At 41.6% G+C, this 57,671-nt stretch carries 46 protein-coding genes, 5 tRNA genes, 1 other RNA gene and 4 pseudogenes (1 of these 56 running past the window's edge); 31 read left to right on the forward strand and 25 right to left on the reverse strand.

The window, feature by feature from the left end; all coding sequences use genetic code 11:
* Nucleotides 1-104 precede the first annotated feature (104 nt).
* From AC07E5_RS14435 to AC07E5_RS14450, 4 genes and pseudogenes are all read left to right on the forward strand, one after another.
* Nucleotides 105-1,124: pseudogene (locus AC07E5_RS14435) on the forward strand (sensor domain-containing diguanylate cyclase); the annotation flags it as partial.
* A 42-nt stretch (nucleotides 1,125-1,166) separates the two neighbouring features.
* A complete protein-coding gene (locus AC07E5_RS14440; protein ID WP_498625712.1) occupies nucleotides 1,167-2,297 on the forward strand; it encodes a TIGR00341 family protein in 1,131 nt (376 codons plus the stop codon).
* Nucleotides 2,298-2,476: 179 nt separating this feature from the next.
* The gene (locus AC07E5_RS14445) at nucleotides 2,477-2,854 is read left to right on the forward strand and encodes a diacylglycerol kinase (RefSeq protein WP_498625713.1); all 378 of its coding nucleotides are present in this window, start codon (nucleotides 2,477-2,479) and stop codon (nucleotides 2,852-2,854) included.
* Nucleotides 2,855-2,912: 58 nt separating this feature from the next.
* Nucleotides 2,913-3,596 carry a phosphatase PAP2 family protein gene (locus tag AC07E5_RS14450; protein ID WP_498625714.1) on the forward strand — a complete coding sequence of 228 codons (684 nt, stop codon included), beginning with the start codon at nucleotides 2,913-2,915 and terminating at the stop codon, nucleotides 3,594-3,596.
* 9 nt (nucleotides 3,597-3,605) lie between these two features.
* Here AC07E5_RS14450 and AC07E5_RS14455 read toward each other — a convergent pair whose 3' ends face one another.
* The 6 genes from AC07E5_RS14455 to AC07E5_RS14480 all read right to left on the reverse strand — a co-directional run bounded on the left by AC07E5_RS14455 (nucleotide 3,606) and on the right by AC07E5_RS14480 (nucleotide 12,029).
* Complete coding sequence (locus AC07E5_RS14455) at nucleotides 3,606-4,916, reverse strand: ATP-binding protein (protein WP_253103867.1); 1,311 nt, start codon at nucleotides 4,914-4,916, stop codon at nucleotides 3,606-3,608.
* Nucleotides 4,916-5,593: a response regulator transcription factor gene (locus tag AC07E5_RS14460; RefSeq protein WP_104852307.1), complete on the reverse strand. Its 678-nt coding sequence runs from the start codon at nucleotides 5,591-5,593 to the stop codon at nucleotides 4,916-4,918. Before AC07E5_RS14460 ends, AC07E5_RS14455 begins: the two co-directional genes overlap by 1 nt.
* Nucleotide 5,594: 1 nt before the next feature.
* A complete protein-coding gene (locus AC07E5_RS14465) occupies nucleotides 5,595-7,307 on the reverse strand; it encodes a phosphoethanolamine transferase (protein ID WP_498625716.1) in 1,713 nt (570 codons plus the stop codon).
* A 240-nt stretch (nucleotides 7,308-7,547) separates the two neighbouring features.
* Nucleotides 7,548-8,249 carry a VIT1/CCC1 transporter family protein gene (locus tag AC07E5_RS14470; protein WP_096902719.1) on the reverse strand — a complete coding sequence of 234 codons (702 nt, stop codon included), beginning with the start codon at nucleotides 8,247-8,249 and terminating at the stop codon, nucleotides 7,548-7,550.
* Nucleotides 8,250-9,105: 856 nt separating this feature from the next.
* A complete protein-coding gene (gene cueR / locus AC07E5_RS14475; RefSeq protein ID WP_004970532.1) occupies nucleotides 9,106-9,498 on the reverse strand; it encodes a Cu(I)-responsive transcriptional regulator in 393 nt (130 codons plus the stop codon).
* A 59-nt stretch (nucleotides 9,499-9,557) separates the two neighbouring features.
* Nucleotides 9,558-12,029: a heavy metal translocating P-type ATPase gene (locus tag AC07E5_RS14480; protein ID WP_096902718.1), complete on the reverse strand. Its 2,472-nt coding sequence runs from the start codon at nucleotides 12,027-12,029 to the stop codon at nucleotides 9,558-9,560.
* Between the two features lie 149 nt (nucleotides 12,030-12,178).
* On the opposite strand from AC07E5_RS14480, the gene AC07E5_RS14485 reads away from it, so the two are divergent.
* From AC07E5_RS14485 to AC07E5_RS14510, 6 genes are all read left to right on the forward strand, one after another.
* Nucleotides 12,179-12,373, forward strand: a complete 195-nt coding sequence (locus AC07E5_RS14485; RefSeq protein WP_004970528.1) for a heavy-metal-associated domain-containing protein — start codon at nucleotides 12,179-12,181, stop codon at nucleotides 12,371-12,373.
* A gap of 503 nt (nucleotides 12,374-12,876) precedes the next feature.
* Complete coding sequence (locus AC07E5_RS14490; RefSeq protein WP_004970527.1) at nucleotides 12,877-13,878, forward strand: putative oxygenase MesX; 1,002 nt, start codon at nucleotides 12,877-12,879, stop codon at nucleotides 13,876-13,878.
* 26 nt (nucleotides 13,879-13,904) lie between these two features.
* Nucleotides 13,905-14,933, forward strand: coding sequence for a methionine synthase (locus AC07E5_RS14495; RefSeq protein WP_004970525.1), 1,029 nt, complete (start codon nucleotides 13,905-13,907; stop codon nucleotides 14,931-14,933).
* 122 nt (nucleotides 14,934-15,055) lie between these two features.
* Nucleotides 15,056-15,550, forward strand: coding sequence for a flavin reductase (locus tag AC07E5_RS14500; protein WP_498625717.1), 495 nt, complete (start codon nucleotides 15,056-15,058; stop codon nucleotides 15,548-15,550).
* A gap of 71 nt (nucleotides 15,551-15,621) precedes the next feature.
* Nucleotides 15,622-15,912 (forward strand): type II toxin-antitoxin system HigB family toxin, encoded by a 291-nt coding sequence (locus AC07E5_RS14505; protein ID WP_019836372.1) that lies wholly within the window; start codon nucleotides 15,622-15,624, stop codon nucleotides 15,910-15,912.
* A 1-nt stretch (nucleotide 15,913) separates the two neighbouring features.
* Nucleotides 15,914-16,315 carry a helix-turn-helix domain-containing protein gene (locus AC07E5_RS14510; protein ID WP_004970519.1) on the forward strand — a complete coding sequence of 134 codons (402 nt, stop codon included), beginning with the start codon at nucleotides 15,914-15,916 and terminating at the stop codon, nucleotides 16,313-16,315.
* A 47-nt stretch (nucleotides 16,316-16,362) separates the two neighbouring features.
* On the opposite strand, the gene ssrS is transcribed toward AC07E5_RS14510, so the two are convergent.
* The 3 genes from ssrS to AC07E5_RS14525 all read right to left on the reverse strand — a co-directional run bounded on the left by ssrS (nucleotide 16,363) and on the right by AC07E5_RS14525 (nucleotide 17,493).
* Nucleotides 16,363-16,545: non-coding RNA, 6S RNA (gene ssrS, locus AC07E5_RS14515), on the reverse strand.
* A gap of 110 nt (nucleotides 16,546-16,655) precedes the next feature.
* A complete protein-coding gene (locus tag AC07E5_RS14520; protein ID WP_004970518.1) occupies nucleotides 16,656-16,940 on the reverse strand; it encodes a cell division protein ZapA in 285 nt (94 codons plus the stop codon).
* A 1-nt stretch (nucleotide 16,941) separates the two neighbouring features.
* Nucleotides 16,942-17,493 carry a hypothetical protein gene (locus tag AC07E5_RS14525; RefSeq protein ID WP_019836370.1) on the reverse strand — a complete coding sequence of 184 codons (552 nt, stop codon included), beginning with the start codon at nucleotides 17,491-17,493 and terminating at the stop codon, nucleotides 16,942-16,944.
* 64 nt (nucleotides 17,494-17,557) lie between these two features.
* On the opposite strand from AC07E5_RS14525, the gene AC07E5_RS14530 reads away from it, so the two are divergent.
* Together AC07E5_RS14530 and pepP are read left to right on the forward strand one after the other, a co-directional pair.
* Complete coding sequence (locus AC07E5_RS14530) at nucleotides 17,558-18,196, forward strand: UPF0149 family protein (RefSeq protein ID WP_180006016.1); 639 nt, start codon at nucleotides 17,558-17,560, stop codon at nucleotides 18,194-18,196.
* 93 nt (nucleotides 18,197-18,289) lie between these two features.
* Nucleotides 18,290-19,624, forward strand: a complete 1,335-nt coding sequence (gene pepP, locus AC07E5_RS14535) for a Xaa-Pro aminopeptidase (protein WP_498625718.1) — start codon at nucleotides 18,290-18,292, stop codon at nucleotides 19,622-19,624.
* Nucleotides 19,625-19,703: 79 nt separating this feature from the next.
* Here the strand turns inward: pepP and AC07E5_RS14540 are convergent, their stop codons facing one another.
* The gene (locus AC07E5_RS14540; RefSeq protein WP_004970510.1) at nucleotides 19,704-19,997 is read right to left on the reverse strand and encodes a type II toxin-antitoxin system RelE family toxin; all 294 of its coding nucleotides are present in this window, start codon (nucleotides 19,995-19,997) and stop codon (nucleotides 19,704-19,706) included.
* Nucleotides 19,987-20,232: a type II toxin-antitoxin system RelB/DinJ family antitoxin gene (locus AC07E5_RS14545; RefSeq protein WP_004970507.1), complete on the reverse strand. Its 246-nt coding sequence runs from the start codon at nucleotides 20,230-20,232 to the stop codon at nucleotides 19,987-19,989. Before AC07E5_RS14545 ends, AC07E5_RS14540 begins: the two co-directional genes overlap by 11 nt.
* A gap of 372 nt (nucleotides 20,233-20,604) precedes the next feature.
* On the opposite strand from AC07E5_RS14545, the gene ubiH reads away from it, so the two are divergent.
* The 3 genes from ubiH to AC07E5_RS14560 all read left to right on the forward strand — a co-directional run bounded on the left by ubiH (nucleotide 20,605) and on the right by AC07E5_RS14560 (nucleotide 23,485).
* Nucleotides 20,605-21,813, forward strand: coding sequence for a 2-octaprenyl-6-methoxyphenyl hydroxylase (ubiH, locus tag AC07E5_RS14550; RefSeq protein WP_253103861.1), 1,209 nt, complete (start codon nucleotides 20,605-20,607; stop codon nucleotides 21,811-21,813).
* Nucleotides 21,810-23,060 carry an FAD-dependent monooxygenase gene (locus AC07E5_RS14555; protein ID WP_154320491.1) on the forward strand — a complete coding sequence of 417 codons (1,251 nt, stop codon included), beginning with the start codon at nucleotides 21,810-21,812 and terminating at the stop codon, nucleotides 23,058-23,060. Before ubiH ends, AC07E5_RS14555 begins: the two co-directional genes overlap by 4 nt.
* Nucleotides 23,061-23,236: 176 nt before the next feature.
* Nucleotides 23,237-23,485 (forward strand): hypothetical protein, encoded by a 249-nt coding sequence (locus AC07E5_RS14560; RefSeq protein WP_004972644.1) that lies wholly within the window; start codon nucleotides 23,237-23,239, stop codon nucleotides 23,483-23,485.
* A 191-nt stretch (nucleotides 23,486-23,676) separates the two neighbouring features.
* Here AC07E5_RS14560 and rsmI read toward each other — a convergent pair whose 3' ends face one another.
* Nucleotides 23,677-24,519 (reverse strand): 16S rRNA (cytidine(1402)-2'-O)-methyltransferase, encoded by an 843-nt coding sequence (gene rsmI, locus AC07E5_RS14565; RefSeq protein ID WP_178319212.1) that lies wholly within the window; start codon nucleotides 24,517-24,519, stop codon nucleotides 23,677-23,679.
* Nucleotides 24,520-24,721: 202 nt separating this feature from the next.
* On the opposite strand from rsmI, the gene AC07E5_RS14570 reads away from it, so the two are divergent.
* From AC07E5_RS14570 to AC07E5_RS14580, 3 genes are all read left to right on the forward strand, one after another.
* The gene (locus AC07E5_RS14570; RefSeq protein WP_096902164.1) at nucleotides 24,722-25,150 is read left to right on the forward strand and encodes a YraN family protein; all 429 of its coding nucleotides are present in this window, start codon (nucleotides 24,722-24,724) and stop codon (nucleotides 25,148-25,150) included.
* 110 nt (nucleotides 25,151-25,260) lie between these two features.
* Nucleotides 25,261-25,938 (forward strand): BON domain-containing protein, encoded by a 678-nt coding sequence (locus tag AC07E5_RS14575; protein ID WP_498625720.1) that lies wholly within the window; start codon nucleotides 25,261-25,263, stop codon nucleotides 25,936-25,938.
* Nucleotides 25,928-26,815, forward strand: a complete 888-nt coding sequence (locus AC07E5_RS14580; protein WP_104852296.1) for an alpha/beta hydrolase — start codon at nucleotides 25,928-25,930, stop codon at nucleotides 26,813-26,815. Before AC07E5_RS14575 ends, AC07E5_RS14580 begins: the two co-directional genes overlap by 11 nt.
* A gap of 94 nt (nucleotides 26,816-26,909) precedes the next feature.
* On the opposite strand, the gene nudC is transcribed toward AC07E5_RS14580, so the two are convergent.
* The 3 genes from nudC to dnaQ all read right to left on the reverse strand — a co-directional run bounded on the left by nudC (nucleotide 26,910) and on the right by dnaQ (nucleotide 30,917).
* Entirely contained in the window at nucleotides 26,910-27,683 is a 774-nt protein-coding gene (nudC, locus tag AC07E5_RS14585; protein WP_096902169.1) for an NAD(+) diphosphatase, read from the reverse strand.
* The gene (locus AC07E5_RS14590) at nucleotides 27,683-29,326 is read right to left on the reverse strand and encodes a chemotaxis protein (RefSeq protein WP_498625722.1); all 1,644 of its coding nucleotides are present in this window, start codon (nucleotides 29,324-29,326) and stop codon (nucleotides 27,683-27,685) included. The genes nudC and AC07E5_RS14590 overlap by 1 nt, the downstream gene beginning before the upstream one ends.
* A gap of 127 nt (nucleotides 29,327-29,453) precedes the next feature.
* Entirely contained in the window at nucleotides 29,454-30,917 is a 1,464-nt protein-coding gene (gene dnaQ / locus AC07E5_RS14595; protein ID WP_498625723.1) for a DNA polymerase III subunit epsilon, read from the reverse strand.
* A gap of 212 nt (nucleotides 30,918-31,129) precedes the next feature.
* On the opposite strand from dnaQ, the gene AC07E5_RS14600 reads away from it, so the two are divergent.
* The 6 genes from AC07E5_RS14600 (at nucleotide 31,130) to AC07E5_RS14625 (ending at nucleotide 41,419) form a co-directional block, all read left to right on the forward strand.
* On the forward strand, nucleotides 31,130-34,405 hold the full coding sequence (locus tag AC07E5_RS14600) for a LysM peptidoglycan-binding domain-containing protein (protein ID WP_419225204.1): 3,276 nt from the start codon (nucleotides 31,130-31,132) through the stop codon (nucleotides 34,403-34,405).
* 64 nt (nucleotides 34,406-34,469) lie between these two features.
* Entirely contained in the window at nucleotides 34,470-36,308 is a 1,839-nt protein-coding gene (locus AC07E5_RS14605) for an extracellular solute-binding protein (RefSeq protein ID WP_498625724.1), read from the forward strand.
* A gap of 64 nt (nucleotides 36,309-36,372) precedes the next feature.
* On the forward strand, nucleotides 36,373-37,443 hold the full coding sequence (locus AC07E5_RS14610) for a microcin C ABC transporter permease YejB (RefSeq protein WP_004972662.1): 1,071 nt from the start codon (nucleotides 36,373-36,375) through the stop codon (nucleotides 37,441-37,443).
* Nucleotides 37,443-38,453, forward strand: a complete 1,011-nt coding sequence (locus AC07E5_RS14615) for an ABC transporter permease (protein WP_178319206.1) — start codon at nucleotides 37,443-37,445, stop codon at nucleotides 38,451-38,453. Before AC07E5_RS14610 ends, AC07E5_RS14615 begins: the two co-directional genes overlap by 1 nt.
* Complete coding sequence (locus AC07E5_RS14620; RefSeq protein WP_096902179.1) at nucleotides 38,431-40,032, forward strand: ABC transporter ATP-binding protein; 1,602 nt, start codon at nucleotides 38,431-38,433, stop codon at nucleotides 40,030-40,032. Before AC07E5_RS14615 ends, AC07E5_RS14620 begins: the two co-directional genes overlap by 23 nt.
* A gap of 142 nt (nucleotides 40,033-40,174) precedes the next feature.
* Complete coding sequence (locus AC07E5_RS14625) at nucleotides 40,175-41,419, forward strand: NADH:flavin oxidoreductase/NADH oxidase family protein (RefSeq protein ID WP_498625725.1); 1,245 nt, start codon at nucleotides 40,175-40,177, stop codon at nucleotides 41,417-41,419.
* A gap of 156 nt (nucleotides 41,420-41,575) precedes the next feature.
* Here the strand turns inward: AC07E5_RS14625 and AC07E5_RS14630 are convergent.
* The 8 genes from AC07E5_RS14630 to pyrC form a co-directional block, all read right to left on the reverse strand.
* Nucleotides 41,576-41,651: transfer RNA gene (locus AC07E5_RS14630), tRNA-Glu, on the reverse strand.
* 56 nt (nucleotides 41,652-41,707) lie between these two features.
* Nucleotides 41,708-41,783, reverse strand: a tRNA-Glu gene (locus AC07E5_RS14635).
* A 25-nt stretch (nucleotides 41,784-41,808) separates the two neighbouring features.
* Nucleotides 41,809-41,884: transfer RNA gene (locus tag AC07E5_RS14640), tRNA-Glu, on the reverse strand.
* Between the two features lie 288 nt (nucleotides 41,885-42,172).
* Entirely contained in the window at nucleotides 42,173-43,591 is a 1,419-nt protein-coding gene (locus AC07E5_RS14645) for an amino acid permease (protein WP_026438458.1), read from the reverse strand.
* A gap of 110 nt (nucleotides 43,592-43,701) precedes the next feature.
* Nucleotides 43,702-43,777 (reverse strand) — tRNA-Glu (locus tag AC07E5_RS14650).
* Between the two features lie 149 nt (nucleotides 43,778-43,926).
* The gene (locus tag AC07E5_RS14655) at nucleotides 43,927-44,085 is read right to left on the reverse strand and encodes a hypothetical protein (protein WP_004972674.1); all 159 of its coding nucleotides are present in this window, start codon (nucleotides 44,083-44,085) and stop codon (nucleotides 43,927-43,929) included.
* A 215-nt stretch (nucleotides 44,086-44,300) separates the two neighbouring features.
* Nucleotides 44,301-44,963: a ribonuclease T gene (gene rnt / locus AC07E5_RS14660; protein ID WP_096902181.1), complete on the reverse strand. Its 663-nt coding sequence runs from the start codon at nucleotides 44,961-44,963 to the stop codon at nucleotides 44,301-44,303.
* Nucleotides 44,948-45,982, reverse strand: coding sequence for a dihydroorotase (gene pyrC, locus AC07E5_RS14665; RefSeq protein WP_004972678.1), 1,035 nt, complete (start codon nucleotides 45,980-45,982; stop codon nucleotides 44,948-44,950). Before pyrC ends, rnt begins: the two co-directional genes overlap by 16 nt.
* Nucleotides 45,983-46,179: 197 nt before the next feature.
* Here pyrC and AC07E5_RS14670 point away from each other — a divergent pair, with 197 nt between their 5' ends.
* Nucleotides 46,180-47,439, forward strand: coding sequence for a GGDEF domain-containing protein (locus tag AC07E5_RS14670; protein ID WP_096902183.1), 1,260 nt, complete (start codon nucleotides 46,180-46,182; stop codon nucleotides 47,437-47,439).
* Nucleotides 47,440-47,555: 116 nt separating this feature from the next.
* Here the strand turns inward: AC07E5_RS14670 and argG are convergent, their stop codons facing one another.
* The gene (gene argG, locus AC07E5_RS14675) at nucleotides 47,556-48,899 is read right to left on the reverse strand and encodes an argininosuccinate synthase (protein WP_004972682.1); all 1,344 of its coding nucleotides are present in this window, start codon (nucleotides 48,897-48,899) and stop codon (nucleotides 47,556-47,558) included.
* Nucleotides 48,900-49,510: 611 nt separating this feature from the next.
* On the opposite strand from argG, the gene AC07E5_RS14680 reads away from it, so the two are divergent.
* The 3 genes and pseudogenes from AC07E5_RS14680 to AC07E5_RS14690 all read left to right on the forward strand — a co-directional run.
* On the forward strand, nucleotides 49,511-51,544 hold the full coding sequence (locus AC07E5_RS14680; protein WP_004972684.1) for an NADPH-dependent 2,4-dienoyl-CoA reductase: 2,034 nt from the start codon (nucleotides 49,511-49,513) through the stop codon (nucleotides 51,542-51,544).
* A 129-nt stretch (nucleotides 51,545-51,673) separates the two neighbouring features.
* Nucleotides 51,674-51,763, forward strand: a tRNA-Ser gene (locus AC07E5_RS14685).
* Nucleotides 51,764-51,940: 177 nt separating this feature from the next.
* Nucleotides 51,941-52,132 (forward strand): annotated as a pseudogene (locus tag AC07E5_RS14690) (SIR2 family protein); the annotation flags it as partial.
* A gap of 358 nt (nucleotides 52,133-52,490) precedes the next feature.
* Here the strand turns inward: AC07E5_RS14690 and AC07E5_RS14695 are convergent.
* Nucleotides 52,491-53,144, reverse strand: a pseudogene (locus tag AC07E5_RS14695) (IS66-like element ISAba25 family transposase); the annotation flags it as partial.
* A 101-nt stretch (nucleotides 53,145-53,245) separates the two neighbouring features.
* Between AC07E5_RS14695 and AC07E5_RS14700 the strand changes: the two are divergent.
* The 3 genes and pseudogenes from AC07E5_RS14700 to AC07E5_RS14710 form a co-directional block, all read left to right on the forward strand.
* Nucleotides 53,246-56,065: pseudogene (locus AC07E5_RS14700) on the forward strand (ImcF-related family protein); the annotation flags it as partial.
* 37 nt (nucleotides 56,066-56,102) lie between these two features.
* The gene (gene tagF / locus AC07E5_RS14705; RefSeq protein ID WP_179994234.1) at nucleotides 56,103-57,062 is read left to right on the forward strand and encodes a type VI secretion system-associated protein TagF; all 960 of its coding nucleotides are present in this window, start codon (nucleotides 56,103-56,105) and stop codon (nucleotides 57,060-57,062) included.
* A 2-nt stretch (nucleotides 57,063-57,064) separates the two neighbouring features.
* A protein-coding gene (locus AC07E5_RS14710) for an OmpA family protein (protein ID WP_498625726.1) crosses the window boundary here: on the forward strand, nucleotides 57,065-57,671 show its 5' portion. Its footprint extends 161 nt past the window's final position; only the first 607 of its 768 coding nucleotides appear in the window; it begins with the start codon at nucleotides 57,065-57,067; its stop codon lies off the right edge, out of view.

Raw genomic sequence — 57,671 nt, forward strand, 5'->3', positions numbered from 1 at the left:
GATCCATGCACGTGTAGCAGTTCTTAACAGATTTACGGAATTAGGTCGACCACTTACCCAAGTTACGCCTTAAATTTGGCTCAATTAGGGGCGCTTTGCATTTCAAATCTTTGTGCAACAAAGCCATGCTGAATACACAATATGACTATAAAAAAAGTTATATGTATGTGATTGATCAACATAACCGTATTATTTTTCATCCAGATAAAAATCGTATTGGTGAAAAAATTATCAACAATACGGGGTTGGATTATATTAATCAGCATAAAAATGGCTCAATCCGTTTAAAAAATAGTTTAGGTATAGATAATTTGGCAGGTTTTGCACATATTCCAAGTGTCAATTGGATTGTGGTTTCTCAGCAGCCGACAGAGGATTTACTTGCACAAGCCAATATCTTGATTTTAAAAGTATCGGTTGGAATCTTTATTTTTTACTTATTTATTTTCTTATTGGTTTGGTATATCTCAAGCTTTATTTCTTCACCTTTGAACCGCTTGGCACGTATGGCAAGTATGCTGAATCAGGCTGAAATTCAAGATAAAATTAAAGAAGTCGACCCGTGGTATTTCGAGGTATTAAAGTTTAGAACCTCATTATTACTCAGTTCGGAAACCTTTAGTCATCGGATTGCGGAGTTAAAGCATCACGTCAATACTGATCCATTGACAGGTTTATATAACCGTCGTGGGATGCAATTATTTTTAAATGAGTTGGTCAAAACCCGAACTGAGTTTGCAGCATTGTCTATTGATATTGATTTCTTTAAGAAAGTTAATGATCACTATGGGCATGATCAAGGTGATATGGTACTGCAAACGCTCGCCCAAATAATGCAAACTAATTTTAGGGATCATGATATTTGTTGCCGTTCTGGGGGCGAAGAGTTTTTAGTGCTGATGACGACTGCCGACCCAAGTGTGGCATATAAAGCTGCGGAGCGTTTAAGAAAGACCATGCAACAAACCAATATTAATGGTATGGGTGAAATTACCATCTCAATTGGTATCGCATTTTGGTTTAAAGATGCAGAGGATATTTCTGAAGTGCTTAAACTTGCAGATAATAAATTGTATGAAGCCAAACATGCTGGGCGGAATTGCACAAAGTCTACGGCTACATGAGAATTTGGATAGATTCCTATTCAGCTAACACAGAGGCATGCGATGGAAAAAGATCAAGATCCAACGATTGTGGTTGAAGACAGTCCTGAACAAGAAAAATATGAACTTCTGAAAGAAAAGCTGAAATACAAACAAGCGGAGCGCGAAAACTCTAAAAAGATTGATCATAAACAAGTACGGCTGAATATTCAGGCCGATGCCTTGCCAAGCAAAACCTTTTTTATAATGAATGCTTTGGCAGCTATTATTGCAGGCTATGGTTTATTGTCTGATTCAGCTGCAGTGGTGATTGGTGCAATGCTGGTTGCGATGATGCTTGGTCCTATTTCAGGTATGGCTTTAGCATTTATTGATAATCGATGGTTGTTTTTTAAAACAGCATTTAAAACCTTAGTTTTAGGTGTTTCGATGATTGTCAGTATTGGCATCATTTTAGGTCTTATCAATATTAACTTACCTATCACCCATGAAATTCTGTCTAGAACTCAGCCTACCATTATGGATTTAATGATTGCACTTGCGGGTGGTGCAGCAGGGGCATTTGCAGCCGTTTCACCACGTCTGTCTGTGGCTGTTGTTGGCGTTGCAGTTGCGACTGCTTTGGTACCGCCGCTGGTTGCAAGTGGCATATTAATTGCGCATCTGGAATGGAAACATGCAGCAAATGCTCTGCTGTTGGCACTGACCAATATTGTTGCTATTCAAATTAGTTCTTCACTGGTGTTATGGGCAGCTGGTTTTAGACGCGGTTCAGATGAAGAAGTAAATAGCACAGTAATTGAATTTATTAAAAGAAATATCGTGAGTCTTTTAGTACTTTTTGCGCTGGGTATCTATTTAAGCTTTAACTTTATGATGATGTTAAATAAACAGATGTATGAACATCAGGTAGAAAGCTTGATTGAAAGTCAATTTAATCAACATAATAATTTGATTGATACGGTGCAGTTTGATCGGCGTAAAGAGATGACTTTAATTCGCGTAGTCTTGCGTGGAGATATAGCGCCAAAACCTCAACAGATTTCTGCATTGAATCAAAAATTAGCACAAGACCCACGTGGAAAACCAAGTGTGGTTCAAGTGCGCTTTATTCCTGTGCAAATTATTCAAGCCAAAGAAAGTCCTGATTTTGATATTAAGCAAGTTGAAGCCGAGCAATTGATACAACCTTAGATTCAACAATAAGAAATTGATGGTATTTACAGCTTACTTTAGATGGAGTCTTATTATTCAATAGGCATTCATAATGTTACATATTACACAGATTTAATTTAATAGTCTCAAAAGGTTATATTTAAGCCAATTTTAAGCTAAGTGACTTAACATCGGATTTATTTCAAATCAGATTCACTATGCTTCCACGCTCTCCTTACAAAGGCACTTCTGGTTTACAAAGGATTTTGAATGCCACAAGCTATTCTTTGGCAGGGTTTAAAGCCGCCTTTCAAAATGAAGCGGCATTTCGGCAAATCATTCTGATTAATTCACTGCTGATTCCACTCAGTTTTTTCATGCCTGTTAGTCGTGTCGAACAAGTGATCATGATCGTGGTGTGTTTACTTGCCATCATTGTCGAACTGATTAATTCAGCCATTGAAGCTGTGGTCGATCGTGTTTCAATTGAGCAACATCCCTTGTCTAAAAATGCCAAAGATATGGGCAGTGCAGCGCAATTTGTTGCTTTGGCAATTATCGCATTGACTTGGGGCGCATGCCTGATTCCTGCTTAATCCCTTAAAAACAAGCATAAAACAGACTTTAAAATAGATAGTGAGTTGAGTATTCTTCATGCGGCATCAGCATTCAAAATTTTTACTTCTTCAAGCAATTTTACTCCTTCTGAGTTTGCTGATATTGCTCAATTTATTTAGCGTTGCAGGCAGGCTAGATTTACACCTCATTCAACCCTTCGTGGATGCTCATGCAGAATTTCCACTTCGACAAAATTGGGCATTGGCTGAATTAAATCATCGTTATGTCAAATATATCCTGATTGCAGTATATCTGAGCTATTTGCTGGCTTGGTTGCTGTCTTTCAGATTTCAAAAATTACGTGCTCGTCGTTGGGAGTTTGGCTATTTCTTTTGGATGGTGGTGATTTCGACCAGTGTGATTGCAATACTTAAATCACAGTCGGCACATGCTTGCCCGTGGGATATGAGCATTGCCACAGCGCATGGTGTTCGGCGGGATTTAAGTGCAACGGCAGGGCATTGTTTTCCAGGGGGGCATGCCTCAAGTGGTTTTGCTTTATTGGTAGGATATTTTGTTTATCGGGCTGCTCAACCTAAACGTGCTTATTTTTTCTTAATTGCAGCATGTATTTTAGGCATGGGGATGGGCTGGGCGCAAATGATGCGCGGGGCACATTTTTTTAGTCATAATCTTTGGACAGGCTGGATTACTTGGTGTTTGAATGTGGTTGCCTATGCATTCTTGGCGCATAAATTGCATACTCAAAATCTAACTTAAAACCCGATCTTAACGCATCGGAAATTTAACCTGCACACATAAACCACCTAAACTGGCACTTTTAGAAAACTCTAAACTTGCACCTAAGCGTTGGGTGGCTTTATCTACAATAGATAAACCTAAACCACTACCAATTTCCGCATGGTTATGAATACGGTAAAAACGCTGTCGAATTTGATTGAATAGTGCGGGGTCAATGCCTGCACCACTGTCTTCAATTTGCAAAATTGCATGTTGTTCTTGCTGAAAAATAGTCACATTAATCACGCCTTGTTTGGGGGTATATTTAATCGCATTATCAATTAAATTATAAATAATGGAATGCAAAGCAGAACTTTGTCCATGAATATTCAACTCTTGGCGTTGTTCGACACCTAAATCAATATCTTTTTGCAATGCCAATTGAATGAGCTGTTCCACACAGGCAATGGTCATTTGATTTAAAGATAGAGCTTGATCGCTTTCAATTAGACTATCTGAGGCATCTTGCTTGGCTAAGCTTAATAACTGATTGACCAAATGCTGTAAACGCAAAACCCCTTGGCTTAAATTATTGAGAGCATCACTATGTGGAAATTGCTGCAATAAAATTTGTACTTGTAAATTAAGTGCGGTGAGCGGGGTACGTAACTCATGTGCAGCATCGGCAACGAACTGGCGCTGTTCCTGCTGTGCGGCAGAAATTCGCGTAAATAACTGATTCATTTCCTGAATCGTGGGTGCAAGCTCGACAGGATAATCCAACATGTGAATCGGGCTGAGATCCTGCGCTTTACGACGTGCCAATTCGCTTTTAAAGTTATTTAGTGGTTGAAAATTATGACGAATCAGCCAACCCAAAGCCAAAAGGGCAAAGGGTAAAAATATTGCATAGGGAATAAACATATTTGCCGCTAATTCTAAAGCTAAATATTGGCGCACAGAGTTTTGCTGGCTAATTTGAATCTGTAGGGTTTCTTGCGGCAAAATATAGGTATGCCACAGTCCAACTTCGGTTTGATGATTATAAAACCCTGGTTTTTCTACGGGTTGTAGCAACACATCTTGAGGGTGTAATTGTGTTGTAGCATCGTCATATGACCAAATATCGACAAATAAGTCTTCTTCGCTATATCTCTGATTTAAATCGATTTGGCTCTGTGTAGGTTCAGGATGGTTCGCTGCAATGCGTTCTGCCAAACTTTGCATTTGTGCATCTAAAATTTCATTCATTTCTTCTAGGGCAATTCGATACGCTGCAAATACCAAAACGCAGCCCAACATGACACTAAAGATAGAAACATAAACAATCAGACGTTTTTGCAAAGAGTAGGATTGCATTAAATTTGCCCTAAACGGTAGCCCAAACCACGAATGGTACGAATAAAGTCCTTGCCAAGTTTGGCGCGTAAATGGTGAATATAGACTTCAATGGTGTTGCTGCTGACTTCACTGTCAAAATCATATAATTTATCTTCTAAATTACTTTTAGAGAAAATTTTATTAGGGTGGCTGACCAAAGCCATTAAAATTGCCCATTCACGATTCGACAATTCGATATATTCACCTTTGAATTTTGCCAAATGTTGTTCGGTATCTAAGACTAAATCGCCATAACTTAAAATATGTGCGGTATCGTTTACAGGATTTTGTGCGCCGCTACGTCTGAGCAGGGCATAAATTCGCGCCAGTAATTCATCAAATTCATAGGGTTTAATTAAATAATCATCTGCACCCTGATTTAAACCATCCACCCGTTGTTGCAATTGATCACGCGCAGAAATAATCAGCACGGGCAATTGTAGATGTAACTGGCGAATGTTTTTTAATACCTGCATGCCGTCCATCATGGGTAAGCCTAAGTCCAGCAACACCAACTGGATATCTTGCTGCTCTAATTGCTTTAAGCCATCAATCCCGTTGTTCACCCAAGTAACATCAAATTGCTGTAACTTGAGCAAGGTTTGGGTCGATTCGGCAATCATAAAATCATCTTCAATGATTAATATTTTAGGCATGTTACGACTCGTGCTGCGGTTGAGTGGTAGATGGGGCAGAACATTGATTCAGCATATCATTTTTCGGATCAATCACTTGGCTTTTTACATCTAGTAAGCTCAATAAACTTGGGAAAAGATTGTCCTGACTCAATGCTGTTTGGCGTTGTGCTTTTAAGCAATTCACTTGCGCAGCATTTTGTTGTTGCCAAGTTTCTGAAAACCACATCAGCATCGGTACATGAGTTTGTTGAGTGGGTGCCATAGAATACGGTGCGCCGTGTAAATATAAACCATGTTCGCCTGTCGATTCTCCATGATCAGACAAATACCAAAAACTTGTTTGATAGTTTTTTTGTTGCTCTAAAGTTTGAATCAACTGACTTAAAACATGGTCGGTATAGACAATCGAGTTGTCATAGGTATTGCGTAAGGCATCGGCACTGCACCCCTGAATCGCATTGCTGTTACACGTCGGTTGGAAGGGTTGATAAGCTGCGGTTGAGCGTTTGAAATAAGCAGGTCCATGACTGCCCATTTGGTGCAATACAATTAAATGTGAGCGCGTGTCTTTCGGGTCCAGTTGAGCAAGATAAGCCTGTAAACTGTCTACTAAAATTTCGTCTAAACATTCACCGCTGGCATCACACCATTTTTGTTTTAGTTCTGCAGGAATTTGATATTGCTGCACCCGATCACAGGCACCTTTACAGCCTGAATTGTTATCAATCCAAGTGACTTGATAACCTGCACGCTGAGCAATATCCAGTAATCCTTCACGGTGACTTGCCAGTTGTTCATCATAATTTTGGCGTGGCATCCCCGAGAACATGCACGGCACAGAAACAGCCGTGGCTGTACCACAAGAGCTGACTTGAGTGAAATTAATCACAGGCAGCTTGGAGAGTTCAGGGTTGGTATTTTTTGCGTAGCCATTCAGCGAGAAGCTTTCAGCACGTGCAGTTTCACCAACCACCAACAGCATAATTTTGGGTGCTGTGCCTGTTTGCGCACGTTGAATTAAATGCGCATCTTCACCATAGCGCAGCAGCGGCAAATTCTGTTTAGGAGCTTTCTTTTTATAATACGATAGACTAGAGGTAATCGCATTTTGTGGAGAAAGCATGCCTTTTAAATCACGATGTTCACGGAAGATTGCAGCATAATCCACATAAAAACAGAACAATAAACCTAAAATCAGCACAATCGAAACCACACTGCCTAAGGTCTTTTGCAGTAATTGACGGGCAAAATGAGTCGGCTGAATTTTAACAGACCACACCAAGACCAATGGCAGTAGCACAAACAGCACACTCCAAACCACCAAGCGCACTGACCAAAGATCACGTACTTCACGTACATCGGTTTGCAGCATATTTTGAATTTGGTCTGCGGTAATCACCACACCTAAACTATTGACAAAATAAGCGCTGAATCCACCGACTACAATCAAAATACTGGCTAATATTTTGGCATTCCAACGCCAGTTCAGCCATTGCAGCAATAGGTTATACGCCGATATGATCACGATCACGGTTGCGCTCAATAAGCCTATGGCTTTAATGCCCTGATAAGGCGTGAATTGTTGAATTTTCTCATAAAATCCATAGTTCAATACCAAGCCTAACCATAAGGCAAGCAGCAGATTGAAATAGAATAATGAAATTGGTTTTTGCCAAAAGCGCAGTCGGGCAAAGAAAGACGGAGCAAGTGGTGATTGGGGCTGTTTAGACATCGTCAATGATTCAAAAGACTTTAAGATGCTTTAGTTTAAAATTTGAAACTTAAAACTGACTTAAAATTGTGGGCTGAATCTGTTGTAGTTTTATTTGATTAACTTTGAAGATAGAAGTTTTAGAGATATAAACTTTGCATGGATAAGCTGTTCATTCATGTTATTTCTGAAGCTTGCCCTATCTCTGAACATATTTTTATCCAAAGATAGGGCAGATTTTTATACTGAGTTTTCTAGATTTTAAGCCACAGCGACATGGAACATTGAACCAATCCACGCACTGAATACCATGGCGACAATACCCCAGATCATGACACGCAATGCACCTTTCCACATACTTGCGCCACCGACATAGCTGGCAAGCGCACCCATAACCCCTAGACTAATTACACCAACCAACATTACGCCTTTGTCTAACAGATGTTCAGGTAAGAGTAAAATAGACACCAACGGGAATAATGAACCTACAGTAAATGCCAATGCCGACGAAAAAGCTGCCATAAATGGCTGCGCTGAGGTGTGTTCTAAAATACCAATTTCGTCACGGGCATGGGCATCTAGAGCATTGTGAGCAGTCAGTTGTATGGCAACTTGTTCTGCCAATTCGGCATCTAAACCACGAATCATATAAATATTGGTGAGTTCTTTTAGTTCATGCTCTGGATTGAGTTTTAATTCGCGTGCTTCCATCGCAAGGTCATTTTGTTCAATGTCTTGTTGAGATTTCACCGAAATATATTCACCTGCTGCCATAGAAGCAGCGCCCGAAATTAAGCCTGCAATACAGGTAATTAACAATGTTTGAGAAGATGCACCACTGGCTGCCATCCCCACGACCAAACTGGTCACAGAAATGATCCCATCGTTCGCACCCAATACTGCAGCACGTAACCATCCAGACCGTTCAATATAGTGTTTTTCGAGGTGGTAAGAATGTGGCATAGATCAAACTCTCTTGTTATTCAATTTTCGTTTATTGATGTGTGATATAGCATAAATCATTCTAAAAAATTTATCGTTTAAAAATGAGAGGTATTTCACAAAATAGATGAAGTCGTAATGTGGTTTTTGAGTTTGAGCTTGGAGTTTTTTATAAAATTTCCTTAAATTTCAACTTTTAAATGCCTTAAAAAATGATCAATAGCTTGTAAGATGATAAAAGAGATTGATTCAATCAGGCTTGCAAGTAAATAGGAAATATCGTGATGTCTTTTCAGAATATTGTCGTACCTGTAGTGAGCGAAGTCAGTCTAAAAACCATTCATCGGTTGGGTGCAGGGTAAAGTATGCCTAAATTATCTCGTGACTTAGTATCGCCAGACGTATTTGACTTAAAGTCATTTATTTCTCCTCGCATTAGGGGTAGATGTCGCACTTGCAGAAGTCATACGTGGACACGGTACAATTTATGATGCAGAAGTCTGTGATGCTGCGGTTCGTTTAATTAATGAAAAAGGGTATGAATTACCGCGCTAAAATATGCGTAATGAATAGTGCTAAAACTTGATTGTTGTGCAGTTTATCGGAGAGATTCTTAAAAAGTGTTAAATTTATCTCGTAAATTGTTTAGAATATCTATCAATTCAAATTGTGTTTATATATAATCCGCTCCCATAAAGTAACAGATATTCCAAGTTTCCCCCCACACTTCCCCAAAGTGTGAGTTTTTTATGCTATGTATTAAAAAGATAGGGATGTAGATTTCCTAAGTTAAATTTAAGCTGACAGATACAACAATGGTTTCTAACAAGTGGATAACTGTCAGGTCTTGTTTGAATGGGGGAAGCTTAATTCCAAATCACTTCCCCAATTCAATATCTTTTAAAATCACACAATCTGCCTGTTCATCGCCAGAGCAATGATCTGCAGAGCTTTGCAACCAGTTCGCCATTTCCTGTAATTGCGTAATCTTCTGTTTTAAGGTTTCAATATGTTTAAGCGTGAGTTGCTTCACTTCTGCACTTTGTCGGTCAGCATTTTTCCATAAACCTAGCAATTCTTTCATTTGCTCAGAAGAAAACCCCAAATCCCGTGCATGCTTAATAAAAGACAAAGTTTTTAAATCTTGCTCAGAATAAATCCGATAACCCGAAGCAGAGCGTTTGGCGGTATCCAGTAAACCAATTTGCTCATAATAACGAATCATTTTGCTGGAAATACCCGATAGCTTAGAGGCTTGACCAATATTCATGTCACTTCTCTCATAAAAAGGGCGTAGAGCAATCTTCTAAACCCTTTTGTATGTTGCATTTAAATCTGTGCTGCTTGGAAATATTTTAAACGGAGCGCATTACCCAATACAAACACTGAAGATAATGCCATCGCGCCCGCAGCAAAAATAGGCGAGAGCAAAATACCTGCAAACGGGTATAGCACGCCTGCAGCAATTGGAATCAAGGCAATATTATAAATAAATGCCCAAAACAGATTTTGACGAATATTGCGGATGGTGGCTTTACTCAAAGCAATTGCATTGGGCACACCTTGTAAATTGCCCGACATCAACACCACTTCGGCTGCTTCAATCGCAACATCTGTGCCTGTGCCAATCGCAATTCCAACATCGGCTTGTGCCAAAGCAGGGGCATCATTAATACCATCACCCACAAAAGCCACACGTCCAAATTGCTGTTGTAATTCACGTACAACATCGACCTTGCCTTCAGGTAAAACCTCGGCCACCACATGATCAATCTGTAAACGTGCAGCAATTGCCTGAGCCGTATGTCGGTTATCTCCCGTAATCATCGCCACTTTTAAACCCAGTTGATGCAACGCTGCAATAGCAGCAAAAGTCGTGTCTTTAATTGGGTCTGCAACGGCAACAATGGCTGCCAGTTGTTGATCAATCGCCATATAAATTGGTGTTTTGCCTTCTTGTCCTAAACGTGCAGCTTCTGCATTAAAAGCGCTAACATCTAGCCCAATTTGTTGCATATAACGGTCTGCACCAATCTGAATACGTTGACCATTCACCAGTGCTTCAATACCTGAACCTGTGATGCTGTCAAATTCGGTAACAGGCAGTAAACTGACTTGCTTTTCTGTTGCAGCTTGCACAATCGCCAATGCAATAGGATGCTCAGACTTCGCTTCTACCGATGCCAAAAGTGCAAAGACCTGATCTGCATCAAAACCCGATTGCACATGAAAATCGGTTAATGTTGGTTTGCCTTCGGTGAGCGTTCCTGTTTTATCCACCGCGACCACTTTAACATCTTGCAAAAGCTGCAAAGCTTCGCCTTTACGAAACAGCACGCCCATTTCTGCGCCACGACCTGTTCCCACCATAATTGAAGTCGGTGTGGCTAAACCCATCGCACATGGGCAGGCAATAATTAGAACAGCGACTGCATTGACTAAACCAAAGGTTAGGGTAGGTTCTGGGCCAAAAATAAACCACACAATAAAAGTAAGTGCAGCCAATAACATCACGGCAGGTACAAACCACATGGTCACTTTATCCACCAAGGCTTGAATAGGTAATTTAGAGCCTTGCGCCTGCTCGACCATGCGAATAATTTGCGCCAACACCGAAGCTTCACCAATGGCAGTAGCACGAATATTTAGTGTGCCATTTTGGTTGATGGTACCGCCTACAACTTGATTGCCCACTTGTTTTGCCACAGGAACAGGTTCACCTGTAATCATCGATTCATCTATATAACTATGACCTTCGACTACTTCACCATCTACAGGAATACGTTCACCCGGGCGGATTTCGACAATGGTATTGGAACTGACTTCTGCCACAGGTACTTCAATGATTTGACCATCTCGATGAATACGCGCAGTTTTGGCTTGCATACCAATTAAATGCTGAATGGCTTGTGAAGTGCGACCTTTGGCTTTGGCTTCGAAATAGCGCCCTAGCAAAATTAAACTGACAATCACTGCCGCAGCTTCATAATAAACATGCACTGTGCCTTCTGGTAAAAGCTGTGGCATAAATGTCGCTACCAATGAAAAACTGTATGCAGCCAAAGTTCCCACAGCCACCAAAGAGTTCATATCAGGCGCAAAACGTAACAGCGCTGGAATCCCTTTTTGATAAAAACGACGTCCTGGTAACAGCAGCACCAATGTGGTTAAAGCAAATTGAATCAACCAACTTTGTTGTTGCCCAATATTGTGCATCACCCACATGTGAAAGGCGGGAATCATGTGTGAGCCCATTTCCAGAATAAATACAGGCAAGGCTAAAATCAGTGAAATTACTAAATCACGTTTCAGTTGTTGCTGTTCCAGATTCTTTTTATCGTGTTGTTCGTTAGAGTCGTGTTGCAGCAGTTTGGCGTCATAACCTGCTTTTTGAATCGCTCGAATCAGGTCTTGGCTAGAAACTGTGGCATTCGGTTGAATCCATGCGCGTTCAGTCGCCAAATTGACATTGGCTTGTTCTACACCAGACACTTTCTTTAAGGCTTTTTCGACACGTGCTACACACGAGGCACAGGTCATGCCATCAATAGACAGTTCTATTGGTTGAATGGCAGCTACATCAAAACCTGCACGTTGCACTGCCTTAATGAGCAGTGCACGGTCTAAAGGTTGCGATGCGTGAATCAGTGCTTTTTCTGTTGCAAGATTCACTTCAGCTTTTTCTACACCATCGACTTTTTTTAAGGCTTTTTCGACACGCCCGACACATGAGGCACAGGTCATGCCTTCTATAGACAAAGTTTCCTGATAGGGAGAGGCATTTGGGTGTTTTGCGTCCATGGTCGTCTCTATAATTTGGAGGATGTGTTTAGCATATAGATTGACACGATGGTAAGGTCAAGTAAATTTTAGCCCAAAATAGGCTTGACCTTGCCAGCATGGTAAGCTTTAAACTACAGTTCAACAAAGGCAGAAGTGTGGAGTTCGCAATGAAACTATTGATTGAAAATATGACTTGTGGCGGTTGTGCACGTGGTGTCACGGCAACCATTCAAGATGTTGATCCTGCTGCAAAAGTTGAAGTCGATTTAGCGACTAAAATTGTGACCGTGGAAAGCACTGCAACTGTAGATCAAATTACGGCTGCATTGGCAGAAGATGATTTTCCTGCACAAGTTCAATAAAACTGCATCATCTAAGAAGCTCCAATGTGTGAGCTTATCGTAAGGTCAATTGGTCAACTGACGAATTGACCTATTTTTTTGCCTGCCGATTTTTTCTCGTTGTTTTTTGATGTGACCAACTGAATACATTTTGATCACGAAGATGCTAAACCAAGCCAATCAGAAGCTGAGATTTTCTAACTTCAAGCTGAGTTTCATTCATTCAGGGCTGAAATCTGCTGAATGAACTATGTGCTGTCCTCTAAAATATACTCTTCAATATTTATCGGAATAAAAATATTTTTTGGTTTTAACTTGTTGTTATTGAAATATTTATTTTAATTTTTAAATTTAAGGGATAACAGAAAAACCATCATTTTTAGATGTTTTGCTGCATATTTTAAATTAAGGTGAATAAAATTCACTTTAGGTTGAGGTTAAATCATTTTTATTCACTTTGTCGTTCCAGTATAAATACCCTCATTCAGAAATTTTAACTTTTTAAATTTGGGTAGTAGATCATCATGACAAAGCCATTCACCTGTTCAATTAAACGTATTCGTTTTGACGAAAACTATGAACCTGCTAACAACACGCGTTTAACCACCAATTTTGCAAATTTGGCGCGTGGTGAAAGCCGTCAGGAAAATTTACGCAGAACTTTAGCGATGATCAATAATCGTTTTAACTCGCTGGCATCTTGCGATAACCCAAAAGGTGATCGTTATTCGCTTGAAATCGACATTATTTCTGCAGAAATTGATATTGAAGGAAATGGCAAAACTTTTCCATTCATTGAAATGCTAAAAAGTACGATCACAGATCATCAAACAAATGAACGTATTGAAGGCATGATTGGCAACAGTTTTTCATCGTATGTTCGTGATTATGATTTTAGTGTGGTCTTGCCAGCATTAGGCTGCAAAGTAAATGAAAAGCCTGAAAGTTTTGGTGATTTACATGGCAAGCTTTATCAGCATTTGGTCAGTTCAGCAGTGTTCCAAGCTGAGTTTCAAAAACAACCTGTGATTTGCCTGAGCGTATCAACCACAAAAACTTATTATCGTACGACCAATGTGCATCCTGTCTTAGGCACAGAATATAAAAATGATGAATATTCACGAACCGATGACTATTTTGAAAAAATGGGTTTAACCGTGCGTTACTTCAAACCTGAAAATAGCAATGCACCGCTTGCGTTCTATTTTTCTGGCGATTTACTGCGTGATTACACAGATTTTGAGCTGATCAGTGCCATCAGTACCATGGAAAGTTTCCAGAAAATTTATCGTCCTGAAATTTATAACACCAACTCACCTGCAGGCGAGGTCTATCAGCCAAGTTTGAATTATCAGGATTATTCATTAACCCAAGTTGTATATGACCGTGTTGAGCGAGGTCAGTTGGCAGTCAAGCAGGGCAAATGGACTGAAGAAAACTTTATCAAGCCTTATCAAGATATTCTTGAACAATGGGCTGCCAAGTTCGTGCCGCTACATGCTGCCAATCAAGAACGTGTTGCTTAACTTAAAATACAGATAGAAGATTCAAAATGGCTATTTTATTACCGACCTCAACGGCTGGCAGTTTACCTAAACCTTCGTGGCTCGCAGAACCTGAAAAGCTTTGGTCAGCTTGGAAATTAACAGGGCAAGAATTACTGGACGCAAAACAAGATGCGCTACGTCTATCACTGCATGAACAACAGCAAGCAGAGATTGATATTGTGAGTGATGGGGAGCAAACCCGTCAGCATTTTGTCACCACCTTTATTGAACACCTTGAAGGTGTCGATTTTGAAAAACGTGAAACAGTCAAAATTCGTGATCGTTATGATGCCAGTGTCCCTTCTGTGGTGGGTGCAGTTTCTAGGCAAAAACCAGTCTTTGTTGAAGATGCCAAATTCCTGCGTTCACTGACAGATCAACCCATCAAATGGGCGCTGCCTGGTCCTATGACCATGATTGATACTTTATACGATGCGCACTACAAGAGCCGTGAAAAACTGGCGTGGGAATTTGCCAAAATCCTGAATCAGGAAGCGCGTGAACTTGAAGCAGCAGGCGTGGATATCATCCAGTTTGATGAACCTGCGTTTAATGTGTTTTTTGATGAGGTGAATGACTGGGGCGTGGCAACATTAGAGCGCGCGTTAGAAGGTTTGAAATGTGAAACAGCCGTGCATATTTGCTATGGCTATGGCATTAAAGCCAATACCGATTGGAAAAAAACACTCGGCTCAGAATGGCGTCAATACGAAGCAGTTTTCCCAAAACTACAGCAGTCTAATTTGGATATTATCTCACTGGAATGTCACAACTCACGTGTTCCGATGGATTTGCTTGAACTTATCCGTGGTAAAAAGGTGATGGTGGGTGCGATTGATGTCGCAACGAATACGATTGAAACAGCCGATGAAGTTGCAGATACATTGCGCAAAGCATTGCAATTTGTCGATGCAGACAAGTTGTACCCATCGACTAACTGTGGAATGGCACCATTGAGTCGTCAGGTTGCACGAGGCAAGTTACAGGCTTTGGCTGCTGGTACGAAGATTATTCGCCAAGAATTATCTAGTTAAGCGTTCGATCAGGCGAAGTGAATTCAAGCCAAGTGAATTTAAGTTAAGTGAATCAGGGATGCTTTTTCAGGCAAAAAGCATCCTTTGAACTTTCTAAAAAAGTTGAGTGTTGGAATACGGTGATGGTTAAAGCAACAGACTTCAAAAATGCAATGTCTTTCTTATCAAGTGCAGTCAATGTAGTGACGACAATGGGATATGCAGGACGTCATGGTTTTACTGCATCTGCGGTATGTAGCGTGACAGATACACCGCCAACATTATTGGTGTGTATGAATAAATCATCGCGTTCACATCTCAGTTTTTTAGAGAATAAAGTGCTGTGTGTGAATGTGCTAAATGCAGAACAAGAACATCTTTCCAATGCATTTGCCTCATCAAAATTGAGTTCCGATGAGCGTTTTAAGCAGGCTGAATGGGCTGCTTTGGAAACGGGCGCTCCTATATTAAAAAATGCATTGGTCAGCTTTGATTGTGAAATTTCGCAAATTCAAGAAGTGGGGACGCATACTATTTTTATTTGCCCAATAGTTGCCATTCAAAAAAATCAACAAGATCAGGCGTTGGTTTATTTTAATCGTCACTATCATCAAGTTGGTGAAACTGAGTTTGTTTAATTCGCTATAAAATATTGCAATATGCGATAATCAGTTTATACTTGATTTATAGCAAAATGCGATAAAATATTATGCATGTGATCACCCACGCTAGAATTATAGAGGCAATGCACAAGTGGCCACAGGCTGAAACAGCACTCGATGGTTGGTATCGAATTATTAAGGCAAATGATCCGAAAGACTTTGCCGAAATGAAGCAGTTATTTCCAGCAGTTGATAAAGTTGGAAAGTTTCATGTATTCGATATTGGTGGGAATAAGATTCGACTTATTGCTGTTGTGATGTATCAGGCAAAGCGTGTGTATATTCGTCATGTGTTATCCCATAAAGAATATGACAAAGGTCATTGGAAGGAGGATTAGTATGAACGCAATGATTAAACAGGCTGTAGATCACTGGCACTACGTTGCTCCTTTGCTGAGTAAACCAGAAAATGAAAAAGATTTTCATGCACTTGTCGAGGCTTTAGATGAGCTTTTAGATATTGTTGGTGATGATGAAACGCATCCTTTAATGGGGCTGATTCATCAACTCGGTGACTTGGTTTCTGTTTATGAAAATGAACACCTGCCTATTCCTCATGGAGATGGTCGTGCTGCTTTAGCTTTTTTGATGGCGCAACATGGATTAGGTCAATCTGACTTGGCAGAGGTTGCAACTCAATCTGTGATTTCGGAGATTTTAAGCGGCAAACGCCAGTTGAATATTCGTCATATTAAAGCGCTGTCTGAGCGGTTTAAGGTTTCTGCTGATACATTTTTCTAAACGATTTTATATTTTTTAGACATTTTATTTTTAGATATTTAAAAATAAATAGCTCCGAAGATGCCGCTGCATGTCGTTACCCTGAACCCGAAAAAGTTCAAGGCGGACGCGACGCATACTTGCTGGGTTTCCCATACGAGATGGGCATACGCTCTAAATATGCAGAACACAATCCTAAGATTTAAGTATCGGCAGGGATATAGACTCGCTGGCGAACACCTCAGAGTTAGAATTAGTATAACCCATCTCAGTTGCTTGGCAACTCATGTTCACGAATTAACTGTAAAGATAGAGCTTGTTTGCATAGCCTTTATGCAAACTTAAGTCAAAAAAACGACACTTAAGTAAGGGCTTCAACTTCTTGCAAAATGGTGCTGAGTAAACGCTCACAATGCTCATAATGCTGCAAAGATTTATTCATAGAAAGAACCTCTTGCATCAACTCTAAAGCCACCACAATAATCAGTTTGCTCGGTTCCATATTGGGCGCTTTACGACGAAACTCATCATAGCGTTCATTCAATAATTGTGCTGCACGCTCTAAATCTTCTCTTTTTTCTTCAGTTGTGGCTAAACGGAAACTATGTCCTAAAACACGTAAATCAATTGGAATTTGAACTGACATATTAACCTTCCTCGCTCACTTCGGCAGGGTGGGCAAGTTGTTGAATTTCTTGCGCATGATGATCTTGAGCTGTACCTAAAATTGCAAGACGCTGAATAATAGCTTCAACTTTGGCTTTGGCATGCTCATTTTTTTGTAACAATCTTTCACGTTCTTGTTTGAGTGTCTGAATTTCATGCTGATTCATACGCTGATCATTCAGCATTTTTTCTTTCAGAATGCGTAATTCATTGCGCTCAGCCAAAATTTCCTGAAAGCGGTTTTTCAAATCAGTACAGCTTTTTTCCAAACGACTGTAACGGTCTGCCAGTGCTGTCGCATCTTGGTTTAACTGCTGAAATTGCGCCTGAGTGCTGCTTAATTGCTCAGTCAGATTCTCAATTTCATCTTGCTTGGCAGTAATAATGCTGTTTCTTTGCACAATTTGTGCATGATGCTGTTCCTCAGCAGTTTGCTTGGCTGTGCTGAGGGCGGTATTTTCACTTTCATAATGATCAATTCGTGTTTTTAAAACACCAATATGCGCTTGTAGACGCTGTAATTCTTCTAACATATCGTGGTCGCACAGTATTGCAAACAAAGGTAATATATACGAAGTATAGAGATTGGATAAACGAATGCAAGACGATATTTCAGGTTGGTCGGAATGGTTCCGCAATTTTTCTAACATTGAAGAAATTTCAAGCCCAAGTGAGTTACATGGCTTGCTGACAGGTATAGTTTGTGTGACAGATGCACCAAGTGAAACCGAATGGCAGCAGATTTTAGAAACTTTAAATGTGCCAGAATTAGAGCCTGCCGCACTGTCACTTTTAACCGATGAATCAGAAGATGTCGCACATGCCTTGTCTGAAGATGAGTTGGATTATTTGCCGTTGTTGCCAGATGATGAACATCTTTTACAAGAACGTGTACAAGCTTTGGCGGATTGGTGTGCAGGCGTCGTGCTTGGGTTTGGTTTAGCTTCTGGGCATATTCGTTCAGATGAAATTGAACTGATTGAGCATTTACAAGATGTCGCTGCGGTTGAATTTGAAGATTCAGACAATGACGAAGAAGGCGAAGAAAGCTATCAGGAATTGTATGAATTTGTACGTTTAATTCCTGTGAGTTTATCTGTAGGACGTAAAAAAGTACCAGTAGAAGAAAGCTCTTTATTGCAAAACTTACATGCTAAGTCGCGTCAACAAACTGCACAAACCACACAAAACGCAAGTGCTGTTGTTGAAATGTTTACGCCACACCGTCCGAGTTAATCGGGCGTTGTGTGCCTAAGTATGTCGGTGTAAGGTGCTTTAAGTCATTACAACAATCATATTTTCATCATTTTATATATGTAGACCGTATTTATGAAAAAACTGACTCAAGTCGAATTTAAAGAACGTCGTGATCAACTTGCAGAACTGATGGGGCCCAATAGTGTCGCAATTATTGCAACCAGTCCTGTGGCAATGCGTAATCGTGATGCAGATTATAAATATCGTGCCGACAGCAGTTTTTTCTATTTAACAGGTTTTGCCGAACCTGAAGCAGTTGCGGTGATTGAAACCTATGAATCAATTGATGAAGGTTATACCTACACGTTGTTCTGCCGTGAACGTAACCGTGAAATGGAAATCTGGAATGGTTATCGTGCAGGGCTAGAAGGCGCAATTGAGTTGTTTGAGGCAGATGAGTCTTTTGCAATTGCGCAATTAGATGCAGAAATCATCGCCAAAATTGTCAATAAAGACACGTTGTATTATCGTTTAGGGCAGCAGACTGAATTTGATGTACGTGTTGCGGCATGGAACCAACAAGCCGATGCACAACATCGTCAAGGCAATACTGCACCTGCTAAAATTGTTCAGTTAGATCGTTTGCTGGATGAAATGCGTTTGCATAAAACTGAGTCTGAATTGGAGTTGATGCAAATTGCCTCAAATATCAGTGCAGAAGCGCATATTCGTGCTATGCAAACAGTAAAAGTAGGCATGATGGAATATGAGCTAGAAGCTGAACTGAATTATATTTTTGGTAAAATTGGCTGCGTACCTGCCTATAACAGTATTGTTGGTGGTGGTGAAAATGCCTGCATTTTGCATTATGTCGAAAATGACAAAGTGCTTAAAGATGGCGATTTAGTCCTGATTGATGCAGCCTGTGAATATCAGTGCTATGCCTCAGATATTACCCGTACTTTTCCCGTGAATGGTCAATTCAGCCCAGAACAAAAAGCGCTGTATAACATTGTATTGGATGCGCAAATTGCAGCAATTGAAGCCGTGCAAATTGGTAACTCCTACAAAGAGCCGCATCATGTTGCGGTGCGTATTTTGGTGCAAGGATTGCTTGATCTAGGCATTATGCAGGGCGATTTAGAAGAAATTATTGCTTCAGAAAGTTATCGTCAGTTTTATATGCACGGTACAGGGCATTGGTTGGGCATGGATGTGCATGATGTCGGCAGCTATAAACATGGTGAAGACTGGCGTGTTTATGAAGAAGGTATGGTGGTGACCGTTGAACCGGGTCTATACATTGCACCCGATGATGAAACGGTAGATGCTAAATGGCGTGGTATAGGCATCCGTATTGAAGATGATATTGTGGCGACTGCGAACGGGCCATTGAATCTGACTTCAAAAGTGGTTAAAACTGTGGAAGAGATTGAAGCATTGATGGCAAAAGCTAAATCTGCTTAATTGGGTCTAATCAAAGCTGGTCAAGTGATCAGCTTTTTTATTAGAAAGCGCGTGTAAATTTTGAGTATGTAAATAATTTTTAGTCTTTGATCCGCTTTTTTGCTTCATCATAAACAATGTTATCAGCACGCTTTCCAACGGTAATGAGCAAAATAACGACCTGATCATCTTTGACCTGATAAATAAGTCGGACACCCGCTTTTAATAATTTGATTTTATAGCAGCCAGCAAGATCACCTTTAAGCATGTTCTTTGGAATATGTGGCTGCTCAATGACTTTGGCTAATTTTTTCTTGAATTGGTCGCGGATAGCACTCGGAAGCTTTTCCCATTCTGCAGTGAAGTCCTTGTGACGTAAAAGATTATAAGTCATCTAATGTGACTTCCTCGAACATCTCTTTAGGATCATTCATGCGTTTACGGACAAGTGCCAATAGTTCAGCATCTTCTTCTGAAAGCAACGCTTTCTGTACTGGAAGCTTTCCAGTCGTTGCCACATATTCAAGAATATTGGTAAAGAAATCGGTAGGTGAGATACCTTGTTCTTTAAGGATTGAATAAGATTTTTCTTTAAGGGCTTCATCGACCCTGAAATTAACAGTAGCCATCACTTTTCTCAGTTATTGAATGTATGGAAATATTGTAATGCAATATGCATTACAAAGATAGTTTGTATAATAATCATTATGTGAGATCATTTTTATCATTGAGCTTATTTCAAAATTGATCATCAGCCATCAATAGTACTAAGTATGGAATATATCTTCTCTTGTGTCATGCATGGCTCGGAGCAAGAAGATGGGGGATTAATAATTATAGTTTGAATCGGACATTTGCAAGAAGTCTAATCATCTTCCATAGCTTCAACACTAATTCATTATAAAAATAAATGACTTTGCGGTAAGATAAAATCCATTACAGATTATACGTATTTCGATTGAATCTTTTGAAGTCGAATACCTCATAAAAAGGATCAAGGCATGCAACAAGAAGTGATCATTGTAGGCGGTGGTATGGTCGGGCTAAGCTTAGCCTTGATGTTGGCTAAGTCAAACATTGCAGTGAAGTTGCTAGAAGCGATTCAATACCCCAATTATGACGATGCTAACCTTGCGCCGTATCATTCCAGTTTTGATGCACGTAACAGTGCCTTGTCGCGTCGCAGCGTACAAATTTACCAAGAGCTAGGTTTATGGGATGCCTTGCAAGAACATGCTACGCCTATTTTAGAAGTTCAAATTACCGAACAAGGTAGTTTTGGCAAGGCACGTTTATTGGCCGAACAAGAAAAAGTCGAAAGCTTTGGTCAGGTGATTGAAAATGCATGGTTAGGTCGAGTGTTGTTGACCGAAGTACGTAAACAACCTTTGATTGAATTGATTGATGGTGTGCAGGTCACCAGTCTTAAACAAGATGCAAATTTTGCCTATATTGAAGCGGTACGCGGTCAGGAACAATTACAGCTTGCTGCCAAACTACTGATTGCTGCCGATGGTCGTGATTCTTTCTGCCGTAAAGCCTTGGGCATTGGTGCATCGGAACATGATTATGACCAAGTAGCGATTGTGACCACAGTGCAAACCTCCAAGCCGCATGCGCATGTGGGTTTTGAGCGTTTTAGTCATTTAGGGCCTTTGGCGTTGCTGCCCCTGCCAGGTGAATATCGCCGTTCTGTGGTGTGGCCTGTGCCAAAAGGGACAGAACATGAATGGATTGGTGATGAAAATGATCAACACTTTTTAAATGCCTTGCAACAAGCCTATGGTGACCGTGCAGGGAAGTTTGAAAAAACAGGACGTCGTTTTAGTTTTCCATTGTCACAAGTTCTGGCAGAAAAACAGGCGGTTGGTCGCGTTGTACTGATGGGTAATGCAGCGCATACCATTCACCCAGTCGCAGGGCAGGGCTTTAACTTGTGTATGCGAGATGCTTACGTATTATTGCGTTATCTCACCGAACAGGCGGCACAGTCAGCAGATTTAGGCGATGCTGCAATGCTGCGTGACTATGAACAATCGCGTTTGAAAGATCAACAGCGAGTCATTAAATTCTGTGACAGCGTGGTACGTGGATTTAGCAATCAAAACCCAATCCTGAAATTTATGCGTAATACAGGCTTAGTCGCGTTTGATACCATTCCAGGCATTAAACCTTTGGTCGCCAATTATGCCATGGGGTTAAAAGCATGATCACAGCAAATCAACAAACGCAAGTGTTAGATGTCGTCATTATTGGTGGCGGCTTGGTGGGAGGCTTAACTGCACTTTTATTGGCACAAGGGGGGGTGCAGGCTACAGTTTTAGATGCCGCACCTATTTTAGATGCAGAGAAAACCCTTGCAGTTGCCAATCCGCGTGTATTGGCTTTAAGTCAGGCCACCATCCACCTGTTAAAAACAGTCAATGTCTGGTCTAAACTGGCGCGACATATGCCGTATAGCGGCATGCAGGTTTGGAATAAAAATGGCTATGGCGAAATTAACTTTGGGGCAAGTAACGAACGTACACCCGCTATTGAGCAGGCTCTGGGTTCAATGGTCGAGCCAAGCATTTTAAATCTAGCGATTCAGCAGCAAATGTTGCAACAAGTGCAAGATTATCGAACGCAAGTCAAAGTGACCCGTTTAGAGCGTGGTGTTGGCGTTTGGCACATTTATTTGGCCGATGGTACACAATTACAGACTAAGCTAGTCATTGGCGCAGATGGTGCTAACTCCTTTGTGCGCGAACAAGCCTTTATTGATTTTGATGTGTTGGATTATCGTCAGGCAGGTCTAACCTGTGCAATTCGTACTGCGCAGCCGCATCAGCATGTTGCACGTCAAATTTTCTTAGAAACTGGTCCTTTGGCCTATTTACCGATGGCAAGTTTACACGCCGAGCAGGAAGGGCATTGGCAGTCGATTGTTTGGACTTTGCCTGATGACTATGCCGAAGAATATGCCAAACTGAATGATGACGACTTTACCCAACTTTTGACTCGTGAAAGTCATCACATGCTTGGGGAAGTCTTAGAGGCAACCCCACGTGCTATTTTCCCACTGAAAGCACGTGCAGCGCAGCGTTATGTGCAAGATGGTTTGGCACTTATTGGTGATGCCGCGCATGTAATTCATCCGCTTGCAGGGCAGGGCGTGAATATTGGTTGTCTGGATGCAGCCGTACTGTGCGATGTGTTGTTGCATGATTTCAAACGTGGTGTTTGGGCGCATGAGCAAACTTTAAAGCGTTACGAGCATCGTCGTAAAGGACAAAATGATGCCATGATGCATAGTATGTCTGCGATTGGCTGGATGGAAACCACCACTTTATTCCCTGTGGTGTGGGCACGTAACTTTGGTTTAAAACAGGTGGAGCAGCTGCCTGCGTTAAAAGATGCCTTTATGTCACAAGCCAGTGGATTAAGCCTGCTTAAAGACACACGCTACGCGGTTTAAAGCAAAACAGTCGTTTTTTGTACGGTCATACATACCTGATTACGAATTTGGTTAAAAAAGATACGTTTTTTTTAATCTAGACTCTATGCGAAAGGCCAAGAGATTGCTAAATTTCATCGTAATTCATAACCAGTTTTCACTTGGACTAAATTGAAGTCATTTGTGGGGAGATTAAGATGACGGACATGAACGATTACGATGATGTAGAAGATTCAACTGTAGACGAAGATGAAGCGAAAGCGGCTGAAAAAGGTGCAGCAGAATCAGAAGAAGGTGCTGTAGATGGTGATCTTGCAGAAGCAGAAACTCTCACTGTAACTGCCAAACTAAAACAGCGTCAGGCATTGGAAGATGAAGTGGCTGCATTCTTGGCGCGTGGCGGAAAAATTACCGAAGTGCCACCAGATGAGTCTGCGCGCGACTAATCTGTTGAACGTGCTTGCTGAACTTGTTGATTGAATTTATTCGTTGAACTGTTGAGTGAGTTAGGGCGGGATGCTTACTATGCAGGCTGCTCTAATGTTTATCACTTCAAGATAAAAAAGCATCACCTTGTATAAAGGGTGATGCTTTTTTTATGCGCGATGATCGTCATCACTGTTATTGCTCAATCGGCTTATTCAGCTGCTTGGCTTAATTCCAACGCACGTTGATAGGCAATTTTCTTTTTAATCCCTGTTAGATCAGCCGCCAATTGTGATGCTGCTTTTACCGATAAATCTTGCAACAAACGCTGCAATAATTGATCTAATTTTTCTTGTTCCATGTCTTTTTCTTCGCTCGCTCCCCCCACCACCAATACAATTTCACCTTTTTGTTGATGATGATCTGCTGCGATAAATTCAGCCAATTCACCTAAAGTCATTTTTTTAATGGTTTCAAAGGTTTTGGTGATTTCACGGGCAAAGCCAACAGGGCGATCTGCACCAAACACGGCAGCCATATCTTTGACTGAATCTAAAATTCGATGTGGTGCTTCATAAAAAATCAGGGTTTGGGTTTCATCTTTTAGCTTTTCAAGTTGTTGTAATCGCTGTGACTGTTTAGAAGCGAGAAATCCCTGAAAACTAAAGCGATCACTTGGTAAGCCAACCGCACTGAGCGCTGCAATGGCTGCACATGCACCCGGCACAGGAATCACACGAATACCATTGGCTTGTGCTGCACGAACCAGTTTAAAACCTGGGTCGCTAATCAGTGGTGTACCTGCATCGCTAATGAGCGCCATGTCTTCGCCATTGAGTAATTTTTGGACTAAAATATCAATCTTGTTACTTTCGTTGTGTTCATGGCAGGCTGTAAGCGGAGTTGAAATATTAAAATGTTTCATTAATTGTGCAGAGGTGCGGGTATCTTCAGCAGCAATTAGGCTGACTGATTTGAGCACATCAATTGCACGGTAGCTCATATCATCTAAGTGACCAATTGGGGTAGCAACAACAAATAACTGGGCACTCATTGAGTTTTCTCCGTGGGAAATAACAAACTAAAATAAAAAAATCAAACACGAAACAACGGCAGTATTGGCTTGCGTCTGATGCAAGTTACAGACCAAGCGCTTATTCTACCTGAATTGCAGTCTGACGTGTGAAACTCGCGTCATCTCACCTCAGTGAATAATATGCCTGATCAGCACAACAAAATAAAAAATTGGATATAGCATGAATAAAAAAATACTGCAGCAAAGCATTGGCACATGGGCAGAGCAGACGGCTTGGCAATATTTACATCAACACGGTTGGCGTATGCTGGAGCAGAATTATCACAGTGTTTTTGGTGAAATAGATGGTATTTTTATTCAAGCAGAACAACTGATTTTTGTAGAAGTTAAAGCGCGTTCGCAAACTGGCTATGGCAAAGCCTACGAAGTGGTGTCTGCATCTAAGCAGCGTAAAATTATGAAAACCGCCATGCAGTTTTTAACAGAATATCCACACTATTCAGAATATTATTGTCGTTTTGATGTGATTTGCTTTGATTTTTCTCAGCAATTTGCAAAAACAGTACAGCAAGACTTTTCCAAATTCCCGTATGATTTGCAATGGATTGAAAATGCTTTTACTTTTGATGCAGACTTGATTAATCTTTGAGTGAAATTTAAAGCAAAAGCATCAGTCGGTGTATTGTTGATCGTGCAAATCTAAGGATGAAATGCACAGCACAAGCCAGAATTGAAAGAAAATAATAGGAGTCTTGCTGAGTGTTCAAGCGTATTGCAGTGACCTTGCTGTGTGTAGCAAGTTTATCGGGTTGTGCAAGTTTTATTTCAAGTGGCACAGGCACTGCGCCAGTGGGTACAGAAAGTGGTGCACGCTCACTTGGGCAAGTGTTTATAGATAACTCTATTGAACGTACTGCAAAAATTAATTTATATAAACTGGATTCACGTTTTAAACAATCACGTGTCAATATAGAAAGTTTTCATGGCAATGTGTTGTTGACAGGGCAAGTGCCTGACGCGCATTTAAAACAGTTGGCAGAAGACAATGTGCGTGCCATGAGTGATGTAAAAACCATCCACAATTATATTACAGTGGGTAATCAAATCAGCTATAGCACCATTATGCAGGACACCACGGTTACTGCAAATACCCGTGGGTTGATTATGAAAGCACCTGTGGTGTCAGACAGCAAAGTGCGTATTCATACCGAAGATGGTGTGTTGTATGTGATGGGACGTTTAAACAATGCAGAATTGCAGGATTTAAACCAAGTGCTACAACAAGTGGGCAATGTCACTAAAATTATTACCCTGATTGATAATATTGAGCTACAACCGAGCAACAATACGAACTTTGTCAGCCCAATGGTTGCTCCAGAAACACAAACGCCAGTCGCGATTGACCCAGATCAGGTTGAACCGACACATGTTCAATAATGTGGAACACTGGTTTAAACAACTGAATAAAACTTTAGAACAGGCGAAACGTATTTATGAAGAATTTCGCCTGTATAGTTTGGGCAGCTATGCGCTGAACCGTTTAACCCCACGTCAGGGTTATACCGTTCAAAGCAATATTGCTTATGGTTTACGTGCGCGACATCGTCTGGATTTGTACCGCACTACAACACCACGCCCGCAGTGTCCACTCATGGTGTTTGTGCATGGTGGGGCATGGTCACGTGGCGATAAGCAGGATTATCGTTTTGTGGGCGAAGCTTTTGCAAAAGAAGGCTTTGATGTTGCGGTGATGAACTATCAACTCGCGCCACAGCATATTTTTCCCACCTATATTGATGATTTAACTCTTGCACTGAATTACTTGACTCAGCAGCAACACAAACTGGGTATTTCTACGGCACAGGTGGTATTGATGGGACATTCGGCTGGGGCATTTAATGTGATGTCCTTGTTGTACCATCCCCAGCCCTATGCTTTAAGCTGTAAAGATCACATTCGTGCGATTATTGGTTTGGCAGGGCCTTATCATTTTGATTATAAGGATGATCCGCTATGTGCCGATGCCTTTGATCAAGAGGTGCCGTATCAGGATGTGATGCCGTATTATTTTGTGGAGCCGAATTCAGTCAAACACTATTTATTGGTGGCAGAAAAAGATCAAATTGTGGGGGCAAGTAATGCCACAGACTTCGACCACGTATTAAAGAAATATGGCAATCATAGTGAAATTATTGTCATTCCAAAAACAGGGCATGTCAGTGTTATGGCATCGGTGTCGAGTTTGTTTAGTCGTTTCTTTGCGACCAAACGCCAAATTATGCGTGCTTTAGATCAGGCACTTAAAGATGCGTGATGTTGATTGATCTTCTGTGGAAAATGGTAATTAAAAAAACCGTTGCAGCTTATGGGGTGCAACGGTTTTTTAAATGCAAGATTGCGAATTAGACTTATAGCCAAGCTTTGGTGTCATCTGCCACAGGCGTGCCTTGGGTCACATGCATAATCATGGCATGGGCGATACTGCCTTTAAATGGAATATCAGGCAGTTGATCAAACTTAAAGAACTGTGCATCACGAATTTCTTCTTCCTGTAACTGAATTTCACCGCCTGCATATTCAGCTTTAAAGGCGATCATTAAGTTACTTGGAAAAGGCCACGGCTGGCTGGCAAGATACTGAATATTTTTAAGTTGTACGCCAACTTCTTCAAAAGTTTCACGACGTACTGCTTCTTCGAGTGTTTCACCCACTTCAACAAAGCCTGCGATTAAACCGTAAATGGGCAGTTTATTGCGTGCATTACGCGCCAATAAGACTTCATCTTCACCACGAGTAATCACGGTAATGACACATGGATTTACGCGCGGATATTGGTGATAGCCACAAGCAGGGCAGACCATGGCATATTGAGTCGCATGGACTTCGGTTTTATGACCGCAATGGCTGCAGAATTTATGATTGCGACGCCATTCGAGTAACTGAATGGCACGGCTAGCTTGTTCAAACTGTTGGGTGTTCCAGACTTGTAAAAGTTGTCGGATTGGAACCAGTTGAAAGCCTTCAGGGATAGATTCATCTTCAAGTAGATCTCGGGCAATCACTTGATCACCCGAGCTAAAACTTAAATCACTTGCCAACTTTTCCACACGTGGTAATTGGAAGTTTTCATCGACCAAAAGTTGTTGTTGCTGAAAAATATATGCAAGTGAGAGTTCAGTCATTAGGCTACAGTTTTCAATTTTTCACTACTGTCCAATGCTACCTTAAACATGCTTTGCAGAACAGGTTGTTTGTTCTTTAAATTGTCAATCAGCATATCTGCACTGGCAAGCGTATCTAAGATATTGTTGACCTGTTCAGCTGTTAAGTTTTGCCCTGCTTCAACTTGTGCATGCACAAAATCTGCAGATACTTTCAGTGCTTTTTGACCACTTTCAGCATTCAAGAACAACATTGCCCCTGCAACTTCACGAATTTGCGCTGAAGTATGCTCTAAATCTGCAACACTTTGAGTTTGTAGGTGCTGAGTCAGGGTTTGCGTAATCAAATCAATCAGTAATTTGGTTTCGGTCAACAAGGCTTCATGCGCTTCATCTAAACGATCTAGCGAAATATTCATGTTGTTGACGCGCAACTGCAAGCGACTAGAGGTGTGATGACGTTCAAGCACACCAATTGAGTTCATGGCAGATAAAATCACGTTCATTAATTGCTGGGCAAAGTTTTCATCTTTGAGCAATTCAGGACGGCTTAATGATTCTGCCTGACGTTCTAAGTCTTGATTGGCTTCATTTAAGTTCAGTACTTTAAATAAGTTCGCCAACTCTTTTAACTTACTTTGCAATTCCTGTGTTTTTTCAGGACTCATGTTTTGGTAGTTGTATTCAATGTCATTGCGAATCTGTGCCATTTCTGTGGTCACTAAGTCGCTAATGGTGTGCATGGTGTCAAAATCTGGACCATATAAATGACGGCTGAATACTTGTAATTGTGTGTCAGTCAATAAGTCTTCACCAAGATTCATCTGGCTGCGAATATGTTGTGAAATTTCATCTTCTTGACTAATGCACAGACTTAAAATGTTCGCGAGATCAGTCAAGGTCGCAGTGAATGTTTCTGGCGCTGCAAAGTATTGACGCATATTGTGTTCAATACCAATGAGGGTGCGTAAGCGTGGCTCATTTAGCAATAAGTCATCAATATGGTTGAAGGCAACGTGTACCAAACCCCAATATTGTTGGCTCGGATGGCTTTCTGCCAAGCCTGCCAAATATGTCCCGACTAATTTGATTGCTTGAAGATCCATTTCAGATTCTTCTTGCTTGAGTAATTTGTGTAATGACAATTTATACAAGCGATGCACATAAGCCGACTTTTCTAATGAAGGCGCTTGCGGCAATTGAAAGCTAGGGGTGATGCAATCGAGCAGGCCTTCAATATGTTGACCTTCTTGCGTTAATGGTTTACCTAAAGCCAGTTCTAAACGGTTTAAGGTATCGAGCAAAAATTGTGGAATTTTAACTTCACGCAGGCAAATAAACTCAATATAACGCTTGAGCATAGTTGTGCCTTCGCTGAGCGCAATCACTTCCTGTGTGTTGATATTGCTTGGGTTCCCCATAATTTTGCGCATCAGCTCTGCAGAGTATTGCGCAATTTTTGCCAAGCTTTCCATATCAATTAAGGCTAAAACCTGAGCGCACTGTTCAAATTGATTCAGTGCATCATCAATACCAAAAGGTAAAGTTTGATCTTCTGCTAAGGTGCTTACTGCGGATTCAACCAGTTTGATAGAATTATCAACCTCATTTTTTATTATCAGCAAGGCAGTTGGATCAAAATGTATAGAGGTTTGGTAAGACATGGATCTGCACCTTTCCTAGTGTTTTATCTGTTTGTTGGTTCTTTGCAAAAATACAAAGTCCTATTTGCTTTAACTATAACTGAACTGGCGAATCTTTAAATACATAAAATTACAAAACTCGTAGATTTTATTTGGCAAAAAAGCAAGGTTTACCGTGTTTTTCTTCAAATTGTTTGACCCAATTCTCATGCGCAGCCAGTTCATCTTCTGAAGGTAATATTACCGCTAGGTCAATATCAATACTTAAACGGTCACTTTGACGTTGTTGTTCTTCACTTGCAGACAGGGTATCCATATCAAATGCAACCTGTCCACCCGTCATTGCCAAGTATACATCGGCAAGAATTTCGGCATCCAGTAATGCGCCGTGGAAGGTACGGTCACGCGCAGGAATCTCATAACGTCTGACCAAAGCATCCAAGGAGTTTTTTTGCCCAGGGTGTTTGCTTTTTGCCATCAGCAATGAGTCCGTTACGGTACACACTTCTGATAAATTACCCAAACCTGCGCGACTGAATTCCATGTCTAGGAAGTTCATATCGAAGGTAGCGTTATGCGCAATAATTTCTGCACCTTTGAGGTATTGATACAGCACATCTGCAATTTCGGCAAATTTTGGTTTATCTTTTAAGAACTCATCTGAAATACCGTGAATATTTTCTGATTCACCGACCAGTTTTTCAGGCTGGATATAAATGTGGATAGAACTGCCCGTGAGTTTACGGTTAATCATTTCCAGCGCACCCACTTCAATAATACGGTCACCGTCCTGATAATAAAAACCTGTGGTTTCCGTATCTAAAATCAGTTGGCGCGGGCCGTGTAGCGCAAGTGTGGCAGGCGTCACCACAATATGCGGGTGCATTGCAGATGTAGCATCCACAATATTTTCACTTGAGGTGACATTTTCTGAGTTTAGTGCTATTTCACGATCATTATTTAAAGTATCACCAGTAGCGGCCTGTGTGCTTTCATCATCCTCTATAATGCTGTGTTTTTGATCGTTACTTTCTAAATTGCTGTCTGGTGTTGTATTTTCCATTTCAGGTTCATCTTCAATCAGGTCAAAACCGAAAGGATCATCTAGTAACCAGTCAGATTCAGCTTTTTTTTTATCCTGTTGCGGTGCATCCAAAGTGGGTGCTGCATTAGATGGAGAATTCAAGGTTTTCTGAACTTGATCTGCACCCAAGTTGGCCAATTGGTCTGCCATTTCATTGCCTGCATGTCCTGCATGGCCTTTAATCCAGTTCCATTCAATTTCACGCCCCTGACACGTGGCATCTAATTTTTGCCAAAGGTCTGGGTTTTTGACATCTTTCCAGTTCTTCTTTTTCCAGCCGTGAATCCACTCGGTAATGCCTTGTTTGACATAGTTGGAGTCTGTCCAAATAATCAATTTGGCATCGGTTGGGCAAAATAAAATACCTTCGATGGCTGCAGTGAGTTCCATGCGGTTATTGGTGGTTTGTGCTTCGCCACCATGTAATTTATGCTCTGCCTGTTCGGTGATGATATACGCCCCCCAACCCCCTAAGCCAGGATTACCACGGCAAGCACCATCAACATATAATGTGATTGTTTGAGACATAAATCAGATCCGAATACTCAGCAAAATAAATCAAAATAAAAAGCTATTGTATATCGCAAATTTAGTTTAGACCCAAAATTCCTGCTATTTTTTTAATTTCTTGTAACATTTATAGCGGAAACACGCTAAATTAAAGCCTTGTGTCGTTGTCTAGCTCCACTACAATGGCATGTCTAAAAAATAATTTATATACGAGTTGTTTGGATTCTTTTATGTATAAACCAACCACGCGCTTGTGGCAGCCGACTTTACCTTCATTTTTTAAAATTACAGTTTTAGGTTCAGCATTGGCTGCCTTAGGCTTGATGTCTGGCTGTAGCTCGACCCAGGGTGCGAGCAAGCCGCTTACTTCAAGTCAGGTCGGGTCGGGTTATTTAGATGCCAGCACATTGGATGGTTTGGAAGACTTACTATCTGCAACCGATATGCGTGCAGTTGAAGGCGATCGTTTATTGATTTTAAAACATGGCGATGTTTGGAAGCGTATGACCGTGGGTTTCAAAATGGATTTAAACCATTGGAACCCGCGTATTGAAGCACAGCGTGGCTGGTTTATTTCGCGTCAGCCATATTTGGATCGTTTAAGTGCGCGTGCTTCACGTTATTTATATCACACAGTAAAAGAAGCTGAACGCCGTGGTATGCCAACTGAATTGGCATTGTTACCTGTCATTGAAAGCTCGTACGACCCCGCTGCAACCAGTAGTGCTGCAGCTGCAGGTTTATGGCAGTTTATTCCAAGTACAGGCCGTATTTACGGCTTAAAACAAACCTCAATGTATGATGGCCGTCGAGATGTAGTGGAGTCGACCCGTGCTGCCTATGAGTTCTTAGGCAGTTTGTATAATCAGTTTGGTTCTTGGGAATTGGCATTGGCAGCCTATAACGCAGGGCCAGGACGTATTCAGCAAGCGATTAACCGTAATAAGGCGGCAGGTTTACCAACCGATTATTGGTCTTTGAAACTGCCTCAGGAAACCATGAATTATGTGCCACGTTTCTTGGCAGTGGCGCAAATTATTAAAAGTCCACATGCTTATGGCGTGTCTTTACCTCCAATTGCCAACCGTCCTCACTTCCGTGAGTTAAATGTAGGTGCGGTAAATTTAAATGATGTGGCCAGCATTACAGGTTTAAGCCGTGCGGAACTCTATTCGCTTAACCCAGGGCATCGTGGTGATCGGATCGACACGCAAAGCCCAATGCGAATTTTAATTCCTGCAGATTTAAGTCCAACGGTAGATGCACGATTAAAAAAATTACAAAGTGGTGGTGGTTTATGGGCAAGCAATACAAGTAACACGCCGTCGTTTTCTTCATCTGGAGTAACGATCACACCGTCTAAATCTGCGCCACCCGCATTGACCACGGCAACCACCAGTAGAACGACAACGAGCAAAACAGCATCTGCTACGCCAGCAGCAACCGCAAAAGCCGCAAGCACCACACCCTCAAATACCTCCACGACAGCCAGTGCGTCTAAACCTGCATCAACAACACCTGCACGTTTGTCACGTACACCACGAGGCTCAGATGCCTTGGCTGCATTTGCAGCAGGGAGTGATGTACCAAGTGCACCGCGTATTCCTGTTGCAGTTACGCCTGCGGCAAATATTCAACCTGTACGGATTGAACCACCAATTTCAACGACCGAGCGTGAACAGATTCTTGCTGCGGTACAGGCAGAAGGCAGTAATAAAACGGTGGAAGAGGTGTTGCAGCCTGTAGCCTCTAAGGCAGAGCAAGAGCAACTTGTGGCGGAACTAAAACAAATTGCACCTCAAGGCACTGAGATTGTCGATCCATACGATGGGAAAATTAAGCTTACAGCAATTCAAACCAGCCAGTCTGTGGCAGAGCAGCAAGGTAAAGAGTTAACCAAAGGCTTTGCTTACCCGAAAAGTGTGGCAGAAAGCACACGTGTAGATTCAGAAGAAGCCAAGCGCAATCAGGGTAAAAACTTTGTGCGTACGGACTCTGAAGTTGTGGTTATTCCGCCAAAAGGCAAACGGACTACTTATACCGTATTGGCGGGCGATACTTTGGCCAGTATTGCCATGAAAAATGGTTTGAATTGGCGTGATATTGCGAAGTGGAACCAAATTGCACCCGATGCAACTTTGTATGTCGGCACCAGTATTTATTTGTACGATGCCAAGCCACAGGCAGAGCCAGCCAAACCGAAAACCATGCCTGAGCAATATGTGGTGCAAGCCAATGATACTTTAACAGGTGTTGCCAGTCAGTTTGGTTTAAGCGTTAAACAATTGGCAGATTATAATAATTTGAGCACTACCAGTGGTTTATTGGTCGGACAGCGTTTAAGTTTAAAAGAAACTGCGGCATCTAAAGCCAAAGCGGAAGCGGATAAAAAAGCGGCAGAACAAGCCACAAAAGTCGTGACCAAAAGCTATGTGGTGAAACGTGGCGAATATTTAAAACTGATAGCAGACCGTTATGCCTTGTCAAATCAGGAATTGGCAGATTTAACCCCAGGTCTGACGGCGGGCAGCAGTTTATTGGTGGGTCAGCGTATTAATGTCCCTGTAAATGAAGCAACGACTCAGAAAGCTGAAGCGAACAAAGCCGAGGCCAGTAAGTCAGAAGCAAAAACTGAAGCACCAAACTATCCAACAGAAAATTATCAGGTACAGCGTGGCGATACTTTATCCAGTATTGCCAACCAAGCCAAAATTTCGTTGGCTGAATTGGCCAGTTTGAACAATTTAACCACCCAAAGTGGGGTACGCATTGGTCAAAGCTTAAAAGTACCTGCGGGCGTTAATGTACCTGAGCGTTATACGGTACAACGTGGAGATACCTTATCTGCTATTTCTACCAAATATAACTTGAGTCAGGAATACATAGCAGAGTTGAATAACATTAGCCGTAACGGTGGTTTAAGAGCAGGACAAAGTCTGAAACTCACGGGTGATGTTCCTGATAAAAAAGCCCAAGTTGAAGCAGCGACTGAAACTGCCAATGATATTCACGTCGTGAAAGCAGGGGAAACTTTAAGCAGTATTGCTCGCCAATATAAATTGCAATTGAGTTATTTGGCAGAGCTGAATGAATTATCGCGTACCGCCAATGTGCGTATTGGGCAGCGCTTAAAAGTTGATGCCAGCGCTGCAACTGTTGATGCAAAAGCCGAAGTATCAAACGTAGCTAAAAGTAGCAGTACTAAAGCGACTGAAGCTTATCGCGTAAAAAGTGGCGAGTCCTTAAATTCAATTGCCAACCGTGTTGGTATTTCAGTTGCTGAATTGGCTAGTTTAAATGGCTTAACCCCACGTTCAGGCTTACAGATTGGTCAAAGTATTCAAATTCCAAAAACTGTGACTGAATATAAGGTCAAACGTGGAGATACATTGATTGGTTTGGCCAACCGTTATGGTATCGACAGCAAAGCTTTGGCCGATTTAAATGACATGCAGCCGAATACGCAATTGCGCATTGGTGATGTGATTAAAGTCCCGAATCTGTAATGATCAATCTCCAGGATGCGCTGTGGGCTGCATCCTGAGTGATACTGCACAAGGAGCTGTGCGCATGTCTTTCGCGCTACACAAAACATTGTTCTGTCTGGTGGGATGTCTGGCATTGCCACAGTTCGGTTGGGCTGCCATTCAAACTACACCATATATTGCGGTGCATAGCCAACCTCAGTATGCGGGGCGTACAGCCATGCCTTATGCCAATCCGCATGCACCCAAAGGTGGAGATTTGATTCGCGCCAGTAATGGCACTTATGACAATTTAAATGACATGAATGGCAAAGGCAGCTCCACCGATGGGGTGAATTTTTTGTTTGATTCACTCATGAGCAGTTCTTTAGACGAGCCGGGGGTGATGTATCCCTTATTGGCTGAAAAAGTTAGCTATGACCCGAAGCAAACAGCCTTTGTGATTTTTCATTTGAATCCTCAAGCAAAGTTTAGCGATGGCAGTCCAGTCACTGCAGAAGATGTTAAATTCAGTTTTGATGCATTTCAGACCAAGTCCAATCCGGGTTTGCAAATGTATTTGTCTGACTTGGATAAAACCACAGTCTTGTCCAAACATCAGGTAAAAGTCAGTTTTAAATCCAGCAACAATGCAGAAATGCCACTGATTTTGTCGCAAATGCCCATCTATTCTAAAAAAGATTGGCAAAAGCGTGATTTTACCCGTATTACCCTCGAACCTATTTTAGGTTCTGGGCCTTATCTGATTGAACGGATTGATGCAGGGCGCAGCATCACCTATAAACGTAATCCTAATTACTGGGGCAAGGATCTGCCCATAAACAAAGGGCGCTATAATTTTGACCGCCTAAAATATGTGTATTATCGCAATCTAGATATTGCCTTTGAAGGCTTTAAGTCGGGGCAATATACGCTGCATGAAGAATATACGGCACGTAAATGGGTGACGGAATATCGTTTCCCTGCCGTGAATGCGGGCATGGTGGTTAAGCATAAATTTCAGCACCAGAACCCAATTCCAACTCAAAGTTTTGTATTCAATACCCGCAGACATGCATTTCAGGATATTCGTTTTCGGCAAGCCTTGACCTATGCTTACGATTTTGAATGGCAAAACAAAGCTCTGTTTTATGGGCAATATCGCCGTTTGCAAAGTTATTTTTCTAACAGTGAATTAGAAGCCAAAGGCACACCTTCAGCCGCAGAATTGTCTGTTTTAAAACCCTATTTGGCCAAGCTGCATCCTATTCAACGCCAAGGCGTATTGCAAAATTGGCAGTATCCTGTGACTGATGCCAGTGGCTTTAACCGTAACGGCTTGCTTAAAGCCCGTGAATTGCTTTTGAAAGCGGGTTATCGTTTTCAGCAAGGTAAATTGGTCGATGCCAAAGGCAAAGCCATTCAAATTGAATTTTTAATTCATCAGGATGGTTTGCAACGCACATTAGTGCCTTTTGTGCGCAATATGAAACGTCTGGGCGTTACGGTAAATATTCGGCATGTCGATGTGCCGCAATATATTGAACGCATGCGCCGTGCCGATTTTGATATGACCACCAGTGTCATGCCGCAATCTTTAAGTCCAGGCAATGAGCAAGCACAGCTTTGGAGTAGTGCTGCCGCAGATCAACCAGGAAACTATAATTACGCAGGCATTAAAAACCCAGTAATTGATGAAGTGGTACAACAGTTGATTCGTGCGCCTAATCGTGAACAATTGATTGTGCGTACCAAAGTTTTGGATCGTTTATTGCGTGCGGGGTATTATCAAATTCCAACCTATGGCAAAGGTGAAAACTGGTATGCCTATTGGAATATGTATCGTCAGCCCGCCATCAAACCTAAACTATCGGCAGGAATTGATTATTGGTGGAGTGATGCTGCCCAAGCCAAGAAAGTTGCACATTATTTACGTCAACAATAACGATTTTAAAACTCAAGCATGACAGTGTTTGCGATAAACCAGAACATTGCCAAAAGGTAAGTACATGGGCACATACATACTCAAAAGATTGCTCCTGATTATTCCAACCTTGTTTTTCATTTTATTGATTAACTTTGTGGTGATTCAAATTGCACCGGGCGGTCCAGTCGAACAGGCGATTCAGCAAGCCGAAGCCTTTCAGGGCATGGGGGCGACAGGCGGTGAAACTGCTGCAACCTCCAATAGCAGCAATTATCAAGGTGCTAAAGGTTTAAGTGATGAAATGGTCGCAAAAATCGAAGCGCAATATGGATTCGATAAACCTGCACATGAACGCTTTTGGCAAATGCTCACCAGCTATGTGCAGTTCGATTTTGGCACCAGCTTTTTTAAAGATAAACCTGTGACCCAATTGTTATGGGAAAAATTACCTGTATCGCTATCTTTAGGTTTATGGAGCACCTTGCTGATTTATTTAATTTCTATTCCTTTAGGCATTAAAAAAGCCCGTCAGCATGGCTTGTTGTTTGATAAAGCCACTTCTATTTTGTTGGCGATTGGCTATGCCATTCCTGCGTTTGCCTTTGCTATTTTACTGATTGTATTTTTTGCAGGCGGTTCATATTTTCAGTGGTTTCCTTTACAGGGTTTGGTGTCTGAAAACTTTGCTCAATTGAGTCTGTGGGGAAAAATCACCGATTATTTTTGGCACATGACTTTGCCTTTATTGGCGATGGTGATTGGTGGTTTTGCAGGGCTGACCTATCTGACCAAATATTCATTTATGGAAGAATTAAACAAACAATATGTGTTGGCGGCACGTTCTAAAGGTCTTACTGAATCGCGTGTGTTATATGGGCATGTGTTTCGTAATGCCATGCTGATTGTGATTGCAGGTTTACCCGAAGCGTTGGTGAGTATTTTCTTTGTTGGGAATTTATTCATCGAAATTATTTTTAATTTAGATGGATTAGGCCTGCTTGGTTTTGAGGCGATTGTACAGCGTGATTATCCTGTAATTTTTGGCACTTTGTTTATTTTTACCTTATTGGGCTTAATTCTACGCTTAATCAGCGATGTGTTATATCAGGTGATCGACCCACGTATTAGTTTTGAATCGCGAGGGGCAAAATAATGTCACCGATCATGCAGGCGCGTGTGCAGCGTTTTAAACAGAATAAATTGGGTTTTGGTTGTTTCATTGTCTTTATCATTATTTTTGTGTTGTCTTTGGCGGCAGAACTTATTGCCAATGATAAACCGTTATTGGTCAAATATGAGCAATCTTTATATCTGCCAGTGTTCAAGGCTTATCCTGAAACGACCTTTGGCGGTGTATTTGAAACCGAAGCAGATTATAAAGACCCAGTGGTGCAACAACTGATTGCAGACCGAGGATGGGCAGTTTGGCCGCTCATTGAGTTTTCTTACCAGACCCCGAATTTAGATTTGGCCGTTCCTGTACCTTCTGCACCAACTGCACAAAATTGGCTAGGTACAGATGACCAAGGGCGCGATGTGTTGGCGCGAATTTTATATGGCTTGCGTGTATCGCTGTTATTTGGCTTTGCATTGACTTTTGCATCGGCAGCTTTGGGCATTTTGGTCGGGGCAATTCAGGGCTACTATGGCGGCTGGGTCGATTTAATTGGTCAGCGCGTTTTAGAGGTGTGGGGCGGTTTACCGATGCTGTTCATGGTGATGATTTTGGTCAGCATGTTTACCCCAAGTGTGTATTGGCTATTTGTGATTATGCTGTTATTTGGCTGGACGACACTGGTCGGCTTGGTTCGAGCAGAATTTTTACGCGCCCGAAATTTTGACTATGTCCGTGCAGCGCGAAGTTTAGGCGTAACCGATCGTACCATTATGTTTCGGCATATTTTACCCAATGCCATGAGTTCGAGTTTGTCGCAGTTGCCATTTATGCTAACCGCCAATATTACAGCTTTAACTGCACTGGATTTTTTAGGTTATGGCTTACCGCCCGATGCAGCATCTTTAGGTGAGTTGCTGTTACAAGGCAAAAATAATTTAAATGCACCGTGGTTAGCGTTGTCAGGCTTTTTTACCTTAGCGATTGTGCTGTCCTTGTTGATTTATATTGGAGAAGCGACCCGTGATGCATTCGATCCAAGACGTTAAACCTTCAAATGCGTCACAGCCTGCAGTATTGCTAACAGTCAGTCATCTGCATATTCGGCAGCAGGAACAGGTTTTGCTGCACGATTTAAACTTTGAGCTGCATGCAGGCGAAACTATTGCGTTAGTCGGTGAAAGTGGTTCTGGAAAATCTATTAGCAGTTTGGCGTTGCTAGGTTTATTGCCCGAACATTTACAGGTGCAAGGTCAGGCAATCTTTGCAGAACAGGATTTACTTCGCCTTAAACCGCAACAATTGCGGCAAGTTCGTGGTCAAAAAATTGCCATGATTTTTCAGGAACCGATGACGGCTTTAAATCCGTTGCATCGCGTGGAAAAAATTATTGGTGAAAGTTTGTTGCTCCAAGGTTGGAGCAAGGAAAAAACGCGTGCTCGGGTATTGCAATTACTTGAGGATGTTGGCATTCCTCAGCCTGAAGAAAAACTAAAGCGTTACCCACATGAATTATCTGGGGGGCAACGTCAGCGAGTGATGATCGCAATGGCGTTGGCACTTGATCCCGATATTTTAATTGCCGATGAACCAACCACTGCTTTAGATGTCACTTTGCAGGCGCAGATTTTGGATTTATTAAAAAGCCTGCAAGTGCGTCATAATATGGCCATGATTTTGATCAGCCACGATTTGAACTTGGTCAAACAATATGCAGATCAGGTCATTGTCATGAATCATGGACGGGTCGAAGAACAGGGCAGTGTGGCAGATATTTTTAATAGACCGCAGCAAGCCTATACTCAAAATTTGTTAAACCATGATTTTGGCGAAGCTTTGCAAATTGATGAGTTGCCGACTGTTTTGGCGTTAGATCAGGTTGCTGTGAAATTCCCGATTAAACAAGGCTTGCTGAATCGGGTTAAAGATTATGTGGTTGCGGTTGAACCGTTAAGCTTCGAACTTCCGCAAGGTCAATCGATTGGTATTGTTGGTGAAAGCGGTTCGGGTAAAAGTTCATTGGCACTTTCCATTGCAAGACTGATTGAAAGTGAGGGAAAAATTGAACTACTTGGGCAAGATCTGAATCAACTGAATGAACGCCAATTGCGTCCCTTACGTCAGCAGTTTCAAATTGTATTTCAAGACCCGTTTAGCAGCTTAAATCCACGTTTAAATGTGGAGCAAACCATTGGTGAGGGTTTGGCATTGCAACAATTGTCCAAGCCTGAAATCATCCAGCGCATTGATGAAGCTCTAAGCAAAGTGGAATTGCCTGTGAGTTTTAAACAACGCTATCCGCATGAATTGTCGGGTGGGCAACGTCAACGGATTGCATTAGCACGCGCGTTGGTGCTGCGTCCTAAACTGTTAATTATGGATGAGCCGACTTCTGCCTTAGACCGTACCACGCAACGTGCTGTCGTGCAGCTGTTACGCCGTTTGCAGCAGCAAGAACAGATGAGCTATTTGTTTATTAGCCACGATTTGCAAGTGGTGAAAGCACTGTGTCAAAAAGTGTTGGTGCTGCATCAAGCGAAAGTCATGGAATTTCAAGATACTGTACAGTTATTTAGCCATCCGCAAACAGAATATACCCGTCAATTGATTGCTGCCAGTGAGTATTAAACCTTCAATATTTTTAAACAGCTATTTCGGCTGGCTGACTTGTTTTACCATTTTGACAATAAGATTTGTCAAAATAGCATTGACCTGTTCCGAAAAATCTTTAGAGTAAAAAAGACCAATAAAACACAATACGGAACAGTGTATGAGCCATCTTGCCGAAACAATTCAGATTCGTAATACCATGTTTAAAAATCGCATCATTAAAGGCGCGATGAGTGAGGCGCTTGCCAACACGGCAGGGCAGCCGAATAGCCTGCATTTAGGTCTATATGAAGCATGGGCAAAAGGTGGTTTGGGCTGTGCCATCACTGGCAACGTAATGGTCGATTTACGTGCCAAAAATGAACCGGGTGTTGTGGGAATTGAATCAGACCGAGATATAGAAAAGCTCAAACAGTGGACAGAAGTTGGTAAACGTTATGGCATGGTGCAATTGGTACAGTTGTCACATCCTGGGCGGCAATGTCCGAAAGGTTTGAATAAAGAAACGGTTGCACCTTCGGCTGTGCCTTTTAGTCCAAGTTTAGCTTTGAGTTTTGGTACACCACGTGAACTACATGAAGATGAAATCCTCGATATTATTCAGCGTTTTGCCAAAGCTGCACAGATTTGTGAGCAAGCGGGCTTTGAAGGGATTCAACTGCATGGTGCGCATGGCTATTTGATCAGCCAGTTTTTATCGCCACTGACCAATAAACGCCAAGACCAATGGGGCGGCAATATTGAAAACCGTATGCGCTTTTTGATGCAAATTTATCAAGCGGTACGTGCAGCGACCTCAGACAATTTTATTGTATCAGTCAAACTAAACTCTGCAGATTTTCAACGTGGCGGCATCACTGAAGAAGAAGTGATTAGCGTGTTTAAAGCCATGGATGAAGCAGGTATAGATATGATTGAAATTTCAGGTGGTACTTATGAAGCACCCGCGATGGCAGGCTCTAAAGCTGATAAACGTAAACCAAGTACCATTGCCCGTGAAGCCTATTTTTTATCTTTTGCGGAATTGATTCGCAGTCAGGTGAAATGCCACTTAATGGTGACAGGTGGTTTTAGAACGGTAGTTGCCATGAATGCTGCTTTGGACAGTGGTGCATGTGACTTTATTGGGATCGCCCGACCATTTGCGGTAGAAACCGATTTAGCCAACCGTTTGTTGGCGGGTCAAGATGTACGTTACGGGGTCGATAAAATTAAAACTGGTATCCCGATGATTGATAAAATGGCAATTATGGAAATTATTTGGTATGCCGCGCAGTTCAAAGCAATTGCACAAGGCAAGCGTCCAAACCCGAAACTCTCGCCTTTAAAAGTCTTTTTCAAATATTTAAAAGGCAATTTAACTGCGGTGATTAAAGGACAGGTCAACTCACGTAAATCAGCTTGATTCGTATTTTTCAAACCTCAGTGGACGGATTCAAAGCTTAAACTATGGTTTTTGAATCAGTCCGCACAGATTGAAATATAAAACTAATGCGTTAGATAGCAAAAAGCCCAAGTCATATTGATTGGGCTTTTTGTTGAGATGTAAACATCTCGAATATGGCGTCCCTACGGGGATTCGAACCCCGGTTACCGCCGTGAAAGGGCGATGTCCTAGGCCTCTAGACGATAGGGACAAATAGAAGTTTATATTTTTAAACCATGTAACAACCAATGCAGTTGTTGAGAATATTGGCGTCCCTACGGGGATTCGAACCCCGGTTACCGCCGTGAAAGGGCGATGTCCTAGGCCTCTAGACGATAGGGACTTAAAAAAATATCTACTTCTGAAATTGGCGTCCCTACGGGGATTCGAACCCCGGTTACCGCCGTGAAAGGGCGATGTCCTAGGCCTCTAGACGATAGGGACGTTTCAGAGGTGGGCGTATAATAGGGCGTATAAGGGGGGGTGTCAAACGCTTTTCTGCAATAATTCTGAAAAAAATGTTCAACTGAATAAAATTAAAACTATTCTGCTGTCGTGATACGTTTGAAGCGGTAAAAATCATGCTTTTCAAGTTATTTTTAAATGGACACATTTATTAGAGCAGCATGATTTTCTTTGTATTTTGCAGTATTCATTGCTAATCAACACAACTCAAAAAACAAGGCAATCCGAAGATCGCCCCTATTATTTTACATCATCGCTAAAAAAGCATTATGATTTTTTGTGATAAATCATGTAATAACTGAGATAGCACAACACAATAAAAATCATACAGCCAATAAAACCTGCCAGCATTTCAGGGTCAAACACCATACTTAAGCAAGTAATAAAACAGAACACAAAACCTAAAATAGGCACTATTGGAAATAGCGGTGCAGCAAAACCTAAGTCCTGCACGGTTTTACCTTGTTTATACCATTGGCGACGGAAGTTAAACTGGCTTAAACAAATGCTCATCCAGACCACGACCATGGTAAATGCAGCCACACCCAAGAGGTTTTTAAAGATGGTTTCAGGCGCAAATTGTTCAGACAATAAACCTGGCATTGCACCGAGCATGGTGACCATGACTGCAATATAAGGAATACCACGCGCATTCACCTTAGAAAAAATCTGTGGTAATTGCTTTTGGTGTGAGAGCGACCACATCATTCGTGAAGCTGCAAATAAACCTGAGTTCGCTGCAGAGAGTAACGCTGTGATAATCACAAAACGAATAATATCTTCCGCATAAGGAATACCAATCTGATTAAACACCGTTACAAAAGGACTGCTGCTTACACCTTCTGCAGCCAAACCTGCAGCCTGATGTGGTAGCAAGGCACTAATCACCACAATGGTACCTACAAAGAAAATCAACAGACGGAAAATTGCGGTATTGATTGCTTTAGGCACGTTTTTGGCAGGGTCTTTGGTTTCACCTGCGGCAACACCAATCAACTCTGTACCTGAAAAGGCGAAATTAACAATTAACATGGTTGCAAAAATAGGGAATAGCCCTTCAGGAAACCAACCTTGTGCGGTTAAATTGCTAAATAAAGGTGCAGAGGTATAACCTTGATAAGACACAGCACCTAAAATTGCCATTAAACCCAAAACGATAAAGGCAATGACAGTCACGACTTTGACCAAAGATAGCCAAAACTCAGATTCTGCAAACAAGCGCGTGGAAATCATATTCAAACCAAATACAACGCCACCAAAAATCAGTGTCCAAATCCACATGGAAATATGCGGGAACCATTCCTGCATTAGCAACGCAGCGGCGGTAAATTCTGTGCCTAAAGTGACCGACCACGTGAGCCAATATAACCAAGTGATGGTATAGCCCGTGCCAGGTCCAATATATTGTTTGGCGTATGCCCCAAATGAACCTGAAACAGGCATGTGTACGGCAAGCTCGCCCAAACACAGCATCACCATATAGGCAATTAAACCACCAAAAATATAAGCGATGATGGCGCCAACGGGGCCTGTTTGTGCAATGACTTCACCTGAGCCTAAAAATAGACCTGTGCCAATAGCACCGCCCAGTGAAATCATAACCAAATGTCGAGTGCTCATCGCACGTTTTAAAGGCATAGTATTGCCTTGATGCACAGCATCATTTTGATGATTCGATGACGGCATAAGTGATAGGAGAAAAAATGAAATGAAGCGAAGTATTGTAGAGAAAAACTACAAATCTGCAATCTTGAAATAATAAATTTGGATTAGAAATGATCGTATAGCACGATAAATGGCGTCCCTACGGGGATTCGAACCCCGGTTACCGCCGTGAAAGGGCGATGTCCTAGGCCTCTAGACGATAGGGACGTTGCGAGGTGATGCGTATATTATGAATTTTTAGCGACAGTGTCAAACCTGAATCTAAAAAAACTGCCGCACTATTTGTTATTTGCTTAAAAAATAATACATCTTTAAAAATAAATCAGTGCATGTAAATTTGAATACGGTGCATCATTTTAATGATCAGGGGTTTGATATTGCTTTTCAGTGGTTGTTGTTTGTGTGGCTGCGGGTTGAGTGCTTGGTTTAGGTTGAGCAGGCTCACGATTCACAATATAAAGATACAACGCAGAAGGCGCGAGAATGACCAAAACCAAGACAATTTTTTTCAACATGGCAGAATCAATAACACAAATTGGAATATTGCCATTATAACCAAAGCCAGCTCAAAAGACTGCATGCATAAAAGCTGATTCGCAGTAAAAATCATTTTGATGCTCAGTCTTGTGGTTGAAAAGCACGAATCAAAACCACAACACTAAAAAGAAAACAGGACGACAAACGCAGTCTGTCATCCTGTAAACATCTCAATGTTCGAGTACAAATCGTATTATTGATCTGTGTTGAGTAAGTTCTCTACCATGTGCGGCGCAAGTTTATTTAGAATAAAACAAAACAGCTCTGCAGTTTTTTGCGTATCGTATAAAGCTGAATGAGCTTCTTTGCCATCAAACTCAATACCTGCCTGAATGCATGATTTTGCCAGCACCGTTTGACCAAACATCACCGCACTTAAAGTCACTGTATCAAACACTGAAAAGCTGTGGAATGGGTTTTGGTTTTTCGTGCCTGTGCGGGCAATGGCTGCTTGTACAAAGCCTAAATCGAAATGCGCATTGTGACCGACCAAAATGGCATGGGTACAATTCTGTTGGCGACGCACTTCATTGACTGATTTGAAAATCCGTTTTAATGCGGTTTTTTCATCTTCAGCCATAGCCATACGCATAGGGTTGAAAGGATCAATCCCAATAAAGTCCAACGAACGACGGTCTAAATTTGCCCCTTCAAACGGGTTGATATGCGCATGATACGCTTCACCTGGTACAAATTTGCCATCCGCATCATAAATAATTGGAATGGCAGCAATTTCCAACAAAGCATCGGTTTGGGCATTAAAGCCTGCGGTTTCCACATCGACCACCACAGGCAAAAAACCACGAAAACGTTGCCCCATCACGGGCAAAGTTGTATCTGTCACACTTTTCTCCATTGAATGGTTTTACCCGCATATAACGGAATAATTTGTTCACCATCCAAGTAGTCTAAACTGGTTGGAATGATTTGCTCTTCTTTCACCAAAGTAATGGTGTTGGTATTACGCGGCAAACCATAAAAATCTGCACCAAAGAAGCTTGCAAAGCCTTCTAAGCGGTCAATACGTCCAACTTGATCAAAAGCTTGTGCATAAAGCTCAATTGCTGTAGGCGCACTATAGCAGCCTGCACAGCCACATGCATTTTCTTTGGCATTTTTTGAGTGCGGTGCGCTATCTGTCCCTAAGAAAAATTTAGGATTTCCGCTAGTTGCGACTTCTAATAAGGTTTGTTGATGGGTTTGACGCTTTAAAATAGGCAAACAATAGAAATGCGGTTTTACGCCACCTACTAACATATCATTACGGTTAAATAATAAATGTTGTGGGGTAATGGTTGCTGCGACATTACGGCCTTGTTCTAAAACAAATTGCGCTGCTTCAGAGGTCGTAATGTGTTCAAGCACCAATTTTAAGTTTGGAAATTGTTGTAATAATGGTGAAAGCACTTCATCTAAGAAACGTTTTTCACGGTCAAAAATATCGACATGATTGTGCGTGACTTCGCCGTGCAGTAATAATGGCACTTGTTGTTCTTCAAGTTGCTCAATCACCGCATATACTTTACGAATGTCGCTCACCCCATTGTCTGAATTGGTGGTCGCGCCAGCAGGGTAAAGTTTAATGGCATTCACATGCGCAGAGGCTTTAATTTTCTTGACTTCTTCGGGAGAGGTTTGATCGGTAAAATACAACACCATACGCGGATCAAAATTTACACCTTCAGGGACGTGTGCCATGATGCGTTCACGATACGCTTCCGCTTCTTCTACCGTTTTTACTGGTGGAACAAGGTTAGGCATACAAATTGCGCGTGAAAATTGCTTGGCAAGATCGGGAACAGTACGTTGTAGTGCTAAACCATCACGTAAATGAGCATGCCAGTCATCTGGCTGGATAAGAGTAATCGTATTCAAGGCGCTGCCAGTCTGAAAAATAAAACAGATGATAATCTATAAATGTTAAAATGGTAACGTCGAAAGCCATAAAAAATAGAAATGCCTGAATTAATTGTTTCGACATTGTGTTATTTTTAAACCACTAAAAAAATTATATTCAGGTTGTTACAGTTTTGCTGTGCAACAATCGTGATTAAATGGAATTTAAAGCATCCATGGAATACAAATATAAGTTAGCCAAGCTACAGTACGACAAAGAAAAAAATGAAGAGTTGATTAAACGTCAACGTAAACGTGCGGGGCAGGTTTTTCCGAAACAACTGGAAGTTGAGTTTTGGCAACAGCATCTTGAACAAGCTCGGCACAACATTAACCAATATTTTTGGTCGGGCGTACTCATCTACTTTATTATCACCGTGCTGATGATTACTGGGGATTATTGGATTATTGATCGTAATTTTTTTAAACACGATTTTATCCACTCTTTACTAGGCTTGGTCAATGGCGCGTTTTGCTTACTGACCCTGTTCTTTTTTGCCCATTATAAAATTTTGCGCCCGTATTATGCCTATGCCGCCATGGCTATGATTTTTTGGGCCATTGTGTCGATGACCTGGCTGACCATGACGGTGCATACCGAAGTGTTTAGACACCAAGCCATGATGATCATCAGCATGATTTATATTATGGGTTTTGTACTGACGGGGGTGAAGCCGTTTCACATGCTGCTGACTGGGTTAATGGCGGCTGTGGTTGCCATGATTATGCTATTAACCTTGTATATTCCAATTGATGTGATGGTGATGGGGCGGGTGTTGGTTGGCAGTACGGTAGTGGGTTTTTTAATCAGTAAAATGCTGTGTACCCGTGAGCGGATGATTTTTTTGGTCATGCACCAAGCCCGACTTAGTGAAAAAATTAACCGTATTCATGCTGAAGAATTGTTGCATTTAAGTCAGCATGACGCGCTGACTAAAGTATCCAACAGACGTACTTTTGATGAAATGCTGGACAGCTATTTCGAACAGGCACGGCATGATGAAGTGCCATTGTCTTTACTCTTTATCGATGTCGATTTTTTTAAAAAATATAACGATCATTATGGGCATCAAAAGGGAGATGAAGTCATTTCAGCGATTGCCAAATCCATTAAAGACTCAATTCGTCACATGGATTTTGTTGCGCGTTATGGTGGTGAAGAATTTGTGGTGTTATTGCCAGAAACCGATGCGCATGGTGCGTATGCTGTGGCTTCCAATATTTTTAAAGCGGTTGAGCGTTTAGCGATTCCACATAGTCAATCTTTGGTTGACAGTAATGTCACCATCAGTTTGGGCTTTACCGTCTATAAAGGTGAGGCGGACATTTTTAAAAGCGATTTCTTACAACGTGCAGACCAAGCCTTGTACCGTGCGAAACAGTTGGGACGTAATCAAATTTATTACCACACTTTGCAGGTGGAAGAAGTGCTGTAAATTTTTCTATTGCAGCTTTCATTTAGTATGAATTGTTTAGTCCTCATGTTTAAACAAACATAAAAAAGCCGCTCAATTTGAGCGGCTTTCGATTTCACAAAATCATCACCAAGTGATTATTTGTTTTTGTCTTTCAATTGTGGCACTGCAGAACCTGAACCAATCGACAATAAGCCAGAATTGGTATAAAGACCCAATTTAGCGCGTGTATCGGTAATGTCTAGGTTACGCATAGTTAACTGACCAATACGATCCATTGGCGTAAACATTGAATCACCTTTCTCCATAGTTAAACGCTCAGCTTCATAAGTGAGGTTCGGAGATTCAGTGTTCATAATGGTATAGTCATTACCACGACGTAATTCTAAAGTCACTGTACCAGTAATTGCTTTAGCCACCCAACGCTGCGCAGTTTCACGTAACATTAACGCTTGAGAATCGAACCAACGACCTTGATACAATAAACGACCTAAACGTAAACCGTTAATGCGGTATTGTTCAATAGTATCTTCGTTGTGAATACCCGTAACCAAACGCTCATAAGCAATGTGCAATAACGCCATGCCTGGTGCTTCATAAATACCGCGAGATTTTGCTTCAATAATACGGTTTTCGATTTGGTCAGACATCCCCAAACCATGACGACCACCAATACGGTTCGCTTCAAGAATCAACTCAACAGGGTTTTCAAAACGCTGACCGTTTAATGCAACTGGCATACCTTCTTCAAAGGTAACCGACACTTCTTCGGCTTTAACTTCAACGTCATCTTTCCAGAACGCCACGCCCATGATTGGATCAACGATTTTGATGCCAGCATCTAGGTACTCAAGGTCTTTCGCTTCGTGTGTTGCACCTAGCATGTTTGAGTCAGTTGAATAAGCTTTTTCTTTTGACATTTTATAGTCAAAACCATTGTCGATAAGGAATTGTGACATTTCCGCACGACCGCCTAATTCATCAATAAAGGTTTGGTCTAACCACGGCTTATAAATTTTAAGCGCAGGATTAGTCAATAAACCATAACGATAGAAACGCTCAATATCGTTACCTTTATAGGTTGAACCATCACCCCAGATGTTTACGTCATCTTCTTTCATGGCAGTCACTAGCATTGTACCTGTTACTGCACGACCAAGCGGGGTGGTGTTAAAGTAAGGTATACCGCCTGTGCTGATATGGAATGCACCACATTGGATGGCAGCAATACCTTCCAAAGCCAACTGCATACGGCAGTCAACCAAGACTGCTTTTACCGCACCGTATTCTTCGGCTTTCTTTGGAATGGCATCATAGTCATCTTCATCTGGCTGACCCAAGTTTGCGGTATACGCATATGGTTCAGCGCCTTTTTGCTTCATCCACAATAAAGCAGCTGAAGTATCTAGACCACCAGAAAAGGCGATACCGACTTTTTTGCCTACTGGTACATTCTGCAAGATAGTTGCATTATCAGTCATTGCTAGTCCTAACTTTTTTAAAATAGGCACCACATTTGGTGGCCAAGGAGAATTCTAAACTGCAAATTATAGCACTCTTTAAAATGCTTGTTTTCGTTAAAAAAGCGCATTTGATAAAAAAATCAGGTTCAGGCTTAAATTTTCATTTAGAAATGGCAAACTTGGTATAGATGTTGAAGATCAAAACCTGCAATTGGGATGGTGCAGAATAAAATCACTTTTACTTTTGGGCGGTTTTATATCAAGTTTATATCAAGAATAGTTAGGGTCTATTGCCAAGTTTCATAACGCAATCTGAGAAAGTTTTAGCCACATGAGCAAGAACAAAGCACTGCTTTGTTTGCTGCGCAAGGGGACAAGCATATTTTTTGCTGCTATTGCGTTATGAGTCAGTCATTTAGAATGATTAAATTTCCTGCCTCATGCCTTATATCAGCTAAAAAACCTTGCGAGATATATCTCTCACGTCGCAAACATAGAAGAAGTGTCAACAGACCCTATAAATTGACGTTTGCGCCACACAGTCGAACTTTAGAGTCATAAACAGTTTATAAAAATCGGTTAAAGTATTCATGCAACAAGTTGCAAAGCTCATTATATAAGGACTCATCATGACAACTCGCTATGCAAATATTCTAAAACCATTACATTTAGGATTTACCACCATTAAAAACCGTGTCGTGATGGGTTCAATGCACACGGGTTTGGAAGATCGTTTTTATAATTATCCAAAACTGGCTGCTTATTTTGGCGAACGTGCCAAAGGTGGCGTGGGTTTAATTATTACAGGTGGTATTTCACCTAACCGTCAAGGCTGGTTATTGCCTGCGGGCGGTACTATGAATACATTGGGCGATGTTGCACCACATCGATTAGTGACACATGCCGTACATAAGCATGGTGCGAAAATTTTAATGCAAATTCTGCATTCAGGACGCTATGGTTATCAACCATTTGTGGTGTCTGCAAGTCCGATTAAATCTCCAATTTCACCATTTAAACCACGTAAAATGAGTGAAAGACAAATTTTAAATACCATTGAAGATTATGCGAAAACAGCTAGTTTAGCCAAAATGGCAGGCTACGATGGTGTCGAAATTATGGGTTCGGAAGGCTATTTACTGAATCAGTTTTTAAGCCGTCATGTGAATCAGCGTGAAGACCAATGGGGCGGTACGATTGAAAACCGTATGCGTTTTGCTTTAGAAGTAGTCAAAGCCATTCGCGCCGAAGTGGGTGAAAAATTTATTATCTGCTTCCGCTTGTCGATGCTGGATTTAGTCCACGATGGCAATACCATGCACGAAGTGATTACCGTTGCCAAAGCCTTAGAGCATGCGGGTGTGAACTTGCTCAATACAGGGATTGGCTGGCATGAAGCGCGCATTCCAACCATCGTGACTTCTGTGCCACGCGCAGCTTTTGTTGATTACACCGCAGAAGTGAAAAAACACGTTGAGATTCCTGTAATTGCATCCAACCGTATTAATATGCCTGATACTGCAGAAGAAATATTGGCAGCGGGTAAAGCTGATATGATTCAAATGGCACGACCATTGTTGGCAGATGCGTTTTGGGTCAATAAAACTGCGACCAATCGTGTCAATGAAATTAACACCTGTATTGCCTGTAACCAAGCGTGTTTAGATCATACCTTTAAAAATCAGCGTGCGACTTGTTTGGTCAATCCGCGTGCAGCCTATGAAACTGAATTGGTCTATGAAAAAACCAAGCAACCGAAGCGTATTGCAGTTGTCGGTGGTGGTGTTGCGGGAATGTCTGCTGCTACAGTTGCTGCTAGTCGTGGGCACCATGTGACTTTATTTGAAGCCAGCAACGAAGTGGGCGGTCAATTCAACTTGGCAAAAGTCGTGCCGGGCAAAGAAGAATTTCACGAAACCATTCGCTACTTTAAAGTGCAAATTGAAAAAACTGGGGTCGATTTGCGTTTAAATACCAAAGTCAACCGCGAGCAACTCGAACGTGAAGGTTTTGATGAAGTGGTCATTGCAACAGGTGTAGTACCACGTGCTTTAAAAATTGAAGGCAGCGATGCACCGCAAGTATTGTCTTATGCAGAAGTATTACGTGGTGCACCTGTTGGACAAAAAGTCGCTGTGATTGGTGCAGGCGGTATCGGTTTTGATGTGTCGGAGTTTTTACTGAAACCTGAACATCAGCCACAACCGCAGCCTTTGGCAGATTGGCAGCGTGAGTGGGGAGTCGATCCGAATCCTAACTATGTGACTGAAGGTGGTATGCTTGCTCCAGAAGTTCATCCCCCAGTCCGTGAAATTTATTTATTGCAACGTAAGACGACAGCTTTAGGTGCAGGTTTGGGTAAAACTTCAGGATGGGTACATCGTGCACAGTTGAAAAAACATGCGGTGCGTATGCTACGTGGTGTGCAATATAAAGCCATCAGCAATGAAGGCTTGTGGATTGAAATGGCAGGTCAAGACCAATTGTTACGTGTAGATAGCATTGTAGTCTGTGCAGGGCAGGAGTCGGTTAAAGATTTAATGCCTGCGGCAGATGAAAATACTTTGGCTAACTATCATATTATTGGTGGTGCAAAGCTTGCTGCAGAGTTAGATGCAAAACGTGCGATTCGTGAAGGGGCTGAATTGGCTGCTAAACTTTAAAAAGTGAGGTGGCTATGCTGTTGTTTTGATGAACTTTAGCGCTGATTTGGTGAAACAATATTCACTTGAGTGCTTGAGTGGTATTTTTTACTTGTCATCAAATCAAAAGCTTCGTATCATGGCCCACATGGAAGCGTGGCAGAGCGGTTTAATGCACCGGTCTTGAAAACCGACGAGGGCGCGAGTCCTCCGTGAGTTCGAATCTCACCGCTTCCGCCAAATATCAATGACTTAGCCCTGACATATTCAGGGCTTTGTTGTTTCTAGGGTTATGCAACGTAAGCCTGTAGTAAGCAAAAAATATTTAATTTTGAAATACTAATTATCAAATTGCTTGAATTGTTTCTAATATATAAGATGTGCTTATCTTCAGAACAACAATTTAGAAGTTAAGTTATGGACATTTTTGAGTTTGTTAGTAGTTACAAGAATCACCCAGTTTTATTTGTGGGTACTGGTCTAAGTCTTCGATATTTAAATAACTCTTTTAATTGGGAAGGGCTTTTGAAGTATGTAGCTATTGATCTCTATGGCACCGATGAAAAATTTTATGATATGAAGAACAAGGTGCATAAGACCCATGATGGCATACGCGCCAACTTAAGGCTTAAATTGTTGAAATATATTATAATTATCGCTTGAAAAATAAAAAAGGTGGTTGTATTTATTAATGCGCTAACACAAAACACAACTACCGTGGCGTATCATGATTCATTTTCAACAGTTATTACAAGTACTTCCTTCAAATATTGAACAAATGGCGATCAATTGTAATGCTTTTCAACGGGCTAGAAAAATTAAATGTAAGCGTCCGCTGAACCCCATGCCTATTTTTTAATTTGAGTTGGATTTCCAGCGATGTGGCAGTAATTCTTCTATTTGGGTCGCTTTATGCGTCGGCAGCCTTTTCAGTACAGTAAGCATCCGCTGAACCCCATAGCTTTTTTTAATTCGATTCAGGTTTCCAGCGGTGCGGCAGCAATTCTTCAATTTGGGTCACTTTATGTGTCGGCAGCCTTTTCAGCACATCACTTAAATAGGCATACGGATCCAAGCCATTCAGCTTTGCTGACTGGATTAAAGTCATGATATTCGCCGCTCGCTGACCACTGCGCAGCGAACCTGCAAACAGCCAGTTCTTGCGCCCCAACGCCCAGGGACGCATCTGATTCTCTACCCAATTGTTGCATATCGGTAGATTGCCATCATCCAGATAACGGCTTAAGGCTGGCCAACGCTTCAGAGTGTAATTGATGGCCTTGGCGGTGGGAGAACTCGATGGCACCGTCAGATGATGTTGGTTGAGCCATTCATATAGTTGTTGCATCACCGGTTGGCTATGCTGTTGTCGGTATTCGCGGCGGTCTTCCGCTGTACCATCCGTCTTTTTCCTGAGTTCTGCTTCTATGGCATACAGTTTCTGAATCAGCACTAATGCCTGTTCAGCGACCTGACTTTTCCCGGTCACATGCAGTTCATGGAATTTACGACGTGCATGGGCCATGCAGCCCACCTCAATGACCTGGCCTGATTTGAAGCGTGCTTTATAACCACTGTAATCATCACAGACTAGATAGCCCTGCCAGCCTTTCAAGAACTCTGTCAACGGCAATTTAAAACTGACCCCTTTGATCTCGTATTAAGTTTCAACCTGTGGCTGAATCCCTATTCTTTTTTTATCCTTCAAACGATAACTCTCACCCGATGGAATTTAAAACCTTAAAGCCAGCATTAAAAAGTTTTATTGGTACTTTATTTGAAGATAATCCGTATCAATTCCAACCTGTTTTTCGAGGTTTTTATTTTACCAGTGCTTTACAGGAATGCAGCATCGAAAGCCCGATGACAGAAAGTATTGCACAAGAATTTCAACTGCAGCAGCTTGCAAGCCCTTTTCAGGACGAAGAAAAAAGTTCGATTGCCCCAAATCATGGTTATTTTTTACAAGGTTTGTTTTCCAATGTGATTTTGCGTGATCAACATTTGGTGAAACAACATATTAATCCTGCGAAAAAACGTCAGCGATATATGGCGTTTACTGCTGCATTACTTGGTGTTGGATTGTTGCTCAGTGTTTGGGTGTGGTCATATCGTCATAACCAACAACTCATTGCCGATGTTCAGGCAGACTTAGATCAAGTTATACGACTGGAAAAAACTTTTGGACAGGTTTTATCCACACAACTCGAAAGCTTATTAATTTTACAAGCACGTCTGCAACAGTTGGATGGGTTTTCCGAACAACGTCCACTTAAGTTCAGTTTTGGCTTATATCAGGGCAAGAAGTTACGCGAACAGCTCAAAGTTGAATATCTAAAAGGCGTTCAGCAGATTGTATTGTTGCCAACCCAGCAAAATATCGCGCAATACTTACAGCGTGTCCAACAAGATGCGGCAACACTCAAAGCGCATCATATACATGCAAAAACGCAGCAAGTTGCGAAAACTCAACCATATTTAGAGCCTTCCGTGCAAAATCCGCAAGATGCTTATAATGCGTTAAAGGCTTATTTAATGCTGACGAATCCTGAATATCGGGAGAGCAGTCATTTAAGTGATCAGATTTCACGTTTTTGGCGCACTTGGTTGGATGCCCATCGTGGAGAAATGCCACGTACGGACATGATTCAGCAGGCAGAAAAAATCCTGTCTTATGCCATGACACTCGCTCATCAGGACGATTTTCCTGTACTGGAAAGCGATGCACAAATGGTCGATCAAACTCGTCAAGTGCTGTTGTCGGTCATTCAGGGAATGCCTGCACGAGATCGGGTATATAACGAAATAAAAATGCGTGCAGCAGTACGTTTTCCTGCACTTACGGTCAGTCAAATTGTGGGGGAGCAACACAGTCGCATTGTTTTAGGCAGTCATGCTTTGCCTGGTATTTTTACGCAGCAGGCGTGGAATGAATATGTCGAACAAGCCATTGATCAGGTAGCCAATCAGCCAACGGACAGCAAAGATTGGGTGCTCAATAGTCATCAGTCGGATGATCTAACTTTTTCAGGAAGTCCTGAACAAATCCGTAAACAATTGCTGAGCTTGTATCAGCAAGAATATGTGAGTGAATGGAAGAAATTTCTAAATGGCATCCATTATGCAAAAACAGATCAGTTCAATCAGCAAGTGAAACAGCTTGATCTGTTGGGAGAGCCGCAAAACTCGCCAATTCGCAAGTTATTGCAACGTATTGCAGTGGAAACCAATTGGGATAATCCAATTGTGCAAGCTGAACTTGCTGTGCCTGAACAAGGATTTATGGCGTGGTTTAAAGACAAAGTGCTGCGTCAATCTAATGACAAAGCTGCAGCGCAGGCAGCTCTAAAAGCGCAAGGTGCGATTTCTCAAGAATACCAAATGTTTTATCAACTGCTGCGTAAACGTGACGATTTACAGGATCAATCTCTGTTTGATGTGTATATGAACAACCTTGCACAGGTGCGCAGCAAGTTAAATGATCTTCAAACGGCAGGGGAAATTGGACCAAGTGCAATGGCATTGTTCAAACAAACCATCCATGATCAAAACTCGGTCTTTAATACAACGCAAAAATATGTCGATGAAAAAATGATGGTGGGTTTAAAAGAGGCTGACCAACAATTATTACAAAAACTGTTGATGACACCGCTAACTCAATCTTTTGCAAGTTTAATTGTACCGACACAAGATGAAATTAATAAATTATGGCGTATTCAAGCCTATCAACCGTTTGCAACACATTTAGGTCAGAAATATCCATTTCATTCAGGGGGGACTTTACAGGCAACCAGTCAGGAAATGGGACAAATTTTTGGTGAAACAGGAAGTATTGCTGGCTTTGTCAAAGACACTTTAGATCCGTTGTTGATTCGTCGTGGTTATGTCTTAACTTCAAAAACATGGAAAGATTTAGGCTTAAATTTAAATCCTCAGTTTGTGATGGCATTTCCGCAATATGTTGCGCCAATTCATGGTATGGCAACAGGACGTTTAGATCAGCCTGCAACATCTGCTGTTTCAAATCAATCCAATTTCCAATTTTATCCATTACAGCACCCACAATTTTTATCGTATAGCATCGATATTGATGGTCAGCGAATGCAGTTTGAAAATGGAATTCAACAATGGGTCAACTTTGTGTGGCCCAATCCAGGCGCAATTCCCGGCGTGCGTATTAGTGCAGTCGATTTAAACGGTCAGTCGCATACTATTTTTGAAGCACCGGGCGAATATGGCATTAACCGTTTAATTGATGCTGCACAGCGCAAAGAGCAAAACGGTCACTTTGAAATGACTTGGGTCAGTAAAACGGAACCATCTTTATCTTTAAAAGTGAATTTCCGACTCATTAGCGGACATAGCTCGGGCAATATTGGTTCAAGTCGTGGTTATGTGGGGTTGCAGTTGGTCGATCAAGTCACCACGACCAAAGCACTTCTTGTGGTTGCTGCACAAACGACAGCAATGAGTCCCGCACAAACAGCGGCTACGCAGTCTAAAACTACAATGTCTGCACAAGTGGGAGGCGTTCCGCAATGATCAAGAGAAATAACACTTGGCAAAAGGCGTGGTGGGTATGCAAGCAGTAAAAACCGTACCTTTATATTATGGAAAAATACCTGCCCGTGGTGATTTTATAAAGTCTAAAGGGCAATCGGAACTCATTCAGCAGCTCGATCAGTGGATTAGTAATGCACTGGAACATGCCATGCAGAGCGCAGATTTTAAACAGCGTTATGCAACTTTGCCTGCTTTAGATTTTTTGATTGCCCATCCAGCAGAACCAATGTTTTTAGCTGTTAATTTAAAGGCGAGCCAAGATAGCTCGGGGCGGGCATTTCCAATGCTACTGGGGCAGTTGTTTGAGGTCGAACAGCCGAGTCAAAAGTTATTATTTGTGCCGTTTTTTTACAAAGCTATTTGGACTGATTTATTGCAACGCAATCAGGTCTTAAGCAATATCCGTGATCCCAATATGTCATTTGAACTGTTGAATCAATTGCCGAATAGGGTTCAACTTTTGAGTGCAGAAGAATACCAAGACTTTTATGAAAAACACAGCACGCATTCATTGGCACAATTAATGAAAATCAGTGTCAATGACTTGGCTCAGAGTATGATTGGGTTGGGACTTTTACTGCAACCCGTCCTCAAAAATGGCACTCGTCGTTTAAACAAAGTGATGATTTTACCGCTGAATCATCCGCGATATTGCTTTGAAATCGCAGCATTTTGGATGGGCATGATCGGGCGGTTTTTAGGCGCGCATCATACTGAAATTTTGCTGGGGATACTACATTTTGAGGCACCCATTTTGATCATTGATTTTCAGGGGGCTGATGTCATGACGCTGCGCGATCTATTTATTCAAAATATGCAGGGTGAACATTGGGTTTCTTTAATTCAAGCCACTTGGATTGATGCTTATTTAGAACAAAATGCAGGTCTTGCAACATTGGAACAATTACTTTGTCAGCGGCAGTTAAATCTTAACCAAGCCTTGAAGCTGTTTAGGCAAACTTTTTTAGATAAATAAATATGAAAAATAATCAAAAACGTATTCGCGTAAGTCTACTTATTGGCTTGTGTTTTTTAGTCCAAAGTCATTTGATCTATGCAGCGCCCATTGTTATAGAAGGTGTGGTGCCAAACGAAGCAAGTAAACAAGCCATTTTGGCGAAAATGCAAGCTGTGTATGGTGAAACGCAGGTGTTAGATAAAATTCAAGTCCGTGCAGTTGCTGCACCGAATGGTTGGGATGATTCAGTCACTCGTATGATTACAGCAGAGTTAAAAAAGATTTCTCAAGGGCAGTTACGTGTGAAAGGGACTCAAGTTGATTTGAAAGGAAAAGTGAATGCTGCTCATCAAATTCAAGCCACGACAGCAAATTTTCAGGCTTTGGTACAGCAGCCTTATCGTTTGAACACACAGCTTTCGGGGAGTCAGTATGAACAAAAAATGCTGGATGCTGCGCTCAAAAACAGGATTGTTGAGTTTGAATCGGGCAGTGCAATTTTGACTGACGTAGGGCAAAAAATTCTGGATGAAATGGCTGTGGCATTGAAGCAAGTTGGCACCCAAAAAGTGAAAATTGTTGGACATACAGACAGTTCGGGCGATGCGCATAAAAATATAGTGTTAA

Source organism: Acinetobacter seohaensis, assembly GCF_056431365.1.

Excerpts from the sequence above, each read along its gene's own strand:
- AC07E5_RS14440 (WP_498625712.1), top strand. The coding sequence starts at position 1,167 with ATGGAAAAAGATCAAGATCCAACGATTGTGGTTGAAGACAGTCCTGAA.
- AC07E5_RS14590 (WP_498625722.1), bottom strand. The coding sequence starts at position 29,326 with ATGTCTTACCAAACCTCTATACATTTTGATCCAACTGCCTTGCTGATA.
- AC07E5_RS14520 (WP_004970518.1), bottom strand. The coding sequence starts at position 16,940 with ATGTCAGTTCAAATTCCAATTGATTTACGTGTTTTAGGACATAGTTTC.
- cueR (WP_004970532.1), bottom strand. The coding sequence starts at position 9,498 with ATGAATATTGGTCAAGCCTCTAAGCTATCGGGTATTTCCAGCAAAATG.
- argG (WP_004972682.1), bottom strand. The coding sequence starts at position 48,899 with ATGACTGATAATGCAACTATCTTGCAGAATGTACCAGTAGGCAAAAAA.
- nudC (WP_096902169.1), bottom strand. The coding sequence starts at position 27,683 with ATGACTGAACTCTCACTTGCATATATTTTTCAGCAACAACAACTTTTG.
- AC07E5_RS14610 (WP_004972662.1), top strand. The coding sequence starts at position 36,373 with ATGGGCACATACATACTCAAAAGATTGCTCCTGATTATTCCAACCTTG.
- pepP (WP_498625718.1), top strand. The coding sequence starts at position 18,290 with ATGAAAAAACTGACTCAAGTCGAATTTAAAGAACGTCGTGATCAACTT.
- AC07E5_RS14540 (WP_004970510.1), bottom strand. The coding sequence starts at position 19,997 with ATGACTTATAATCTTTTACGTCACAAGGACTTCACTGCAGAATGGGAA.
- AC07E5_RS14465 (WP_498625716.1), bottom strand. The coding sequence starts at position 7,307 with ATGTCTAAACAGCCCCAATCACCACTTGCTCCGTCTTTCTTTGCCCGA.
- AC07E5_RS14680 (WP_004972684.1), top strand. The coding sequence starts at position 49,511 with ATGACAACTCGCTATGCAAATATTCTAAAACCATTACATTTAGGATTT.
- rsmI (WP_178319212.1), bottom strand. The coding sequence starts at position 24,519 with ATGAGTGCCCAGTTATTTGTTGTTGCTACCCCAATTGGTCACTTAGAT.
- AC07E5_RS14480 (WP_096902718.1), bottom strand. The coding sequence starts at position 12,029 with ATGGACGCAAAACACCCAAATGCCTCTCCCTATCAGGAAACTTTGTCT.
- AC07E5_RS14500 (WP_498625717.1), top strand. The coding sequence starts at position 15,056 with ATGGTTAAAGCAACAGACTTCAAAAATGCAATGTCTTTCTTATCAAGT.
- AC07E5_RS14620 (WP_096902179.1), top strand. The coding sequence starts at position 38,431 with ATGCATTCGATCCAAGACGTTAAACCTTCAAATGCGTCACAGCCTGCA.
- AC07E5_RS14655 (WP_004972674.1), bottom strand. The coding sequence starts at position 44,085 with ATGTTGAAAAAAATTGTCTTGGTTTTGGTCATTCTCGCGCCTTCTGCG.
- AC07E5_RS14555 (WP_154320491.1), top strand. The coding sequence starts at position 21,810 with ATGATCACAGCAAATCAACAAACGCAAGTGTTAGATGTCGTCATTATT.
- AC07E5_RS14460 (WP_104852307.1), bottom strand. The coding sequence starts at position 5,593 with ATGCCTAAAATATTAATCATTGAAGATGATTTTATGATTGCCGAATCG.
- AC07E5_RS14570 (WP_096902164.1), top strand. The coding sequence starts at position 24,722 with ATGAATAAAAAAATACTGCAGCAAAGCATTGGCACATGGGCAGAGCAG.
- AC07E5_RS14470 (WP_096902719.1), bottom strand. The coding sequence starts at position 8,249 with ATGCCACATTCTTACCACCTCGAAAAACACTATATTGAACGGTCTGGA.
- rnt (WP_096902181.1), bottom strand. The coding sequence starts at position 44,963 with ATGGAGAAAAGTGTGACAGATACAACTTTGCCCGTGATGGGGCAACGT.
- AC07E5_RS14455 (WP_253103867.1), bottom strand. The coding sequence starts at position 4,916 with ATGCAATCCTACTCTTTGCAAAAACGTCTGATTGTTTATGTTTCTATC.
- AC07E5_RS14625 (WP_498625725.1), top strand. The coding sequence starts at position 40,175 with ATGAGCCATCTTGCCGAAACAATTCAGATTCGTAATACCATGTTTAAA.
- ubiH (WP_253103861.1), top strand. The coding sequence starts at position 20,605 with ATGCAACAAGAAGTGATCATTGTAGGCGGTGGTATGGTCGGGCTAAGC.
- dnaQ (WP_498625723.1), bottom strand. The coding sequence starts at position 30,917 with ATGTCTCAAACAATCACATTATATGTTGATGGTGCTTGCCGTGGTAAT.
- AC07E5_RS14490 (WP_004970527.1), top strand. The coding sequence starts at position 12,877 with ATGACAAAGCCATTCACCTGTTCAATTAAACGTATTCGTTTTGACGAA.
- AC07E5_RS14450 (WP_498625714.1), top strand. The coding sequence starts at position 2,913 with ATGCGGCATCAGCATTCAAAATTTTTACTTCTTCAAGCAATTTTACTC.
- tagF (WP_179994234.1), top strand. The coding sequence starts at position 56,103 with ATGCAAGCAGTAAAAACCGTACCTTTATATTATGGAAAAATACCTGCC.
- AC07E5_RS14615 (WP_178319206.1), top strand. The coding sequence starts at position 37,443 with ATGTCACCGATCATGCAGGCGCGTGTGCAGCGTTTTAAACAGAATAAA.
- AC07E5_RS14445 (WP_498625713.1), top strand. The coding sequence starts at position 2,477 with ATGCTTCCACGCTCTCCTTACAAAGGCACTTCTGGTTTACAAAGGATT.
- AC07E5_RS14530 (WP_180006016.1), top strand. The coding sequence starts at position 17,558 with ATGCAAGACGATATTTCAGGTTGGTCGGAATGGTTCCGCAATTTTTCT.
- AC07E5_RS14545 (WP_004970507.1), bottom strand. The coding sequence starts at position 20,232 with ATGGCTACTGTTAATTTCAGGGTCGATGAAGCCCTTAAAGAAAAATCT.
- AC07E5_RS14670 (WP_096902183.1), top strand. The coding sequence starts at position 46,180 with ATGGAATACAAATATAAGTTAGCCAAGCTACAGTACGACAAAGAAAAA.
- AC07E5_RS14580 (WP_104852296.1), top strand. The coding sequence starts at position 25,928 with ATGTTCAATAATGTGGAACACTGGTTTAAACAACTGAATAAAACTTTA.
- AC07E5_RS14600 (WP_419225204.1), top strand. The coding sequence starts at position 31,130 with ATGTATAAACCAACCACGCGCTTGTGGCAGCCGACTTTACCTTCATTT.
- AC07E5_RS14645 (WP_026438458.1), bottom strand. The coding sequence starts at position 43,591 with ATGCCGTCATCGAATCATCAAAATGATGCTGTGCATCAAGGCAATACT.
- AC07E5_RS14485 (WP_004970528.1), top strand. The coding sequence starts at position 12,179 with ATGAAACTATTGATTGAAAATATGACTTGTGGCGGTTGTGCACGTGGT.
- AC07E5_RS14605 (WP_498625724.1), top strand. The coding sequence starts at position 34,470 with ATGTCTTTCGCGCTACACAAAACATTGTTCTGTCTGGTGGGATGTCTG.
- AC07E5_RS14510 (WP_004970519.1), top strand. The coding sequence starts at position 15,914 with ATGAACGCAATGATTAAACAGGCTGTAGATCACTGGCACTACGTTGCT.
- AC07E5_RS14505 (WP_019836372.1), top strand. The coding sequence starts at position 15,622 with ATGCATGTGATCACCCACGCTAGAATTATAGAGGCAATGCACAAGTGG.
- AC07E5_RS14560 (WP_004972644.1), top strand. The coding sequence starts at position 23,237 with ATGACGGACATGAACGATTACGATGATGTAGAAGATTCAACTGTAGAC.
- AC07E5_RS14525 (WP_019836370.1), bottom strand. The coding sequence starts at position 17,493 with ATGTTAGAAGAATTACAGCGTCTACAAGCGCATATTGGTGTTTTAAAA.
- AC07E5_RS14495 (WP_004970525.1), top strand. The coding sequence starts at position 13,905 with ATGGCTATTTTATTACCGACCTCAACGGCTGGCAGTTTACCTAAACCT.